At 69.0% G+C, this 57,294-nt stretch carries 53 protein-coding genes (1 of these 53 only partly in view); 29 read left to right on the forward strand and 24 right to left on the reverse strand.

Annotated features, from left to right (window positions below; all coding sequences use genetic code 11):
• On the reverse strand, positions 1-232 hold a 232-nt coding region (locus Amac_RS01560; RefSeq protein WP_155352463.1), incomplete at its 3' end, for a DUF4277 domain-containing protein.
• 199 nt (positions 233-431) lie between these two features.
• Between Amac_RS01560 and Amac_RS01565 the strand changes: the two genes are divergently transcribed.
• The 5 genes from Amac_RS01565 (at position 432) to Amac_RS01585 (ending at position 6,181) form a co-directional block, all read left to right on the forward strand.
• Positions 432-1,256: a prephenate dehydratase domain-containing protein gene (locus Amac_RS01565; protein WP_170322257.1), complete on the forward strand. Its 825-nt coding sequence runs from the start codon at positions 432-434 to the stop codon at positions 1,254-1,256.
• A gap of 46 nt (positions 1,257-1,302) precedes the next feature.
• The gene (locus Amac_RS01570; RefSeq protein ID WP_155352465.1) at positions 1,303-2,265 is read left to right on the forward strand and encodes a cyclase family protein; all 963 of its coding nucleotides are present in this window, start codon (positions 1,303-1,305) and stop codon (positions 2,263-2,265) included.
• A 42-nt stretch (positions 2,266-2,307) separates the two neighbouring features.
• Positions 2,308-3,774, forward strand: a complete 1,467-nt coding sequence (locus tag Amac_RS01575; protein WP_246268007.1) for an aldehyde dehydrogenase family protein — start codon at positions 2,308-2,310, stop codon at positions 3,772-3,774.
• Between the two features lie 18 nt (positions 3,775-3,792).
• A complete protein-coding gene (locus Amac_RS01580) occupies positions 3,793-4,665 on the forward strand; it encodes a fumarylacetoacetate hydrolase family protein (RefSeq protein ID WP_155352466.1) in 873 nt (290 codons plus the stop codon).
• Between the two features lie 76 nt (positions 4,666-4,741).
• On the forward strand, positions 4,742-6,181 hold the full coding sequence (locus Amac_RS01585) for a carboxyl transferase domain-containing protein (protein ID WP_155352467.1): 1,440 nt from the start codon (positions 4,742-4,744) through the stop codon (positions 6,179-6,181).
• On the opposite strand, the gene Amac_RS01590 is transcribed toward Amac_RS01585, so the two are convergent.
• The gene (locus Amac_RS01590) at positions 6,178-6,675 is read right to left on the reverse strand and encodes a hypothetical protein (RefSeq protein ID WP_155352468.1); all 498 of its coding nucleotides are present in this window, start codon (positions 6,673-6,675) and stop codon (positions 6,178-6,180) included. The two genes, Amac_RS01585 and Amac_RS01590, sit on opposite strands and share 4 nt — an antisense overlap.
• Before the next feature lie 87 nt (positions 6,676-6,762).
• On the opposite strand from Amac_RS01590, the gene Amac_RS01595 reads away from it, so the two are divergent.
• A complete protein-coding gene (locus Amac_RS01595) occupies positions 6,763-7,974 on the forward strand; it encodes a M20 metallopeptidase family protein (RefSeq protein ID WP_155352469.1) in 1,212 nt (403 codons plus the stop codon).
• On the opposite strand, the gene Amac_RS01600 is transcribed toward Amac_RS01595, so the two are convergent.
• The 4 genes from Amac_RS01600 to Amac_RS58355 are packed head-to-tail and all read right to left on the reverse strand — an operon-like array spanning position 7,964 to position 14,533.
• Entirely contained in the window at positions 7,964-8,434 is a 471-nt protein-coding gene (locus Amac_RS01600; RefSeq protein WP_246268009.1) for a TIGR02611 family protein, read from the reverse strand. The genes Amac_RS01595 and Amac_RS01600 overlap by 11 nt on opposite strands.
• Positions 8,435-8,483: 49 nt before the next feature.
• Complete coding sequence (locus tag Amac_RS01605; protein ID WP_155352470.1) at positions 8,484-9,665, reverse strand: acetate kinase; 1,182 nt, start codon at positions 9,663-9,665, stop codon at positions 8,484-8,486.
• Positions 9,662-11,722 carry a phosphate acetyltransferase gene (gene pta, locus Amac_RS01610; RefSeq protein WP_155352471.1) on the reverse strand — a complete coding sequence of 687 codons (2,061 nt, stop codon included), beginning with the start codon at positions 11,720-11,722 and terminating at the stop codon, positions 9,662-9,664. The genes Amac_RS01605 and pta overlap by 4 nt, the downstream gene beginning before the upstream one ends.
• A gap of 54 nt (positions 11,723-11,776) precedes the next feature.
• Complete coding sequence (locus tag Amac_RS58355) at positions 11,777-14,533, reverse strand: cellulose-binding domain-containing protein (RefSeq protein WP_155352472.1); 2,757 nt, start codon at positions 14,531-14,533, stop codon at positions 11,777-11,779.
• A 259-nt stretch (positions 14,534-14,792) separates the two neighbouring features.
• Between Amac_RS58355 and Amac_RS01620 the strand changes: the two genes are divergently transcribed.
• The 3 genes from Amac_RS01620 (at position 14,793) to Amac_RS01630 (ending at position 17,226) form a co-directional block, all read left to right on the forward strand.
• Positions 14,793-15,188, forward strand: a complete 396-nt coding sequence (locus tag Amac_RS01620; RefSeq protein WP_246268011.1) for a nitroreductase/quinone reductase family protein — start codon at positions 14,793-14,795, stop codon at positions 15,186-15,188.
• Position 15,189: 1 nt separating this feature from the next.
• Positions 15,190-16,092 (forward strand): aminoglycoside phosphotransferase family protein, encoded by a 903-nt coding sequence (locus tag Amac_RS01625; protein WP_155352473.1) that lies wholly within the window; start codon positions 15,190-15,192, stop codon positions 16,090-16,092.
• Between the two features lie 105 nt (positions 16,093-16,197).
• Positions 16,198-17,226, forward strand: a complete 1,029-nt coding sequence (locus tag Amac_RS01630) for an ion channel (protein ID WP_155352474.1) — start codon at positions 16,198-16,200, stop codon at positions 17,224-17,226.
• A 45-nt stretch (positions 17,227-17,271) separates the two neighbouring features.
• Here Amac_RS01630 and Amac_RS01635 read toward each other — a convergent pair whose 3' ends face one another.
• Entirely contained in the window at positions 17,272-17,883 is a 612-nt protein-coding gene (locus Amac_RS01635) for a LysE family translocator (protein ID WP_155352475.1), read from the reverse strand.
• Positions 17,884-17,973: 90 nt separating this feature from the next.
• Between Amac_RS01635 and Amac_RS01640 the strand changes: the two genes are divergently transcribed.
• Positions 17,974-19,005, forward strand: a complete 1,032-nt coding sequence (locus Amac_RS01640; RefSeq protein ID WP_170322258.1) for a LysR family transcriptional regulator — start codon at positions 17,974-17,976, stop codon at positions 19,003-19,005.
• Here the strand turns inward: Amac_RS01640 and Amac_RS01645 are convergent.
• Positions 18,978-19,688: an SDR family oxidoreductase gene (locus Amac_RS01645; RefSeq protein WP_155352477.1), complete on the reverse strand. Its 711-nt coding sequence runs from the start codon at positions 19,686-19,688 to the stop codon at positions 18,978-18,980. The genes Amac_RS01640 and Amac_RS01645 overlap by 28 nt on opposite strands.
• A 120-nt stretch (positions 19,689-19,808) precedes the next feature.
• Here Amac_RS01645 and Amac_RS01650 point away from each other — a divergent pair, with 120 nt between their 5' ends.
• The 5 genes from Amac_RS01650 (at position 19,809) to fahA (ending at position 24,387) form a co-directional block, all read left to right on the forward strand.
• Positions 19,809-20,177 carry a MerR family transcriptional regulator gene (locus Amac_RS01650; protein WP_155352478.1) on the forward strand — a complete coding sequence of 123 codons (369 nt, stop codon included), beginning with the start codon at positions 19,809-19,811 and terminating at the stop codon, positions 20,175-20,177.
• A 172-nt stretch (positions 20,178-20,349) separates the two neighbouring features.
• Positions 20,350-20,901 carry a MarR family winged helix-turn-helix transcriptional regulator gene (locus Amac_RS01655; protein WP_246265022.1) on the forward strand — a complete coding sequence of 184 codons (552 nt, stop codon included), beginning with the start codon at positions 20,350-20,352 and terminating at the stop codon, positions 20,899-20,901.
• Between the two features lie 158 nt (positions 20,902-21,059).
• Positions 21,060-22,256: a homogentisate 1,2-dioxygenase gene (locus tag Amac_RS01660; protein WP_155352479.1), complete on the forward strand. Its 1,197-nt coding sequence runs from the start codon at positions 21,060-21,062 to the stop codon at positions 22,254-22,256.
• Entirely contained in the window at positions 22,253-23,218 is a 966-nt protein-coding gene (locus tag Amac_RS01665) for a hypothetical protein (RefSeq protein ID WP_155352480.1), read from the forward strand. Before Amac_RS01660 ends, Amac_RS01665 begins: the two co-directional genes overlap by 4 nt.
• Entirely contained in the window at positions 23,215-24,387 is a 1,173-nt protein-coding gene (fahA, locus tag Amac_RS01670; RefSeq protein WP_155352481.1) for a fumarylacetoacetase, read from the forward strand. The genes Amac_RS01665 and fahA overlap by 4 nt, the downstream gene beginning before the upstream one ends.
• A gap of 101 nt (positions 24,388-24,488) precedes the next feature.
• Here fahA and Amac_RS01675 read toward each other — a convergent pair whose 3' ends face one another.
• Positions 24,489-25,493, reverse strand: coding sequence for a LacI family DNA-binding transcriptional regulator (locus tag Amac_RS01675; protein ID WP_155352482.1), 1,005 nt, complete (start codon positions 25,491-25,493; stop codon positions 24,489-24,491).
• A 218-nt stretch (positions 25,494-25,711) separates the two neighbouring features.
• On the opposite strand from Amac_RS01675, the gene Amac_RS01680 reads away from it, so the two are divergent.
• The 5 genes from Amac_RS01680 to Amac_RS01700 all read left to right on the forward strand — a co-directional run bounded on the left by Amac_RS01680 (position 25,712) and on the right by Amac_RS01700 (position 34,230).
• Positions 25,712-26,965 carry an ABC transporter substrate-binding protein gene (locus Amac_RS01680; RefSeq protein ID WP_155352483.1) on the forward strand — a complete coding sequence of 418 codons (1,254 nt, stop codon included), beginning with the start codon at positions 25,712-25,714 and terminating at the stop codon, positions 26,963-26,965.
• Positions 26,966-27,030: 65 nt separating this feature from the next.
• Positions 27,031-27,918 (forward strand): carbohydrate ABC transporter permease, encoded by an 888-nt coding sequence (locus tag Amac_RS01685; RefSeq protein ID WP_155352484.1) that lies wholly within the window; start codon positions 27,031-27,033, stop codon positions 27,916-27,918.
• The gene (locus Amac_RS01690) at positions 27,908-28,759 is read left to right on the forward strand and encodes a carbohydrate ABC transporter permease (protein WP_155352485.1); all 852 of its coding nucleotides are present in this window, start codon (positions 27,908-27,910) and stop codon (positions 28,757-28,759) included. The genes Amac_RS01685 and Amac_RS01690 overlap by 11 nt, the downstream gene beginning before the upstream one ends.
• A gap of 17 nt (positions 28,760-28,776) precedes the next feature.
• Positions 28,777-30,297 carry an arabinosylfuranosidase ArfA gene (arfA, locus tag Amac_RS01695; protein WP_246268016.1) on the forward strand — a complete coding sequence of 507 codons (1,521 nt, stop codon included), beginning with the start codon at positions 28,777-28,779 and terminating at the stop codon, positions 30,295-30,297.
• Positions 30,298-30,318: 21 nt separating this feature from the next.
• Complete coding sequence (locus Amac_RS01700) at positions 30,319-34,230, forward strand: alpha-L-arabinofuranosidase family protein (protein ID WP_155352486.1); 3,912 nt, start codon at positions 30,319-30,321, stop codon at positions 34,228-34,230.
• A 100-nt stretch (positions 34,231-34,330) separates the two neighbouring features.
• On the opposite strand, the gene Amac_RS01705 is transcribed toward Amac_RS01700, so the two are convergent.
• Positions 34,331-35,287, reverse strand: coding sequence for an SEC-C metal-binding domain-containing protein (locus Amac_RS01705; RefSeq protein WP_155352487.1), 957 nt, complete (start codon positions 35,285-35,287; stop codon positions 34,331-34,333).
• Between the two features lie 591 nt (positions 35,288-35,878).
• On the opposite strand from Amac_RS01705, the gene Amac_RS01710 reads away from it, so the two are divergent.
• The 3 genes from Amac_RS01710 to Amac_RS01720 all read left to right on the forward strand — a co-directional run bounded on the left by Amac_RS01710 (position 35,879) and on the right by Amac_RS01720 (position 37,243).
• On the forward strand, positions 35,879-36,076 hold the full coding sequence (locus Amac_RS01710; protein WP_155352488.1) for a hypothetical protein: 198 nt from the start codon (positions 35,879-35,881) through the stop codon (positions 36,074-36,076).
• A gap of 412 nt (positions 36,077-36,488) precedes the next feature.
• A complete protein-coding gene (locus Amac_RS01715; RefSeq protein ID WP_155352489.1) occupies positions 36,489-37,010 on the forward strand; it encodes a DUF5753 domain-containing protein in 522 nt (173 codons plus the stop codon).
• Positions 36,992-37,243, forward strand: a complete 252-nt coding sequence (locus Amac_RS01720) for a DUF397 domain-containing protein (protein ID WP_155352490.1) — start codon at positions 36,992-36,994, stop codon at positions 37,241-37,243. The genes Amac_RS01715 and Amac_RS01720 overlap by 19 nt, the downstream gene beginning before the upstream one ends.
• A gap of 111 nt (positions 37,244-37,354) precedes the next feature.
• Here the strand turns inward: Amac_RS01720 and Amac_RS01725 are convergent, their stop codons facing one another.
• Complete coding sequence (locus Amac_RS01725) at positions 37,355-37,807, reverse strand: MerR family transcriptional regulator (protein ID WP_246268044.1); 453 nt, start codon at positions 37,805-37,807, stop codon at positions 37,355-37,357.
• Between Amac_RS01725 and Amac_RS01730 the strand changes: the two genes are divergently transcribed.
• Complete coding sequence (locus Amac_RS01730; RefSeq protein ID WP_155352491.1) at positions 37,806-38,492, forward strand: methyltransferase domain-containing protein; 687 nt, start codon at positions 37,806-37,808, stop codon at positions 38,490-38,492. The genes Amac_RS01725 and Amac_RS01730 overlap by 2 nt on opposite strands.
• A 173-nt stretch (positions 38,493-38,665) precedes the next feature.
• Here Amac_RS01730 and Amac_RS01735 read toward each other — a convergent pair whose 3' ends face one another.
• The 4 genes from Amac_RS01735 to Amac_RS01750 form a co-directional block, all read right to left on the reverse strand.
• Positions 38,666-39,265, reverse strand: a complete 600-nt coding sequence (locus Amac_RS01735; protein ID WP_155352492.1) for a Pycsar system effector family protein — start codon at positions 39,263-39,265, stop codon at positions 38,666-38,668.
• Positions 39,266-39,432: 167 nt separating this feature from the next.
• Positions 39,433-40,419, reverse strand: coding sequence for a serine hydrolase (locus Amac_RS01740; RefSeq protein WP_155352493.1), 987 nt, complete (start codon positions 40,417-40,419; stop codon positions 39,433-39,435).
• Positions 40,420-40,567: 148 nt separating this feature from the next.
• The gene (gene secD, locus Amac_RS01745; RefSeq protein ID WP_155352494.1) at positions 40,568-42,772 is read right to left on the reverse strand and encodes a protein translocase subunit SecD; all 2,205 of its coding nucleotides are present in this window, start codon (positions 42,770-42,772) and stop codon (positions 40,568-40,570) included.
• Between the two features lie 43 nt (positions 42,773-42,815).
• A complete protein-coding gene (locus Amac_RS01750) occupies positions 42,816-43,151 on the reverse strand; it encodes a hypothetical protein (RefSeq protein ID WP_155352495.1) in 336 nt (111 codons plus the stop codon).
• A 74-nt stretch (positions 43,152-43,225) separates the two neighbouring features.
• On the opposite strand from Amac_RS01750, the gene Amac_RS01755 reads away from it, so the two are divergent.
• The 3 genes from Amac_RS01755 (at position 43,226) to Amac_RS01765 (ending at position 44,317) form a co-directional block, all read left to right on the forward strand.
• Positions 43,226-43,582 (forward strand): hypothetical protein, encoded by a 357-nt coding sequence (locus Amac_RS01755; protein ID WP_155352496.1) that lies wholly within the window; start codon positions 43,226-43,228, stop codon positions 43,580-43,582.
• A gap of 100 nt (positions 43,583-43,682) precedes the next feature.
• Positions 43,683-43,997: a TraR/DksA family transcriptional regulator gene (locus tag Amac_RS01760; protein ID WP_155352497.1), complete on the forward strand. Its 315-nt coding sequence runs from the start codon at positions 43,683-43,685 to the stop codon at positions 43,995-43,997.
• Positions 43,994-44,317 (forward strand): TraR/DksA family transcriptional regulator, encoded by a 324-nt coding sequence (locus Amac_RS01765; RefSeq protein ID WP_155352498.1) that lies wholly within the window; start codon positions 43,994-43,996, stop codon positions 44,315-44,317. Before Amac_RS01760 ends, Amac_RS01765 begins: the two co-directional genes overlap by 4 nt.
• Before the next feature lie 51 nt (positions 44,318-44,368).
• Here the strand turns inward: Amac_RS01765 and Amac_RS01770 are convergent, their stop codons facing one another.
• The 8 genes from Amac_RS01770 to Amac_RS01805 all read right to left on the reverse strand — a co-directional run bounded on the left by Amac_RS01770 (position 44,369) and on the right by Amac_RS01805 (position 55,746).
• Positions 44,369-44,617 (reverse strand): type II toxin-antitoxin system RelE family toxin, encoded by a 249-nt coding sequence (locus Amac_RS01770; RefSeq protein WP_155352499.1) that lies wholly within the window; start codon positions 44,615-44,617, stop codon positions 44,369-44,371.
• Positions 44,614-44,907: a DUF6247 family protein gene (locus Amac_RS01775; protein ID WP_155349477.1), complete on the reverse strand. Its 294-nt coding sequence runs from the start codon at positions 44,905-44,907 to the stop codon at positions 44,614-44,616. Before Amac_RS01775 ends, Amac_RS01770 begins: the two co-directional genes overlap by 4 nt.
• A 108-nt stretch (positions 44,908-45,015) precedes the next feature.
• Complete coding sequence (locus Amac_RS01780) at positions 45,016-46,074, reverse strand: WxL protein peptidoglycan domain-containing protein (protein WP_155352500.1); 1,059 nt, start codon at positions 46,072-46,074, stop codon at positions 45,016-45,018.
• A 54-nt stretch (positions 46,075-46,128) separates the two neighbouring features.
• Positions 46,129-46,749, reverse strand: coding sequence for a hypothetical protein (locus Amac_RS01785; protein ID WP_155352501.1), 621 nt, complete (start codon positions 46,747-46,749; stop codon positions 46,129-46,131).
• 50 nt (positions 46,750-46,799) lie between these two features.
• Complete coding sequence (locus Amac_RS57130) at positions 46,800-49,958, reverse strand: family 43 glycosylhydrolase (RefSeq protein ID WP_218040831.1); 3,159 nt, start codon at positions 49,956-49,958, stop codon at positions 46,800-46,802.
• 70 nt (positions 49,959-50,028) lie between these two features.
• A complete protein-coding gene (locus Amac_RS01795; RefSeq protein ID WP_170322259.1) occupies positions 50,029-54,759 on the reverse strand; it encodes an Ig-like domain-containing protein in 4,731 nt (1,576 codons plus the stop codon).
• A gap of 241 nt (positions 54,760-55,000) precedes the next feature.
• Positions 55,001-55,147 carry a hypothetical protein gene (locus tag Amac_RS01800; protein ID WP_155352502.1) on the reverse strand — a complete coding sequence of 49 codons (147 nt, stop codon included), beginning with the start codon at positions 55,145-55,147 and terminating at the stop codon, positions 55,001-55,003.
• A gap of 404 nt (positions 55,148-55,551) precedes the next feature.
• A complete protein-coding gene (locus Amac_RS01805; RefSeq protein ID WP_155352503.1) occupies positions 55,552-55,746 on the reverse strand; it encodes a hypothetical protein in 195 nt (64 codons plus the stop codon).
• Positions 55,747-55,894: 148 nt separating this feature from the next.
• Between Amac_RS01805 and Amac_RS01810 the strand changes: the two genes are divergently transcribed.
• Positions 55,895-56,512 (forward strand): hypothetical protein, encoded by a 618-nt coding sequence (locus Amac_RS01810; RefSeq protein WP_155352504.1) that lies wholly within the window; start codon positions 55,895-55,897, stop codon positions 56,510-56,512.
• 1 nt (position 56,513) lies between these two features.
• Here the strand turns inward: Amac_RS01810 and Amac_RS01815 are convergent, their stop codons facing one another.
• Positions 56,514-56,936 carry a MarR family winged helix-turn-helix transcriptional regulator gene (locus tag Amac_RS01815; RefSeq protein ID WP_218040832.1) on the reverse strand — a complete coding sequence of 141 codons (423 nt, stop codon included), beginning with the start codon at positions 56,934-56,936 and terminating at the stop codon, positions 56,514-56,516.
• A gap of 118 nt (positions 56,937-57,054) precedes the next feature.
• On the opposite strand from Amac_RS01815, the gene Amac_RS01820 reads away from it, so the two are divergent.
• A protein-coding gene (locus tag Amac_RS01820) for an SPW repeat protein (RefSeq protein ID WP_155352505.1) crosses the window boundary here: on the forward strand, positions 57,055-57,294 show its 5' portion. 180 nt of this gene lie beyond the right edge of the window; only the first 240 of its 420 coding nucleotides appear in the window; its start codon is at positions 57,055-57,057; the stop codon falls past the right edge of the window.

The following is a 57,294-nucleotide window of genomic DNA, read 5'->3' on the forward strand; positions in this document are numbered from 1 at the left end:
CCCATTCCCGCGCCCATTCCCGCACGTGCACCAGCGGAGCCGGAGAGGTCAACCGGTTGGCCACCAGCGTCTCGATCACCTGTCCGTGGGTGAGTCCGGCCAGGTCACGCACCGGGCAGGCGGCATCGACCACATCACGGATCTTCAACCGGGAGCAGAAACCGGCCACCACCGGCAACGCCCCCAGCAGTTTCTCGACCGACGGGATACCGAACTGCGCGGGTTGTCTCACACGCCAGCAGGCTGCCGACTGCTGAGCCCACGACCAACCCGACACACCGAAGAATCCCAAAGATCCTCATGTGCGGAAAACGGGGCTAGACCCCGCCGCGCTCTGTGGCCCGTCTCACGCCGGGCCCCATCGTCAGCGACCTGGAGGTGTGCTACATTTCCCGCGTACTGAATACACTATTCACCTGCGGAGGGTCGCTGTGAGCGGGAGCGAACACCAACCAGCGCGGCGGGTCGGCACGCTGGGCAGCGAACTCACGTTCGCGGGGCAGGCGACGCAGGCGCTGCTCGAGCACCGGCCCGGACTGGGCGGGCCGGAGTACTTCCCGACCATGGACGACGTCGTCGCCGCCGTGCTCGACGGCCGGATCGAGCTCGGGGTGCTGACGTCGGAGACCTCCAACACCGCGTGCACCGAGACCGCCGCGCGCATCCTCGCCGGAGAGAAGCTCTTCATCGGCGACGAGATCGTGGTGCCCTACCACTGCGCCCTGCTGGCCAAGCCGGGCACCCGTCTGGACGACATCACCCATGTGGGCGGGCACGGCTCCATCCGCCAGTGCCGCCGCTTCCTGGCGGAGCGGCTGCCCGCCGCGACGGTCGAAATCCACAGGCAGAACTCCGTGGCCGCGGCGCGCGAGGTGCTCGAGGGTGACGGCTCGATGGCCTTGATCGGCACCGAGGCCGTGGCGCGGGCGCTCGGCCTGGACATCCTCGAGCGCGACGTCGACGGCGGCAGCGTCGGCGGGTGGTGGGCGCTCTCCTCGGCATTGGCGGTCTCCCCCGGCGCCGACCTGCTGGCGGTCCGCGTCGACGGCAGTGCCGAACTCGACGAGACGCTGGCGCTCCTGGCCCCGCTCGGGCTGGCCGTGCGCACGATCACGAACGCGCCCACCGGCGAGATCTTCCGCTACCGCTACCTCCTGGTGCTCCGTACGCGCGATGGCGAGCCCCTCACCGGCCAGGCGATCGACGCCTTCGGCTCCCGGCTGGTCGGCGTCTTCACCACCTCGACCGCTTCTTGACCATTCCGCCCGCCGTCGCGGCGGGCATGACCATGGAGGTGATGAGATGTCCGATTTCCGCGGCGCGGATGTCCTCGAGCGCTACATCAAGCAGTGCACGAACTGGGGACGCTGGGGCGAGGACGACTCGCTCGGGACGATGAACTACGTCGGGCCCGAGCAGGTACGGCACGCCGCGGCCCTCGTCGAGCACGGCGTCACCGTCTCCTGCTCGCTCCCCTATGACCAGCGAGGCCCCCAGACCGGCAGCTTGCGGGCCAACCCGCGCAACGTGATGACGGCGACCGGGGCCGATCACCTGGCCGGAGCGCAGGAGATCCTTCCTGCCGGGTTCGGCCCGGCCAAGGGGTACGGGCGCTCGGACGACATTCTCATCGTGCCCAACCAGGCCGGCACCCAGTGGGACTCGCTCTCCCACATCTTCTGGAAGGGGAAGATGTGGAACGGATACTCCGCGGGTCTCGTCTCCTCCAACGGGGCGGCCAGGAACGGCGTGGAGAACTACGCGGGCAAGTTCGTGATGCGCGGCGTGCTGCTCGACGTGGCCCGGCACCTGGGCGTGGACGCTCTCGAACCCGGTTACGCGATCTCCGTCGAGGAGCTGGAGGCGACCGCGCAAGCCCAGGGCGTGCGGATCCAGCGCGGGGACGCGGTGCTGATCCGCACCGGCTTCCTCGAGGCTCGCCGGCACGCGTGGGGCGACTACGCGGGCGGCGCCGCCCCGGGGGTGTCGCTGCACACCGCCCCGTGGTTCCACGAGCGGGAGATCGCCGCGGTCGCCTCCGACACCTGGGGCGTCGAGGTCCGTCCCAACGAGATCGACTGCTTCCAGCCCTTCCATGTCGTGGCACTGGTCCACATGGGACTGGCCATCGGCGAGATCTTCGACTTCCACGACCTCGCGACCGCCTGCGCCCGCTACGGGAAGTACGAGTTCCTCTTCACCGCGCCCGCGTTGCCCATCACCGGCGCCTCCGGGTGCCCCGTCGGTGGTGTCGCGGTGCTGTGAGGCAGCGCCGACCGTCTTGATACTGCACGAGAGAAGGAATCGATGACCGCGTTCGCCATGCCCGCCCTCGCCCCGTCGCTCCCGGCCGTCCCGTCGACGCTGCTGGTCGGAGGGCGATGGCGCCCGGCAGCGGGTGGAGCGACGTTCCCGGTGGACAACCCCGCGACCGGCGAGACGCTGATCGAGGTCGCGGACGCCGACGCGCGGGACGCGCGGGACGCGATCCGGGCCGCCGCCGACGCGCAGCCCGCCTTGGCGGCCTTGTCCCCCGCGCGGCGCGCCGCGCTGCTGCGCCGGGTCGAGGCCGCGCTGCGCGAGCGTGCGGACGAGCTCGCTCTGCTCATCACCCTGGAGATGGGCAAGCCGATCACCGAGTCCCGCGGGGAGGTGGCCTACGCCGCCGACTTCTTCGGCTGGTTCGCCGACGAGGCCCTGCGCATCGGAGGCGACTACCGGCTGTCACCGTCCGGGCTGACCCGCATCCTGGTCCAGCACAAGGCGGTGGGGCCCTGCCTGCTCGTCACCCCGTGGAACTTCCCGCTGGCGATGGGGGCGCGCAAGATCGCCCCCGCGATCGCGGCCGGCTGCCCGTCCGTCCTCAAGCCGGCCGAGCAGACGCCCCTGACCAGCCTGCTCCTCGCGCGGATCATCGAGGAGTCCGGTGCTCCGGCCGGCGCGGTCAACGTCGTCACCACGTCCCGTCCCGCCGAGGTCGTCAGCACGGTGATCGGGTCCGGGCTCGCCCGCAAGCTCTCCTTCACCGGGTCGACCGAGGTCGGCAAGCTGCTCCTGGCCCAGTGCTCGGCCCACGTCATGAGAACCTCGATGGAGCTGGGCGGGAACGCGCCTTTCATCGTGTGCGAGGACGCCGACCTCGACGCCGCGGTCGAGGGCGCGTTGCTGGCCAAGATGCGCAACGTCGGCCAGGCCTGCACGGCGGCCAACCGCTTCATCGTCGCGGAGTCCCTCGCCCCCGAGTTCACCCGCGGGCTCGCGGACCGCATGGGAGCGATGACGGTCGCCGCCGGCTGGCAGGACGGCGCCGAGGTCGGGCCGCTCATCGACGACGCGGCGGTCGCGAAGTTCGAGCGGCTGGTGGCCGACGCTCTCGACCGGGGCGCCGCCATCGAGGTGGGAGGCGGGCCGTCGAACGGCCGGTTCGTGGCGCCCACCGTCCTGAGCGACGTCGCGCCGGGTACGGCACTGCTCGACGAGGAGATCTTCGGACCGCTCGCCCCGATCACCACCTTCCGCGAGGAGGAGGCGGCGGTGAACGCGGCCAACGGCACCCCCTACGGGCTGGTGAGCTACGTCTACACGCGCGACCTGGAGCGTGCGCTGCGCATGGTCGGGAACCTCGCCAGCGGCATGGTCGGGGTCAACGTCGGCGTCGTGTCGAACGCGGCCGCGCCCTTCGGCGGCGTCAAGCAGTCCGGGCTCGGCCGCGAGGGCGGCCTCGAAGGCCTCGCGGAGTACCTCGACACGACCTACGCCGCGATCCCTGTCTGACGGTCAAGGAGACAACGAATGCGCGTCGTGGGACTGCGCCACACCGACGGTTCGGTCCTCGCGGGGACCCTCACAGACGACGGCCGCCAGGTCGGAGTCCTCGCGGCCCTGGAGGAGTTCTGGGCCGAACCCCGGCGCTGGCTGACCGGTGAGCCGGCCTTCGAGCACGTAATGGTGGACGATGTCCAGCTCGTACCCCCGGTGCTGCCGGGCGCGAGGGTCATCTGTATCGGGCTGAACTACCTCAAGCACATCGCGGAGGGTTCCTACGCGAGCGAGGGCGTGCCGCAGTACCCCACCTTGTTCGCGCGGTGGCCGAGCTCGCTCACCGTCGCGGGCGTGGGCATCCCGGTGCCGCCCGACGAGGATGGGGTGGACTGGGAGGGCGAGGTGGTGGCCTGGGTCGGTGCGACCCTCGTGGACGCCACGCCCGAGGACGCCCTGGCGGCCGTGGTCGGCTACTCCACGTTCAACGACGTGACCTCACGCCGGGCACAGAAGCTCACCTCCCAGTGGACGCTGGGCAAGAACGGAGACCGTTCCGGTGTGCTCGGGCCGCTGGTACCGGCTGCCGAAGTGGGCGACCTGCGGGACGGGCTCAAGGTGGAGACGCGCGTGAACGGCACCGTGGTGCAGCAGGGCCGTACCGACGAGATCGTCTACACGGTCGGTGACACGCTCTCGCTCATCAGCCGGACCCTCACCCTCCGCCCTGGCGACCTGCTCGCCACCGGAACCCCGTCGGGGGTCGGCTACTCCCGGACACCGCCGTGGCTCCTGCGACCCGGCGACGAGGTCGAAGTCGAGGTGGAGCGGCTCGGGGTGGTGCGGAACCCGGTCGTTTCCCACCATGCGCGCCACGAGGCGCTTGGCTCGGGCGCGTCCGCATGAGCGCGCCTCTTGAGGGCGTGCTCGTCGTCGACGCCTACGGCGAGCCGGTACGGCGCTGGGTCGGCGACGTGGTCCGGTGACGCGCCGGCTGGGTGCCCTCGAACTGATCGAGGCGAACGTCGACCCGGGCTCCTGGCATTCGTGGGACGGGCCCATCGCACCCGCCGACCGGGATCCCGAGTATGAGAAGGCACTGCTCCAGGCTCGGGAACGTGCCGGCACGGACGAGGCCGTCCTCACCGGCCGGGCCAGGATCGAGGGCCACGACGTGGCGCTCATCGTGAGCGAGTTCCGCTTCCTCGGCGGGTCGATCGGTCGTGACGCGGCCGAGCGCATCGTGACGGCCGTGCGCCGCGCGACGGGCGAACGGCTGCCCCTCATCGCCGCGCCCTCCTCCGGCGGCACCCGGATGCAGGAGGGCACGCCGGCCTTCGTCACGATGGTGGACATCTCCCGGGCGGTCGTCGAGCACAAGGCGGCCGGCCTGCCGTACCTGGTGTATCTGCGGCACCCGACCACGGGAGGGGTGTTCGCGTCGTGGGGGTCGCTCGGGCACGTCACCGTGGCGGAGCCGGGCGCCTTGATCGGCTTCCTGGGGCCCTCCGTTTACGAGGCACTCAACGGCCATCCGTTTCCCGACGGGGTCCAAGTGGCCGAGAATCTGGTCGCCAAGGGAGTCATCGACGCGGTCGTGACCTCCGACCGGCTCGCCGTCGTCGCCGCGAACGCACTCGCCTTGCTGGCCAGACCTGCGAAGGTGAGCCAGGCGTGGGTGCCGGACACCGCCGTGGTGACCCTCCCGAGGGATCCCTGGGACTCCATTCAGCTGAGCCGTCACCCTGACCGCCCAGGAGTCCGCGAGCTCTTGCGTTACGGGGCCGGCGATGTGGTCGCCCTGTCCGGGACGGGTGCGGGTGAGCCCGGCCAGGGCATGTTGTGTGCCCTGGCGTCCTTCCAGGAGGTCGCGTGCGTCGTGATCGGTCAGGACCGGCGCGCTCAGGCTAGCGGAGGCCCGCTCGGCCCCGATGACCTGCGTGCCGCGCGCCGCGGCATTCATGTCGCCCAGCAGCTGGGGCGCCCGCTGGTCTGCGTCGTCGACACCCCCGGGGCCGAGCTCTCGGCGGAGGCGGAGGAGCGGGCGCTCGCCGGAGAGATCGCACGCTGCCTGGCCGACCTCGTCCAGCTCACCGTGCCGTCAGTGTCGGTACTCCTCGGAGAGGGGTGCGGCGGGGGCGCCCTCGCCCTGCTCCCCGGCCGAACGCGCATCGCCGCCGAGCACGCGTGGCTCTCGCCCCTGCCGCCAGAAGGTGCGAGCGTGATCCTGCACGGCCACACCCGGCTGGCGGCCGACATGGCACGCAGGCAACGGGTCGGCTCCCACGAACTGCTGACGGACGGGGTGGTGCACGCGGTCGTGCCCGAACCCGTTCCCGCGCACGAGAACCCCGAAGACTTCTGCCGGAGAGTGTCCGCGGCGATCGGGTCGCAGCTACTCCAGCAGCTCCCCACCCACTAGGTCCGATGTCGTGGTGAAGACACTCGGCCCCGGGTCGTCAGATAGCCGGCGCCCGTGCCGGTGAGCAGGAGCAGCAGCACCAGCACCGCGTGCACCACGCCGCCGCCGGGCACGGCCCCCGGGTCCGGGATCTCGTCGATGTCGGTCGAGCAGACCAGGGGCTTGCTCAGATCCCCCGCGAAGACACACGCGGTGGCCGCCATCGCGGCGCCCGGATCCCCGCGCAGGATTCCGCTCACCTCGTAGGTGCTCTCCCCCGGCGGCATCATGACCAGCCAGGACGCGTGCGTCTCCCCGACCGACGCCCCCGCCGCCTCGACCTCCCGCAGTCCGGGCGGGAACGTGATCCGCACATTGGCCGACAACGGCGTGGATTCGTAGTTGACGGCCGTGATCACATAGGTGGTCCTCCGGTCGATCTCGGTGACGCCGTTGTCCAGGCCGATGGAGACCTGCGGCGCGGCCAGCAGAATGGCGCCAAGAATCGCGATCATCATTCCCCCCGGCCAAAGGATCGCAGGCAGCGGGGCCTCCTGGCGCGCCGCATTGCCGGGACGGCGGGAAGTCCCGCAGGATGAGGCATGGACATTCAGGACGAGCTGGTACGCCTCCGCCACTCCCTCCACGCCGAACCCGAGCTGGGCCTGACCCTCCCCCGGACTCAGGAGAAGCTGCTCGCGGCGCTGGACGGGCTGCCCCTGGAGATCTCCACCGGCGAGGCGCTGTCGTCGATCACCGCCGTCCTGCGCGGGGGACGTCCGGGTCCGACCGTCCTGCTGCGGGCCGACATGGACGCGCTGCCCATCCAGGAGCGCGTCGCGGTGCCGTATCGCTCGAAGATCGACGGGCGGATGCACGCGTGTGGCCACGATCTGCACATGGCCATGCTGGTCGGGGCGGCGCATCAGCTCAGCGTGAGCAGGGACAGCCTCGCCGGGGACGTCGTCTTCATGTTCCAGCCCGGCGAGGAAGGCTACGAGGGTGCCCGGCTGATGATCGAGGAAGGCGTGCTGGGCGCGTCCGGCTGCCGGCCCATCGCCGCGTACGGCATGCATGTCTTCGCCACCGCCGTCCCGACCGGCCTGTTCCTCACCAAGGGCGGCCCGATCCTGGCGGCGGCCGACACCTTCCAGGTGATCGTGCGCGGGCGTGGCGGCCACGGTTCCGCGCCGCATCGCGCGCTCGACCCGATCCAGGTCGGTTGCGAGATCGTGTCCCAGCTCCAGACGTACGTGACCAGGAGCTTCGACGTCTTCGACCCGGTAGTGATAACCGTCGGGCAGTTCCACGGCGGCACCGCGGACAACGTCATCCCGGATGACGCCCGCTTCGACGCCACCATCCGCTCCTTCTCCGCCGAGACCCGCGCCCAGGTCAAGGAAGGCGTCGTACGGCTCGCGCGCGGCATCGCCGAAGCGCACGGCCTGACGGCGGAGTGCTCGTTCGGCATCGGCTACCCGGTGACGGTCAACGACGAGGCGGAGGCGGAGTTCGCGGCCGAGACCGTGCGGGAGGTCCTGGGCCCGGAGCGCTACGTCGCGATGGCGCAGCCGGCGACCGGCTCGGAGGACTTCTCGTTCGTGCTGAACGAGGTGCCGGGGACGTTCCTGGTGCTGGGGGCCTGCCCGGCCGGGCAGAATCCGGTGGGGGCTCCGGCGAACCACTCGGCTGAGGCGGCCTTCGATGACGGGGTGCTCTCCGACGGGGCGACGCTGCTGGCGGCGCTGGCGACGCGCCGCCTGGCGGCGGCCTCGGCGGTGCCCGCCGGGGAGCTGAGCGAGCTCACCGGTTGAACAGGAGCTGCGCTTCCTGGATCAGGTCGATCTTGAGGGTGAGCTTCAGCGAGAGCCAGACGATGGCGAAGGCGAGCAGGAAGGTGAGCGTGCCCGCGACGATGCGGACGAACCAGTTCTGCCGTTTCAGCCAGGCGGTCGCCGCGCCGACCACGCGCTTGGCGAAGTCCAGGACGCGGCTGGCCCAGTGGAACTCGGTGGCGAGCACGGCCAGGCCGCCGAACACGATCAGCCAGCCGGGGCCGGGGAACGGGACCATGATCAGGCCGCCGATCACCATGGCACCGCCGATGACGCCGACGATGATCTTCAGGGTCAGCCGGCCGGCCGCGGTGGAGCGCCATCGGTCGAGCCACTTCATCGGCCCCCTCGCCTCCCCGTTGCGCGTGTATTCCGCTAGTTTCGCCTCCTCCCCGCTCTCGGTCCGTCCCTGTTCCTGCGCGTTCTCGGTAGTCGACACGGTTCACCCCCACACCTACGATAACCAGCGGGATCTTCCGGGCTCCTCATCAATGCGGAGGAGTTCTCCCTACGCCGGCAGTATTGACGGTCTGTTCGGCGATCTCCAACTCCTCGTCGGTCGGGATCACCAGGACCGTCACCTCGGAGCCGTCCTTTGAGATCGTCCGGGCTCGGGCGGAGCGCGCGGTGTTGCGGGCGGGGTCGATCGTGATGCCGAGGCGGTCGAGGCCGGTGAGGGCGAGTTCGCGGGTCCGCGGGTCGTTCTCCCCGACGCCCGCCGTGAACACGATCGCGTCTACATGTCCGAGGACGGCGTAATAGTTGCCGATATATCCGCGTATGCGGTGGGTGTAGACGTCCATGGCCAGGCGGGCGGCCTGGTCTCCGTCGTCGGCCTTGCGCCAGACCTCGCGCAGGTCGTTGGCCCCGGCGAGCCCGCGCAGGCCGCTCTCCCGGTTGAGGGCGGAGTCGATCTCGTCGAGGGTGAGTCCGGTCAGCCGCGCGACGTAGGGCAGCACTCCGGGGTCGACGTCCCCGGATCTGGTGCCCATGACCAGCCCGGCCAGCGGCGTCAGGCCCATCGAGGTGTCCACGCTCCGCCCGCCCCGGACCGCCGTCGCGCTCGCGCCGTTGCCCAGGTGCAGGACGATCGTGTTGACCTCCTCGTACGGCCGTCCGAGCAGTTCGGCGGCTTTCCGGGAGACGTACGCGTGCGACGTCCCGTGAAAGCCATATTTGCGGACATCCCACTCAACGGGCACCGCATACGTATATGCCGCCGGTGGCAGCGTCTGATGGAAGGCCGTGTCGAAAACGGCCACGTGCGGAAGCGTGGGAAACGCCCGCCGAGCGACCCGGATCCCCTCCAGATTCGCCGGATTGTGCAGCGGCGCGAGCGGGATCAGCTCCTCGATCGCCGCCTCCACCTCGTCGTCGATCAACTCTGGCCGCGCGAACCGGCTGCCCCCGTGCACCACCCGATGCCCGACCGCGCCAACCTGATCCAGCGCGGGCCCTCGCGCGGCGAACGCCTCCAGCACCGCCCGCAGCCCGGCCTCATGATCGGCGAAACCGTCGGCGCCCACATCCTCGCCGTTGTGGATCAGCCGCCCGGACCGCTCCCCGATCCGATCCACCAGGCCGGTCGCCAGCCGCGACCGCGTGTCCATGTCCAGCAACTGGTACTTGATCGACGACGACCCGCTGTTGAGCACCAGGACGTGCATCATTCTCCCTGCGCCTGAATCGCGGTGATCGCCACGGTGTTGACGATGTCGTGCACGGTCGCCCCTCGCGACAGGTCGTTGACCGGTTTGCGCAATCCCTGCAGCACCGGCCCGACCGCGACCGCCCCCGCGCTCCGCTGCACGGCCTTGTACAGGTTGTTCCCGGTGTTGAGGTCCGGCACGACGAACACCGTCGCCCGCCCGGCGACCTGGCTGCCGGGCATCTTGGTCCTGGCCACGCTCGGCTCGGCGGCGGCGTCGTACTGGATCGGGCCCTCCACCGGCAGGTCCGGCCGCAGCTCGCGGACCATCGCGGTGGCCGCGCGCACCTTCTCCACCTCGGGTCCCGCGCCGGACTCGCCGGTCGAGTACGACAGCAGCGCCACCCTCGGCTCCACCCCGAACCTGGCCGCCGTGGCCGCCGAGGAGATCGCGATGTCGGCCAGCTGGTCCGCGGTCGGGTCGGGGACCACGGCGCAGTCGCCGTACACCAGGACGCGGTCGGCCAGGCACATGAAGAACACGCTGGAGACCACGCCGACGCCGGGGCGGGTTTTGATGATCTCGAAGGACGGGCGGATGGTGTGCGCGGTGGTGTGGATCGAGCCGGAGACCATGCCGTCGGCCAGGCCGAGGCCTACCATCAGGGTGCCGAAGTAGGACACGTCGGTGACGGTGTCGCGGGCCCGCTCGACGGTGATGCCCTTGTGGGCGCGCAGGCGCGCGTACTCGACCGCGAAGCGTTCGCGGAGTTCGGGGTCGAACGTGCTGAGCACGCGGGCTTCGCCCAGGTCCAGGCCCAGCCGCGCCGCCTGGGAGCGGATCTCGCGCTCGTCGCCGAGCAGGGTGAGGTCGGCGACGCCGCGCCGGAGCAGGATGTCGGCGGCGCGCAGGATGCGGGGTTCCGCGCCTTCGGGGAGCACGATGTGGCGGCGGTCGGCGCGGGCGCGTTCGAGCAGGTCGTATTCGAACATGAGCGGCGTGACCACGGTCGCGGGGGTCACGTGCAGGCGGTCGAGCAGGGCCGAGCCGTCCACGTGCGCGGCGAACAGGCCGAGCGCGGTGTCGATCTTGCCGTCGGCGTCGGGGGTGAAGCGGCCTTCGACCCGGGAGAGGCGGGTGGCGGTCTCGAAGGTGTCGCCGGGGGTGGTGATCACGGGGAGGCTGATGTCCATGCCGGTAAGCAGCCGCAGCACCGGCTCGGGGAGCAGCATGCCGCCGTTGAGAATGATCGCGGACAGGGCGGGGAAGGTGTCGGCGTTGTGCGCGGCCAGCAGGCCGGGGAGCAGGGCGGCCGCGCGGTCGGCGGGGGTGATCACCGCGACGCCCTCGGTGAGACGCTCCAGGATGTTGGGGAGCGTCATCGCGCCGACCATCAGGCCGCCGACCTCGCGGCCCAGCTGCTGCTCGTCGCCGAGGAACAGGGTGCCGCCGCAACCGGCGAGCAGGTCCGCGACCGTAGGCGCCGACAGCCTCGCGACCTCCGGGAGGACCCAGACCGGAGTCGGGCAGTCCTGTACGGCTTCCGCCACCTCACCCAATCGCGCCGGATCGACCCGGGTGACCACGACCGCGATGCCGAAGGTGTGCTCCTCCGCGAGTTCCTTCGCCGACAGCTCGACGGCGGCGGCGATCTCCTCCGGGGTCCGCCGCAGGCCGGTGACCACGTTGAGCACGGGCGTGCCCAGGTTGGCGGCCACCTGGGCGTTGAACTCGAACTCGGTGGGCGCGCCGACGTCGGTGTAGTCGGTGCCGATCACCACGACCGCCGCGCAGCGGGCCGCCACCGCGCGGTATCCGGCCACGATGTCGGCGATGGCCTGCTCGGGGTCGGCGTGCACGTCCTCGTAGGTGACGCCCGCGCAGACTTCGTACGACAAATCCATTTTGAAGCGGATCCGGGCGGTGTTGATGAGGTTGTCCTCGGCACCGGCCCGAACCACCGGCCGGTAGACGCCGACCACGCCCACCTGCCGGGAAAGCAGTTCGATCAGTCCGAGGGCGACCGCGCCCTTGTTGCTCCTGGCGTCGCTCGCCGCGACGTAAACGCCGATCGCCATGCGGGTAATGGTATGGCTCCCGCCGCTGGGCGGGCGGCGGGAGCCGTACCGGACTCAGAGGGCCGTGCAGGTCACCGGAGTGGGGACGTTGTTGGTGCCCGGCGCGGCTGCGTTGAACCCGAACGTTGTCGTGGCGTTGGGGTTGAGGTTGCCGTTATAGCTCATGTTGTTCACCGTGACGTTCGCGCCGCTCTGGGTGTGGCTGCCGTTCCAGAGGGACGAGATCGTCTGGCCGTTGGCGTAGGTCCAGCGGACCTGCCAGCCGGTGATCGCGACCGTGCCGCTGCTGCGGACGGTCACGGTGGCGCTGAAGTTGCCCGGCCACGTGTTCGTGATCGCGTACGTGGCGGTGCACGCCTTGCCGACGCCCGGACTGGGGCTAGGGCTTGGCGACGGGCTTGGCGACGGGCTGGGACTCGGGCTGGGGCTTGGTGAAGGGCTGGGGCTTGGTGAAGGGCTGGGGCTTGGTGAAGGGCTGGGGCTCGGCGACGGGCTGGGTGACGGCGACGGGGGTGCGCCCGTGCGGTCGCCGTAGATGATGCCGCGGCCGTTGGTGCCCAGGTAAACCCGCCCATACGTGCGCGGGTCACCCGTGATCGCCTCGCCGATGTTGCCGTACTGGTGGGTGTCGTCGTTGATCCGCACCCAGGTGCCGCCCGAGTCGTCCGACCGGTACACGCCGCGCACGTTGTCGATCTTGGCGATGGTGAACAGCGCCGGGTAGCTCTGCCCCGGAGCCGCCCGCCCGAAGCCGACGTTGTCCGCTTCCTGGACGTTCGCCAGCTTGGTGAACGACGCACCCGAGTTGGTGGAGTGCCACAGGCCGTAGGTCGCGCCGGTGCCGCCCGCCAGCCAGATGTCACCCTCGCGTCCGGGCACCGCCTTGAACCGGCCGGTGGTCGGCAGGCCGGTCGCCGCGGTCGCCGTGAAGGCCGCGCCGCCGTTGGTGCTGACGTAGAACCGGCCGTTGGAGAAGGCGTAGAACTTCTGCGAGTTCACCCGGTCCGACTCGATCCGCGAGTTGGCCGGCACGCCCGTCGCGGTCTGCCACGAGTTGCCGAACCCGACCGAGTAGACGACCTGGATGCCGCTGTCGCCCGGCGCCCAGACGAACCTGCTGCCGTCGGCCGCCGCGGCCACCGTGCCGCCGTTGTTGACGCCGCCCGGCTCGCCGCCCTGGAACCAGTTCGCGCCGCCGTCGGTGGAGAAGGACACATGGCTGTCGTTCGGCCGGTCGGAGTCGGTGAAGTTGCCCGATCTGACCATCACGCTCGGGTTGGTCTCCGCGTAGTCCAGCGAGGTGGTCGAGGTGAAGGTGGGCGCCGTGAACATCATCGGCGGCACCGCGTCCAGGTTGGTGTGCCGGAAGCCGCCGATGTCTCCCAGGCCGCTGACCAGCGGCGCCGCGCCGGACGGCGGGCTGATCAGGTCGAGTACGGCGGTCTCCTCCAGCCCCTTCACCATCGGTTTGATGGTGAACTGGCCGCCGGTGTCCCAGAGTTTCAGGTCGGTGCTGCCGTAGATGGTCGCGCCGGTGCCGTACATGAAGCGGTTGCCGTTGAACGGGTCGATCTCCAGCGACTCGACCATCCAGCCCAGCTTGGGCGTGACCTCCGGCGGCTGCGGGTTCGACCCGAAGGTGAGCCACGGCGCCGAGGTGATGTCCATCTTGTAGCGGAAGCTCCGGTTCGGGTAGGAGGTCCAGTCCCACACCCGGGTCCAGGTCGCGCCGCTGTCGGTGGACCTGAAGAAGATCACGTCCGGCCACCAGGACATCTGGGTGGACACCATGATCGTGCCCGGGTTCTGCCGGTCGATGGTCAGGCCGCTGTAGCCGAAGTAGTCGTCGGCGCTGCTGGACGGGATCGGGCTGATCTGGGTCCAGGTGCCGGTGGCGGTGGCGTACCGCCAGACGTCGCCCTTCGCGCCGTCGTAGGGGCCGCCGGTGTCGCTGGTAGCCAGGTAGAGGTAGCCGTTGACGGTGTCGAGCACGCCCTTGTGAGCGATGTAGCCGGTCGGCTGCCCGGCCACCCGCTCCCAGCTGGTGCCGCCGTTGGTGGTCCGGTAGACCGTGTTCTGCTTGTCGGCCACGCCCACGTAGATGGTCTGGGTGGCGTTGCCGGAGGTGCCGGTGCGCTTGTCGAACGTCACCCAGACGACGCCCGGCTGGTGGGTGCCGTAGCCGTTCGGGTCGCTCGGGTCCGAGGCGTAGTTGCCGGCGTTCGGGAAGGAGGTCACCTTGGCCCAGGTGGCGCCGAAGTCGAGGCTCCGCCACAGCCCGTTGCCGTTGGGCGCGCCCAGGTAGAGCGTGCTGTTCCGGTTCGGGTCGATGGCCAGCCGCTCGCCCATGCCGCGGCCCGGCATGTTGCCGCCCATTTTGAACGGCAGCGGGGTGACCGACCAGGAGTCACCCTTGTTGGTGGAGCGCAGGATCGCGCCGTTGTTCGGGTCCCAGCTGTTGGTGTACATGCCGACGGCGGCGTACACACGGTTCGTCTGCACCGGGTCGGTGGCGATGCTGTCGACGCCGTTGTAGCCCCAGTTGGTGAACCCGACCCAGTCGAGCAGCGGCTTCCAGCTCTGGCCGGCCTGGTCCCAGCGGTACATGCCACCGATGTCGGTGCGCGCGTAGATGAGGTTCTGTTCTGTCTGGTTGAAGACGATGCCCGGCACGAAGCCGCCACCGTCGATCCGCACGTTCTTGAAGTTGTACGGGTCGGACGCGGCGGCACCCGCCGGCGCGTTTCGCACGACCACCGTGACCAGGGCCACGGCGACGAGCGCGAGCATGCTGAGCAGCTTTCTTCGCATGGACGGTCTCCCTCGTGAATGGTTAACCGCCATGCACGATCAGGTGGGGACCCTGACCGTCCGCCCAGCGCGTGCATGGAACTGCCGAGAGATTCACACAGCCGCCAAGCCCCCGTCAATAGTTTGAACTATAAACGAACTCTGGCGTCTCAGCTTGTGAGACGTACGCTTGTCAGGCACGCTTTTACCTGGAAGATCCGATAGCTGACACATGATGGCAGGATTTCTGGTGATTATTTCGGTCATGGACGATATGCGCGTGATCAATACAAGGACTATCGAGGACTTCCGGGCCGCCAGGGGCGGCGGTTCGTTCGCGGGCCGCCAGCTCCTCCTGCTCACCACCCGCGGCCGCGTCACCGGCCGCCCGCACACCACCCCGATGATGTACGTCCCCGACGGCGACCACCTGGTGGTCCTCGCCTCGAACGCGGGCGCCACCGAGCCACCGGAGTGGTATCGCAACCTGCTGGCCCAGCCCACGGTCACCGTTGAGGCGGGCGCGGAGGTCTACATCGCCACCGCCCGCCCGACCGAGGGCGAGGAATACGCCCGGCTCTGGCGGTCGATCACCGAGCAGTTCCCGTTCTTCCTCGAACACGAGCAGAAGGCGGGCCGGACGATCCCGATCGTCACCCTGGCCCGGGTGAGCTGAGCTGGAGATCGTGGTGCCGCCCACGCTGGCGGCTCTGCATGTCCGCTACGAGCGGGACGCGGGGCCCGCGTGGACTGCCTCGCTGCCTGGCTTGGCCGAGCGGATGCTTGAGCGCTGGAGGCTGCGGGTGGACGGGGGCGCGATGCACGGGGTCATCGCGCTCGTGCTCCCCGTCCTGCGGGCCGATGGGAGTCCGGCGGCGCTCAAGCTGCAGCCGGTCACCGAGGAGACCCGGGGTGAAGGGCCGGTGTTGCGGGCGTGGGCGGGAGACGGCGCGGTGCTGCTGCTCGACGAGGATCCGGCCAGTGGGTCGCTGCTGCTTGAGCGGCTCGATGGGGGGAGGTCGCTGGAGAGCCTGCCGGATTCGTGGGAGGCGCTCGAGATCCTGACCGGGTTGCTGGCCCGGCTCGTTTCCGTGCCCGCGCCGGCGGGGTTGCGGAGTCTGGGCGATATCGCCGCCGGCATGCTGGCCGCCGTACCCGAGGCGGTGGTCGGGGCCGATGATCGGCGGTGGCTGGGGGTTCTCGCGGGAGCCGTACGGGAAGTGGCCGGGGAGCCCGGTGATCGGCTCCTGCACTGGGATCTGCACTACGGGAACGTGCTGGCCGGGCAGCGCGAGCCGTGGCTGGCGATCGACCCGAAGCCACTGGCCGGGGATCCTGGATTCGAACTGTTGCCCGCGCTACACAACCGCTGGGACGACGTGCAAGCAACCGGAAATATCCGGATATCCGTGCTGAAACGGTTTGATCTCATGACCGAGATGCTGGGCCTGGATCGGGGACGTGCGGTCAGCTGGACACTCGGCCGCATTCTCCAGGACGCCCTCTGGGACATCGAAGACGGGAACCCGGCCAAGGACCCGACCCATCTCGCCATCGCCGACGCCCTTCTTTCCCGCTGACTCCAACATGTGCTTGCTCCTCGCCGCGATCTCCGGCAGAGATGAGGGCTGTTTTCTATGGATTTGTCCCGTTAAGGTGACCTCCACGGATCCGTGGGAGGAAATGTGCCGATCTTCGTGGCGCGTCTGCTCAGCCGGATCACGCTGCTGGGCAGCTGGTGGACACCCGTACTGGTGCTGACCGTGGTGTTCGTGACCAGCTGGCCGCTGATGGCCCTGGCCGAACCCGCGGGAAGCGAAATCGTCGAGCCGGGCAATTTCTGGTGGTATTTCGTGGTGACCTCGGCCACGGTCGGCTATGGGGACCTCTATCCGGAATCAGCCGCCGGGCACGTCGTCGGGGCGTACGTGATCGTGGGCGGGATCGCCACGCTGACCACGGTCTTCACCCGGCTGGCCGCCCGCCTGGAGCAGGCCAAGGGACGCAGGATGCAAGGAGCCATCACGGTGGATACATCAGGTCACATCGTGCTGCTCGGCTACACGCCCGGGCGGACCGAGCACATCGTGGACGAACTCATCGCCGATGGCACAACCCGGGTCGTGCTCTGCGCCTGGGACGAGGTCGGCGCGCACCCGATGCCCGACCGCGATGTGGAGTTCGTCCGAGGCGACCTGACCGACGCGGGAGTGCTCCGGCGCGCCGGCGTCCACCGGGCGTACAGCGTGCTGGTAGACGCCCGCGACGACAACGAGGCCCTGACCGTGGCGATCACCGCCGACCACGTCGCGACGGACGCCCACCTGGTCGTCGCCCTCCGCGACATCGCCCGGGTCCGCCACCTCCGCTACGTCGACGAAAACCTCCGCTGCGTCCAGTGGCACACCCCCCACATGATCACCGAAGAACTCAAAGACCCAGGCATCACCGAGATCTACACCCAACTGATGACCCACGGCGGCGCCGACACCTATTCAGTACGCCTACCGGAATCCCTCGGCCCGATCTCGGTGGACAAATGCCAGACCACCCTCGGCAGACAACACGGCGCAACCCTCCTCGCCGCCCACACCGGCGAACAACTCCTGGTCAACCCCAGCTGGCAAGCCGAACTCCCACCCGGAGCCGTCCTGTACTACGTCGGCTCCCACCGACTGACCCCAGAACAGGTCGCCGAAACCCTCCGGACCTAAACCAGCCACCCAACGATCCAGATATCCAGGCCCCCAACGCACCGCTCAGATGCCGACGGCGATGCTCACTCCGAGCACGACCAGCACAGCGCCCGAGAGCGCGCCGATGCCGCGCTGCATCCATGGCCGGGTGACCAGCGAACGGCCGCGCGCGACCAGCATCACGAAGAGCAGGTACCAGGCGGCGGTGACCGCCGACCAGATCAGACCGAGCGCGACCGTCGAGGCGAACGAGGGGTCCGCGCCCACGAAGCGCGGCAGTAGCGAGAGCGCGAAGACGCCGGCCTTCGGGTTGCCGAGGTTGGTGGCCAGCCCCGCCAGGTAGGCGTGCCGGCGGTCCGCGCCTCCCGCTCGATCGGTGGTGGGGAGCGCGGGCGTCGAGCGGGTCGCCGACCAGAGCGTGCGGAGTCCGACGTACGCCAGGAAGGCTCCGCCGAGGGCAAGCAGCACGCGGTACGCGAGCGGGTTGGCGAGCACGACCGCGGAGACACCCGCGGCCGCCGCGGTCGCCCAGAGGACGAGGCCGGTGGCGGTGCCACCGATAGTCGCGACCGCGACCCCGGGACCGTGCAGCAGCGTCTGCCGCAGCATCAGCGCCTGCCCGACGCCCGGGAGCATGGCGAGCAGCCAGGTGGTGACGACGAAGGTGACGAGCACGGGGTCCTCCTCGGGGGTGTCTCTGTCCCGAGGGTCGCTCGCCGTACGGCCTGAAGAAAATCAAGCACTCCTGTGTTTGAATTAAAGATTGTGAAGGGTGATCTGGCCGAGCACCTGCGGCTGCTGGCGTTGATCGAGGAGCACGGCACGCTGGCGGCGGCCAGCGACGTGCTCGAGCTGAGCCCCGCCGCGGTCACCCAGCGACTGGCCCGGGCCGAGGAGCTGTGGGGCGTCGCCCTCGTCGAGCGCGGACCACGCGGCGCCCACCTGACCCCCGCCGGCCAGGCGCTGGCCCGACACGGGTCCCGGATCGAGCGCGAGGTCGCCGAGGCCACCCATGCCTTCGCCGCGTACCGGCAGGGGCTGGTCCGGCGGCTGCGGGTGGGCGCGTTCCAGGCGGCGGCGCTGCACCTGCTGCCGCCGGCGATGACCGCGCTGCGGCACCGGGTCCCGGACGTCGACCTCTCCGCGATCGACCTGCAGTCCAGCGACGCGCTCGGCCTGGTGGCCGGGGGCGACCTCGACCTCGCGGTGCTCGCGTCCTGGGACGTCCCGCCGGCGCCGGCCCCCGAGGTCGACGTGGTCACGCTGCTGGAGGATCCGATGGTGGTCGTCTTCGCCGACGACCACCGGCTCGCCGGCAGCCCGCGGCCGGTCGCGCTGGCGGACCTCGCCGAGGAGTCCTGGGTGGTGATCCGCGGCGGCACCGCGGCCCGCCACCAGTTCGACCGGGTCACCCACGAGGCCGGCTTCGACCCGCGGATCCGCTTCGAGACCGAGTCGTACGACGTCGCGCAGGCCCTCGTCGGAACGGGCTACGGCGTCGCCCTGGTCTCCCGGATGGCGCTCCGCCCCGGCACCGCCCTGGCCCACCGCCCGCTCGCCGGGACCGGCGCGCACCGCACCATCCACGCGGCCACCCCGCACGGCGACCGGGCGACACCGCTGGCGGTCACGTTCCGCGACCTGCTCGCGGACGTCGCCCGGGACCTGGCCTCGGTACCCCTGTCGCATCTGATCGTGGATAGTCGAACCGAGAGTGCTGGTCCGGCTGGTGAGCGTCGCGATATGCAAGGACGCCTCCGCTGGGCAGATCAGGCAGTGGGTGACAGCTGGCTGTAGAACTGGCTGGGGTCGTTGGCCAGGGTGGCTTTGATCATGGCGCTCCAGTCGTCGACGAGGACTTCGAGCTTGCCCGCCTCGGCACCGTCGAGCGCGGCCCGTGCGACATCGGCGGGATCGATCTTGTCTCCCTCGTAGCCGGCGGACAGGTCGGTGTCGGCGGCGCCCAGATGTACGGCGGTCACCAGGGTGCCCTGTCCGGCGAGTTCGAGGCGGATGCCGTTGGTCAGGCTCCACTGGGCCGCCTTGGCCGCGGCGTAGGCGTTGGATCCGTCGTAGGAGAACCATGACAGTGCGGACAGGACGTTCACGATCGTCCCGCCGCCGCCTGCCGCCAGGACGGGGGCGAAGGCGCGGACCACGCCCAGAGTGCCGTAGAAGTGCGTGTCCATCTCAAGCCTGATTTTCGCCATGTCCCCCGTGACCAGATTGGCGTCGGTCATGATGCCGGCGTTGTTGACCAGCAGCGTCACGTCGGACGCGGTGGCCGCCGCCGCGGCGATGGAGGCCGGATCGGTGATGTCCAGCCGCAGCGCTTCCACTCCGGGGATGTCGACGCTCTCGGGATTACGTGCGGCCGCGTACACCTTGGCCGCGCCCCGCTCGACCAGTTGTGCGGCGAAGTGCCGCCCGATGCCACGGCCCGCGCCGGTGACGAGTGCGACCGAGTTGGCGATCTTCATACGTGGGGCCCTTCGTTCAGGAGTGCCTCGGATGCTCGGCGAGCACCCGCGCCGACTACGCTAGAAGCTGACGCTGACGTCAGGTGCAAGTCATGCGGCGTCTCGAACGAGGAGGCACTGGTGCGGATCGGCGAGGTCGCCGCGCAGGCTGGGGTGAGCGTCAGGGCCCTGCGCTACTACGAGGAGCAGCACCTGCTCGATGCGACGCGTAGCTCCGGCGGGCAACGGCAGTACCCGGACACCGCGGTCGAACGCGTCAAACTGATCCAGCAGCTCTACGCCGCGGGCCTCCCGAGCAGAACCATCCGCGAGGTGTTGCCCTGCGTCGCCTCGGGCGAGGTGACTCCAGCGCTGCTGAAACGGCTGGCCGCAGAGCGTGCCCGCATTGATCAGCAGGTCAGGGAACTTCTAAGCGTGCGCGACAGACTCGACGACGTGATCGCCACGGCAGAAAAACCTGGCCCTGGCTGCACTCACGTGGACGCCTGAACACTCGTCCTACCCCGCCGCTTCGTAGCTTGTCACGAACACACTCGGTCGACGCCCACGTCGCGGCGGTGCTCGCGGCCCCGACCGCGGCCGAGGTGAGGGCGGCCCTCGCCAGCGCGACCGCCCGCCCCGCCTGACATCCATCCGAGCGTCACGGCCATAAGATTGCCCTGTGATCCCCGCGAACGAGCAGAACCCGGTCAGCCCCGCCGACCTGGACTTCTGGTCGTTCGTGGCGTTGGCCAACCGCAAGCTGGCCACCGAGTACGGGTTCGCCCACCAGCTGGCCACCCAAGTGCTGATCACACTCAACCGGGCGTCGGACCTGGTGACCTACGACCTGGAGGCGTCGGTGCACCGGCCGCGCGGCCGGTCGTGGTCGGCGTTCCGGCTGCTGTTCGTGATCTGGCTGGCCGGCCCGATGGAACCTAGCACGGCGGCCCGATTGACGGGGATGAGCCGGGCGGCCGTGTCGAACCTGACCAAGACGTTGATCGGCGACGGCCTGCTGGCGCGCACCGCGGCCGAGCGCGACGGCCGCTCGGTCACGCTGTCGCTGACCGACGCCGGGCAGGCCGAGATGGTCGACGTGTTCCGCGAGCACAACGAGCGCGAGTTCGAGTGGGCCGACGCGCTGACCGAGGCCGAGCAGCGCACGCTCATCTCGCTGCTGGACAAGCTGATCACGGCGGAGCGTGCCATCGAGGTCCGCGGGCGGGCGTAGGACGCGATCCGCGTCACCACCCTCCCGCGCCCGAGGCCTGCCAGCGCGCGGGCCGGGGAGCCGCATGCGTCCGAGCTCTTTCGCTCAGTGCCGCTGCGCGCTACGCTGGCCATCGAAATAGTTAACGCTTTAATCAGTTCTTGCGAGGAGGTGACGATATGGCGTACTACCGCTCCGTGGGCTCCGTCCCGCACAAGCGGCACACCCAGCACCGCACGCCCGAGGGCGGCCTCTACGCCGAGGAGCTGATGGGCGAGGAGGGGTTCTCGGCCGACTCGTCGCTGCTCTACCATGCGGGCATCCCATCGGCGATCATCGACGCCACGCTGTGGGAGCTGCCCGACCAGACGCTGACGGAGAACCGTCCGCTGATCCCGCGCCACCTCAGGCTGCACGCGTTGACGAGCGACGACTGGAAGGCCGTCGATGTGGTCACCGGGCGGCGCCTGGTGCTGGGCAACGCCGACGTCCGCATCTCCTACGTCGCGGCGGGCGAGTCCTCGCCGCTGTACCGCAACGCGATCGGCGACGAGTGCGTGTACATCGAGTCGGGCACGGCGACGGTAGAGACGGTGTTCGGCACGCTGCAGGCGGCGCAGGGCGACTACGTGATGCTGCCGCGGGCCACCACCCACCGGTGGCTGCCGGTCGGCGACGAACCGCTGCGGGCGTACGTGATCGAGGCCAACTCGCACATCGCGCCGCCGAAGCGCTACTTGTCGCGGTACGGCCAACTGCTGGAGCACGCCCCGTACTGCGAGCGCGACCTACACGGGCCGACCGAGCCGCTCGTGGTGGCGGGCAATGACGTGGAGGTGCTGGTGAAGCACCGCGGGTCGCGTGGGGTCACCGGTACCCGCTACGTGTGCCCGACACACCCGTTCGACGTGGTGGGCTGGGACGGTTGCCTGTATCCGTACACGTTCAACGTGGCCGACTTCGAGCCGATCACCGGGCGGGTGCACCAGCCGCCGCCCGCGCACCAGGTATTCGAGGGCCACAACTTCGTGATCTGCAACTTCGTGCCACGCAAGGTCGACTATCACCCGCTGGCGGTCCCGGTGCCGTACTACCATGCCAACGTCGACTCCGACGAGGTCATGTTCTACTGCGGCGGCGACTACGAGGCCCGCAAGGGCTCGGGGATCGCGCAGGGCTCGATCAGCCTGCACCCCGGCGGGCACTCGCACGGGCCGCAGCCGGGCGCGGTGGAGCGGTCGCTGGGCATCGAGTTCTTCGACGAGCTGGCCGTCATGGTCGATACGTTCCGCCCGCTGGAGCTGGGTGAGGGCGGGCTGGCCGCCGAGGACCCCGCGTACGCCTGGACGTGGGCGGGCCGGGGGCCCGCGTCGTGACGGGCGCGCCGGCGCCGGGGCGCATCCCGGCCGTCGTCGCGGGGCTGTGCGACGACGCGGCGATCTTCCCGCCGGGGCTGGCCCCGCTGCCCGCCGCGGTGCGGGCCCACGACGCCGCGGCAAGGGAGTGGTACGCGCCGCTGGTCGGCCCCCTCGTCATCGGCGCGGCCGCGGTGCCGTCGCTGCCGCCGCTCGTGGCCGGGCGGGCCGAGCCCCTACCGGTGTCGGTGACGTTCCCGGCCGGCCCGGGCATGGTCGCCGAGGTGCTCGCGGCGCTGGCCGGGATGCCCGTGGCCGTGCGCGCGATCGAGGTCGCCGTGCCCGACACGGCGACGGTAACCGACTTCCTCGCCGCGCTCGCCACCGCCGTGTCCGCCGAGGACCGACGCGACACCGCCGGCACCCCGCCCGATGACATCGAGGCCGGCGACCGCCCCACCCCCGCTGCGACCCGGCCGGCCCGTGGCGTCGACGTCTACGTGGAGATCCCCCGCGACGAGCGCGGCCCGCAGTTGCTCGCGGCCCTGCCGCCGGGCTACCGCGCCAAGTTCCGCACCGGCGGCGTGCGCGCCGACCTCTACCCGGACGAGGTCGAGCTGGGCCGTTCGGTCGCCGCCGCCGTCGCGGCAGGGGTGCCGTTCAAGGCCACGGCCGGGCTGCACCACGCGGTGCGCAACACCGACCCGGCCACCGGCTTCGAACAGCACGGCTTCCTCAACCTGCTGCTCGCCACCGACACGCTCGCCCGCGGCGGCAGCGAGGCCGACGCCGACGCGCTTCTCGCCGAACGCGACGGCGCCACCGTCGCCGGACTGATCGTCGGCCTGGACGCGGAGGTGCGGTGGCGGTTCGTCTCGTTCGGCACCTGCAGCATCACCGACCCCGTCTCCGAACTGGTCGAGCTGGGCGTCCTCACCGCCCCTGCCGCGACCGGCCCGATCGTGCCAGGAGCACCCCGATGACCACCGTCGACGTCCCGGCCGGATCGCCGTTCGGGCCGGAGAACCTGCCGTACGGCGTCTACTCCGTGGGAGGTGGCGCACCGCGCGTCGGCGTCCGGCTCGGCGACTCCGCCGTCGACCTCGCGGCGCTGCTCGGCGACGACGTGTTCGCCGCGCCCTCGCTCAACCCGTTCCTCGCGCAGGGCGCGGCCCGGTGGGCGGCGGTGCGCGCCGCGATCACCGAACGGGTTGCGGGGAAGGTGCCTGCCGCCGCGGTGCACCCGATCGGCGAGGTAGCGCTGCACCTGCCGTTCGAGGTGGCCGACTACGTCGACTTCTACGCCTCGGAGCACCACGCCTCGAACCTGGGCAGGCTCTTCCGTCCCGGCTCGGAGCCGCTGATGCCGAACTGGAAGCACCTGCCGGTGGGCTACCACGGCCGCTCGGGCACGGTCGTGGTGTCGGGCACCGACATCGTGCGGCCGTCGGGCCAGCGCAAGGCCCCCGACGCCGACGCACCGGCGTTCGGGCCGAGCGTGCGGCTCGACATCGAGGCCGAGCTAGGGTTCGTGGTCGGGGTCGGATCGCCAATCGGGACGTCGATCCCGACGTCGGCGTTCGCCGAGCACGTGTTCGGCGCGTTCCTGGTCAACGACTGGTCGGCCCGCGACCTGCAGGCCTGGGAGTACGTGCCGCTGGGCCCGAACCTGGGCAAGAGCTTCGCCACCTCGGTCTCGCCGTGGATCGTGCCGCTGGCCGCACTGGAGGCCGCGCGCGTGCCGCTGCCGGGCCAGGACCCGCAACCGCTGCCGTACCTGCGGGAACAGGAGCCGTGGGGCCTCGACATCGACCTGGTCGTGGAGTGGAACGGCGAGGAGGTCGCCCGGCCCTGTTACCGGGAGATGTACTGGTCACCCGCGCAGATGCTCGCGCACATGACCGTCAACGGGGCCTCGGCGCGCACGGGCGACATGTTCGCCTCCGGCACCATCTCCGGCCCCGGCAAGCACGAGCGCGGCGCGTTCATCGAGCTGACCTGGGGCGGGAAGGAACCCGTCACGGTCAAGGGCGAGGAGCGCACCTTCCTCCTCGACGGCGACGAGGTGACCATCAGCGCCACCGCGCCGGGTCCGGACGGCACGACGATCGGCTTCGGCGAGGTGACCGGACGGATCCTCCCGGCGCGATAGCCCGGCCTGCCCCGCAGCTGGAGAACCGCAAGCAGGCAGACCGCCCGCCGCGACGCCCGTCCCGCTCTCCTTGAGGGCGAAGTATCCCGGCATACGGGCGATCAACGATGGGTGCTCTCGTGAATTTCGAGGGTGAAGGGGACCGTGACGTCCTGTGGCTGCTGGCCGTCGTGGTCCAGTTGTCGCTTGACGAGGTCGATCGCCGCTTCGGCTATGGCTAATTTGTCGGGTGCGATGGTGGTGAGGCGGGGGGCGCTGTAATTGCCCTCCTCTATTCCGTCGAACCCCACTACGGCCAGGTCCGCGGGGACGCGGAGGCCGCGATCCCGGGCTGCGCTGATCGCTCCGATGGCGAGCAGGTCGTTGAAGCAGAAGACCGCGTCCGGCGGGTTCGGCGCGTCGAGGAGGCGGCGCATGGCTCCGGCGCCCTCGGCGCGGCTGTAGGTGGGCGTCGGCACGGTCAGGGCGGGGTCGTCCGGCAGGCCGGCCGCGCGGAGGGCGCCTCGGTAACCGGCGAGTCGCAGCATCGCGGTTCCGTTCTGTCCGGGCTGATCGCCGATCGCCGCGATGCGGCGCCTGCCGAGGCCGATCAGATGCTCGGTCGCGACCTCGGCGGCTTTGACGTTGTCGATGGCGACGTGGTTGACGCGGGCCCCGAGAGCCCGTTCGCCGAGCAGCACGAGCGGGCTGTTCGGGGCGCTGTCCGTGGCGAGGTCCGCGGGATGCATGCCGATCGGGCTGAGGATGACGCCGTCCACCAGCGATCGGTGGGCGGCGTTGATGACGGCGAGCTCGCGCTCGCGGGCGCCCGCGGTCTGCTCGATGAGCACGGTCCAGTCGTGCCGGGCGGCCGCGGTCATGACGAGCCCGCAGAGCTCGGCGAAGTAGGGGTTGGTCAGTTCGGGTACGGCGAGCGTGAGGAATCCCGTGCGACCTCGCCGGAGGTTTCGCGCGCCGATGTTGGGCACGTAGCCGAGCTGCTCAATGGCTTCCTGAACCCGGCGGCGGTTGTCGGCGGCGACGAAGGAGTAGCCATTGACCACATTCGACGCGGTCTTGACCGAGACGCCGGCGCGCGCGGCGACGTCCTTCAATGTCACGGCCATCGATGATCCTCACCTGGGCGGCTCTGTCAGGCTTGACGATACAACGATGTAACAAGACTGAACAGAGGTATTTACAACGTCGTTCCAACGATGGAACATGTCCTCAGCCTGACCCCGGGCAAGCAGACTAGCGCGGGGACCTGCGGCGCAACACAGATCTGATACGGCTCTGCCGTACGAATCCCCCCGGTGCTGAGCTGGGACGGAAGGTCAACCTCATGAGATCCTCGCTGAAAATCGGCACCGCCCTCGTCGCCGGACTCCTCCTGGCGGCGGGATGCGGCTCGCCCGCCACGAGCTCCGACCCCGACGCCGTGGTCGAGTTGAGCCTCTGGACCGGCTTCACGGGTCCGGACCGCCCCGCGTACGAAAACCTGGTCAAGCAGTTCAACGCGAGCCACCCCAAGATCAAGGTGACCATGGACGTGCAGCCGTGGGACGCCATCGCCCAGAAGCTTCCCGGCGCCTGGGCCACCGGCCAGGGGCCCGATCTGGCGACGCCGAACTTCGACCCCGGCGTGCTGTTCAACTACGTCAAGACGAACTCGCTGCTCCCGCTGGACGAGGCGGTGGGCGCCGGGGACGGCAAGCTGAACGCCGACACCTTCCCGGCCGCGGTGAACACGGCCTTCACGATCGACGGCAAGCTCTACGCGGCCCCGGCGAACATGGCCACGCTGGTCCTGTACTACAACAAGGCGATGTTCGCCGAAGCGGGACTCCAGGAGCCGAAGACCGCCGACGAGTTCGCCGCGGCGGCCAAGCAGCTCACCAAGACCGAGGGCGACAAGGTAACCCAGTACGGCATCTCGCTGGCCGATCACGCGACGATCCAGATGTGGCCGATCCTGCAGTGGATGAACGGCGGCGACATCGTCGACGCGAAGGGCTGCGCGACGATCGCCCAGCCCGCGAGCGTGCAGGCCCTGACGACCTGGGCCGATCTGGTCGTGAAGGACAAGGTGAGCCCGATCGGCCAGACAGGCGCCGACGCGGACACGCTGTTCTCGGCGAAGAAGGCGGCGATGGAGATCAACGGCCCGTGGGCCGCAGCCGGCTTCAAGGAGGCCGGGATCGACCTCGGGATCGCCGCGGTCCCGGTGGGCGCCGGGGGTCCCGTGACGCTGGCGTCGACGGTGCCGCTGGCGGTCGGCAAGTCGACCAAACACAAGGCGCAGGCGCTGGAATTCCTGAGCTGGTGGACCGGGAAGACCGCGCAGGCGGCCTTCTCCGACGCCTCGGGCTTCCCGCCCGTGCGCACCGATGTGACGTCGAGCAACCCGGTCGTGGCGCCCTTCGCGGCGGGACTGCCGCACGCCCGGCTCTACCTGCCCGGGCTGCCCACCTCACCGAAGATCGACGCGGACGTCTACGTGCCGCTGATCGGCAAGATCACGCGAGGTGAGCCGGTCGAGGCGGCGGCGCAGGCCGCCGCCGATGCGATCAACCAAATCACCGGCTGTACGGCGTAGCCGAAGCTTCCGGTCCACCGCCCGCGCGCGGTGGACCGGACCGCATCGTGCCTGAAAGGAATGGAATGACGACGGCCACGCTCACCGGGCGGCGCTGGTTGAACCCCGCATACATGTATCTGGCGCCCAGCCTGCTGATCATCGCGGTTTTCATCGCGGAGCCGATCCTGCGCTCCGGCTGGATGAGCCTGCACGACTGGACGGTCGGCGAGGAGACCCACGAATGGGTCGGCCTGGGCAACTACCTCGAACTGTTCGCCGACGAGCGGTTCCGCAACGCGCTGACCGTCACCGGGGTCTACACCCTGGTGACGGTAGCCGGGCAGGTGGTGGCCGGGCTGGCGCTGGCGATGTGGCTGCGCCGTACCACGTGGTTGTCGTCGCTGCTGCGATCGGCGTTCTTCTTCCCGACGGTGGCGTCGTTCGCGGTGGTCGGCGTGGTCTGGAAGTTCCTGCTCGATCCGCAGGTGGGCCTGGTCAACGCGTGGCTGGAGAAGGCCGGCACGACCGGTCCCGGCTGGCTCACCGACACCGGTCTGGCGCTGGTGACGGTGATGGGCGTCGGGATCTGGAAGGGCGTCGGCTTCAGCATGATCGTGCTGCTGGCCGCGCTGCAGGGCGTTCCTGACCAGCTGATCGAAGCGGCCAAACTGGATGGCGCGGGCCGGTGGCACCAGTTCAGAGCCGTGATCCTGCCGGAGTTGCGGCCCGCGCTGCTGTTCACCACGGTCATCGCGACGGTCACCTCGCTCCAGCTTTTCGACCTGGTCTATGTGATGACCGGGGGCGGGCCGCTGTTTCACACCGAGTCCATCGTCGCCTATCTCTACCAGCGCGGCTTCGTCGAGTTCCGGCTGGGATACGCGAGCGCCATCGCCTGGGTGCTCTTCGTGATGATCCTGATCGTGTCGATGATCCAGCTTCGGATCGCGAGGAGTCACGATGGCGGCTGACGCCCGGTCCGGGGTGGCGCGCGGGCTCCGGCGCACGGCGGCGGCCGCCTCGTGGCTCGTGCTGATCGTGGCGGCGCTGGCGACGATCCTGCCGTTCGTGTGGATGGTGGGCGTGTCGCTGCGTACACCGGCCGACCTGTACGCCGATCCCGCCCAGCTGTGGCCGAGCACGATCAGCCTGGACGGTTACCACGCGGTGCTCACCCAGTTGCCGTTCGTGCGGCTGGTGTTCAACACGTTCGTGTTCGCCGGCGGGACGACCGTGATCCTGGTCTTCCTGGATTCGCTCGCGGGATACGCCCTGGCGCGGTTGCGGTTCCGCGGCCGGCAGGCGATCTTCCTGCTGATCCTGGCCACGCTGATGGTGCCGTTCCAGGTGACGCTGATCCCCGTGTTCCTGACGCTCTTCGACCTGGACTGGCTCAACACCTTCCAAGGTCTGATCATCCCCAGGGCGACCAGCGCTCTCGGCATCTTCATGCTGCGCCAGTTCTTCCTGACGCTCCCCCGCGAACTCGACGAGGCCGCGCACATCGACGGGGCCAATTCATTCCAGATCTACTGGCGGGTGATCATGCCGCTGGCGAAACCCGCGCTGGCGTCGCTGTTCGTCATCCAGTTCATGGCGCTGTGGAACGACTTCCTCTGGCCGCTGGTCGTTTCCAGCACGATCGAGATGCGGACCCTGCCGTCCGCGCTGACCCTCTTCTCCAGCCAGTCCGGCGTCGACCACGCCGCGCTCATGGCCGGCGCCGCCATCTCCCTGGCCCCGCTGGCCGTGGCCTTCCTGCTCGCCCAGCGCTTCTTCGTGCAGGGCATCGCCACCACCGGCCTCAAATAACCAACGACAGGAATATCGTGCTCACTTGCCACGTCACGCTCGATCCCGCGTTCCGGATCGGCACCGTCAACCCGCGCCTGTTCGGCTCCTTCGTCGAGCACATGGGCCGATGCGTCTACGGCGGAATCTTCGAGCCCGGCCATGAGGAGGCCGACACCGACGGCCTGCGGCTGGATGTGCTGAAGCTGAGCCGCGAGCTGGGGGTGACCGTGATCCGCTACCCCGGCGGGAATTTCGTCTCCGGGTACCGCTGGGAGGACGGCGTCGGCCCGGTGGAACAGCGCCCGCGACGGCTGGACCTCGCCTGGCGGTCGGTTGAGACCAACGAGTTCGGCTTCAACGAGTTCATGACCTGGGCGCGCCGCGCCGAGGTGGAGCCCATGATGGCGGTCAACCTGGGCACGCGCGGCATTCAGGAAGCCTGTGACCTGCTCGAGTACGCCAACCACCCCGGTGGCACCTATTGGTCGGACCTGCGCGTGTCCCACGGCGTGGCGGAGCCGTACGGCATCAAGCTGTGGTGCCTGGGCAATGAGATGGACGGGCCGTGGCAGGTCGGGCACAAGAGCGCGGACGCCTACGGCGCGCTGGCGGCGGAGACCGCGAAGGCCATGCGGCAGGTGGATCCCAGCGTCCAGCTCGTGGCCTGTGGCAGCTCGAACGACCGCATGCCCACGTTCGGCTCGTGGGAGGCGACGATCCTCGATCACACCTTCGAGCATGTGGACTACATCTCGCTGCACGCCTACTTCGAGAAGGCCGGCGATGACCGGGCGAGCTTCCTGGCGTCCGGGGTGGCGATGGATCGCTTCATCGAAGGCGTGGTGGCGACCGCGGATCACGTCGCGGCGAAGAAGCGGTCCCGGCGCAAGCTGATGCTCTCGTTCGACGAGTGGAACATCTGGTACGAGAGCCGCTTCGCCGGATACACCAACCTGGAGTGGGCACAGGCCCCCCGGCTCATCGAGGACGAGTACACGACCGAGGACGCGGTCGTCGTCGGGTCGCTGATGATGAGCCTGCTCCGGCACGCGGACCGGGTGGGCGTCGCCTGCCTGGCCCAGCTGGTCAACATCATCGCGCCCATCCGCGCCGAACCCGATCGCCCGGCCTGGCGGCAGACCACCTTCTACCCGTTCGCGCTCACCGCCCGGCACGCGCGCGGCGAGGTGCTGCGCGTCGAGCCGATCACGCCCACTTACGACACGGCTCAGCACGGCGACGCTCCGGTCGCCGATGTCGTCGCCACTCATGATGCCGAAAGCGGCCAGGTCACCATCTTCGCCGTCAATCGCAGCGAGACCGAAACCGTCCTGCTCGAGGCCGCGTTGCGCGCCCTGCCCGGGCTGCGGATCGTCGAGCACCTCGTGCTGGGCGGCGTTCCCGGCGAGCTGCTCGAAGGCAACTCGGCGGACGCGCCCGAGCGGGTCGCGCCGCGCGGCGGTACCGGCGCCGCCATCGACGCCTCCCACCTGCTGACGGCTCCGCTGCCGCCGGCCTCCTGGACCATGCTCCGGCTAGCTCAGCCCATCGCCTGAATCACTCCGAAGGAGTCGGCCATGCGCACCCGCTATTTATTAAGAACCCTACTCATCTTATGCATCGTCGCGATGTCGGCAGCCGTGCCCGGCTCGGCCAGCGCCGCCGGCGCCAACACCATCTCCATCGACGCCTCCGCACCCGTCGGCGTGGTCCAGCCCGGGGTCACCGGCCAGATGATGGAGTGGGCGACGGACGGGATGAACGAGTCCTGGGCCGAACGGGTCAAGGACCGCTCGTTCGAAACCGAACGGGTCTCCTCCGCGCGCAGCACCCTCTACGACGGATTCACCGGCACCACGCTCGACGCTTCGAAATGGCAGCCGACCAGCCTGGACACCGCGCCCGCCGGAACCGTCACGGTCTCCGGCGGGAACGTCGCGGTGGCGGGCAGCACGCCCGGCCGGTTCGGCATCATGAGCAACACGGTGCCGGACACCCGGTATGCGACCGTCAGCGTCGAAACGAAGATCGTCTCTTACAGCGGCACGAACGCGGTCCTGAGCGTCTACGGCGGCACCGGCGCGGGGGACTTCAGCCATTTCGCCGAATTCGCCATCGAGGGCGGGTCGCTCAAGGTGTTCGCCGACGGGCAGCCCACCTGGGTCGGGGGCGCGGCGACCACACCGGCGACGTTGCGGATCGACGTCTCGGGGCTGGCGGGCTCGGCGCGTACCCTCAACTTCTTCTACAACGGCACCCTGGTGCACACCCTCTCCGGCTTCACCATGCTGCCGGGCACCTACCGTGCCTTCCTGTACGGCTGGACGGGCACCGTCACCGCCGACTACCTGGCGCAGACCCCGGACGCCACCTATGACGCCTTCGAGGGGACGGCGCTCTCCCCGCGCTGGACGCCCACCAGGCTCGAGGGCGCCACGAACGGATCGGTCTCCGTGTCCGCAGGCAAGGTCACGGTGACCGGCGGCGCGAATTCCCGGTACGGCGTGCTTTCCGACCACATCCGCAACAGCGCGGTCGACTGGACCACGATCGACGCCCGGCTGAGCAGCGTCAGTGGCGTCAACGGCCTGCTCAACATCTACGGCGGAACAGGTGCCGGAGATTTCACGAAATTTATGGAATTCGGGGTTGAAGGTGGCGTCGCCCGCGTCTTCACCAGCGACGGCACCGGCAACTTCACCGGCTCCGCTGTCAGCCTGCCGGCCACGTTCACCGTACAGATCAGTCCCTACTGGTCCAACGGACGGCTCTTCAGGTTCTTCGTCAACGGCGTGAAGGTGCATGAACTGGCCACCCGCTTCGACGTGCCCGCACCGGACTTCCGGCTCTTCCTGTACGGCTTCGGCGCCTCGACCACCAGCTGGGACTACGTGAACGTCCGCCAGGTGCACATGCTCGACCGCTGGGACAACCACTTCGAGGGCGGGCCCGGCATCAGCGCGGCCTGGACCAACTCCACCCTCGCCGGAGGCTGGGGCACGTCCAGCATGTCCAACAGCCAGCTGGTGATCAACGGGGCCGCGAACAGCCGCTACGGCATCATGTCCGCACCCGTCGGCGAGAGCGATGTCTACGACTACACGGTCGAGGCCAAACTCGACTCCGTCACCGGCGTCAACGGCCTCCTCAACATCTACGGCGGAACAGGGCGCGGCGACTTCTCGAAATACCTCGAGTTCGGCGTCGAGGCCGGCACCCTGCGCGTGTTCGGGGACGGCGTGACCCCGTGGACGGGCGCCGCGATCAGCCTGCCCGCCGTGCTGAGGATCGAGGTCGGGCGCTGGAACGGCACCGGCAGAAACGTGAACTTCTTCGCCAACGGCCGCCTCGTGCACAGCCTCACCAACACCGCGGCCGTACCCAACGGCGACTACTCCGCCTTCCTGTACGGCTTCGGCACCTCGGTCACCCAATGGGACTACCTGACCTGGTGGCGCACCGACGGCTGGACCGAGGACGGCCACGCCGACCAGGCCACCTACTCGCAGGACCGGACCGGCTTTAACGGCGCCTACGCGCAACGCGTCGACATCACCCAGCACACCACCGGCCGCAAGGGCGTCAGCCAGGGCGCCATCGCGGTGACCGCCGGCCGGTCGTACCAGGTCAGCGCATATCTCAAGCAGTCCGGGCTGAGCACACCCGTGACGGTCACCCTCGGACCGGACATCGGCGACAGCCCGTCCTACCCCGCCTACGCGAGCACCACCTTCACCGGCGTCGGCGCGGGCTGGACCAAGTTCACCGCCACCGTCACCCCGTCGACCACCGATCCCTACGCCAAGCTCTTCATCGGTACGGCGAGCACCGGCACGCTGTGGATCGACATGGTCGGCGTCATGCCGCTCGACCCGGCGGAGGTCACCCTCGGGGGCTGGCGGAAGGACTTCGTCGATCACCTGACCGCGCTCAAGCCGGGCGCGATCCGCTGGCCAGGCGGCATCATCGCCGACAGCTACACCTTCACCGACGGCATCGGCTCCCGCGACAACCGCCCGCCGATGCACTACAACCAGTGGGACGCGCTCTGGATGACCAACGACGTCGGCACCGACGAGATCCTCGGGCTCGGCGAGGCGCTGGGCATCCCGGTCTACCTGAACGTCAACTGGGGCAGGGGAACCGCGACGACCGCGGCCAACTGGGTCGAGTACACCAACGGCTCGACCGGCACGCCGTACGGCGCGCAGCGTGCGGCCAACGGACGCAGCCAGCCCTGGGCGGTGCGCACGTGGGAGATCGGCAACGAGGTGTGGGGGTCGTGGACCCCCGGCTGGACCAGCGCGGCCAACTACGCCGCCAGCTACAACACCTTCCGCGACGCCATGGCGGCCAAGGACGCGACGATCGCGTTCATCGCCGAAGGCGGTGACGGCACCAACAACGACCAGGCGTGGAACACCACGGTCCTGACCACGTCGGGCAGCCGGATGGATCACCTGTCCATCCACTACTACAGCCCGCAGCCGTTGCCGGCCCAGTACGACAGCACGGCCGTCTACCAGGCGTCCGTCGGCGCGCCGGCGGTGATCGCGGACCGCATGAACACCGCCACCGACACGATCCTCGCCAACGGCGGCGGCCGGGACATCAAGATCGCCGTGACGGAGCACAACGCGATGTACTTCAACGAGGAGCATCGCCGTACCCGCACCGTGGAAGGCGCCCTGCAGGAGGCCGGACTGCTCAACCTGTTCATGCGCCGAGCCGACGTCAACGAACTGAACGCGGCCTCGGCCCTGGTCAACTTCTGGGACGGCAGCGCCATCCGCCTGGCCAACCGGGGCAGCTTCGTCACCCCCGGCTACCTGGTGCAGAAACTGGTCGCCGACCGGCACGGCCCGCTCCTGCTGCCGACCACCCTGAGCGGACCGACGTACAACGCACCGGCCCTGGGCAACCTACCCGCGCGCGCCAACATCCCGATGCTGGACATCACCTCCACCCGATCAGCGGACGGAACGAAGCTCTACATCTCGGTGATCAACCGGGACCCGTCCGCCATCCAGACCTCCACCATCAATCTGACCGGAGCCGGAACCATCGGCTCCACCGCGACCGTGAGCACGGTCAACTCGGCCGGTTACCTGGACCAGAACACCTGGCAGAACCCGACACTGATCCAGACGGCCACCAGCACCATCACCGGAGTCGGAGCGACCTTCGACTACAACTTCCCCGCACACTCCTACACCGTCCTAACAGTCAACATCGGCGCGAGCGCGATAAGCGCCCCAATCATCATCGGCCGCGTCACCACAACCGCCGGCGCCGCAATCCCCGCAGCCACGGTCGACGCCGGCGGCGGCATCACCGGCACAACCGACACCAACGGCTACTACCGGCTACCCGCACCGACCGGCACCTACTCACTAACCGTCTCCAAGCCAGGCTTCACCACGAAGACCCGCACCAAGGTCGAGGTCTCCAGCCTCGGCGCCACTCCCCTACCGGTCCGCCTCTCCTAAGCCAGCACGCGGTGCCCCGGCACATCCCGGGGCACCGCGCCAGTCAGACGACCTTCTCACCAGATTCCGTCCCGGCGAGTATCGGTGCCTGAGATCGCTCTCAGGCCGTAAAACCGCGAGGGCGGCAGCACTGCTTGTACTTGCGACCGGAGCCGCACCAGCACCTGGCGTTGCGCTCAGGCGGCCAGCGCGTTGTCGCTCCCTGTCGATGGAGTTGGTTGATGTAGCCGTCGAGTGTTTCCTTGGGGGGTTCGTCGACGATGTCCGGGGCGAAAGCCGTGAACGAGGCGTAATCGGCGTGGCACAGCACCGCAGGGATCCCTCTGGCGGTGAAGGCAGCACTCGCCTTCTCCGTACGTGTGCGATGCTCGTCCCAGTCGGCGCCGATCCGCTCGGCCAGACCAGGCCAGCGAGTGAGAAGTCGCCCGAAGTCGGCCTGTGGCCAGTGCAGAACTCCCCCGGTGAAGATCTCTCGGACGTCGGGTTCGTCGTCCCATTCCTCCCAGTCGTCCTGGTCGACAGGTTCATCGACGGGCAATCCCATAGCCCGCTGCACTCGGCTGAGCGGAACCGCGAGAATCTCCGCCCCACGCCGGTGACCTTGGCGGAGCAGACGGTCCTGTCCGCTCAGGAGGATCTTCAACGCGCCCGCGAGGTCGTTGCCGATCTCCAACTGCTCGGCGTAGACCTCGTAGGCGGTCCAGTCGGCGCGGCCCGCTTTGACCAGCTCACGGAAGGCGGCAGCGGCTTCTTCGTAACGACCCAGCCGGTGCAGCATCGGGGGCACCCAGACCGCTGGATCCAGATACTCGCCGCGGATGCCCTCGGCGTCGGCTCGCCGCAGGACCGCCAGCGCTTCATCGAGCCTGCCGGCGTCCTCCAGGATCTCGCTAACCACCACCATCGCCTGCCCCGCGTCGAAATCCCTGGTCCGAAGGGCGGGATCTGCAACCGCCGCGAGGAACCTGTCGACCAGCGCATCAACGGATGTGCCGGAACTGATGGCACGGCGGGCGTACTCAAGTTCGCCGAGACTGACGAGGTCGTTGCTACTCACCCCGACGAGCGTAGGGCGGGTGACCGTTGGCAGGAGCCGGTTTCCCCGAGATGATCATTTATCCCCTGACTGGTGCCTCCAGGACAGCGAAGGCGAGATCCAACGAGCTGTCGGCTGGTGGGAAAAGCGAGGCCCCGTCCACTGGGCGGGGCCTGCAACCACTCGACCAGAAGCCGGTGGCGGGTTCGCACCTATTAGACAGGTCCGCATGAGTAACCGTCAAATTACCGAACGCATCTGTCCCTTTCGGTTGGATGTGGGTGGCCGACATCTCTCTCGTGGTTTCGCCGACTCATACCCTGACCTGGCTAGCTGGTTGCCCTCATGATCGGCCGCATCCGCGTTCGAAGATCCGCCGAAGGACGTTGACTTCGCTCGACTAGTACCCCTAGGCGCTGGGGGTGGTCTCGCCTTGGGGCGGCGGGAATTGGGGAGGTGGTCGGTGGGTGGCGGCGGGTTGGTTAGGGAGGTGCCGGGTGAGGGCCACTTGTGGCGGGGTGCGGCTCGGGTGGTCTGGTAAGGGGTGTCGTAGGCCCAGCCTCGGGACCTGAGACGGGACAGGACGGCGCTGGCGGCCTCCCTGGAGATGGTGTGTTCGATCATCAGCCCGCGCAGGGTTGCCGGCTGATGCGTGCCGATCTGGCCGGAGGCGATCTTCTCGGCCAAGCTGGTGGCGATCTGGGTGATCTGATCCTGTACGGGTATGCGCGGCGGCTTGGGGGTACGGTCGGGAGCGCCGACGACGTAGCCCAAACCGGGCACCAGGCGGATGATTCGCCGGTCTCGTAGTTCACGCTGGACGGAGCGGGCAGCCGACGCCGGGATGGAGTAGGCGTCCATCAACCGCCGGACGCTCGTCACCCGGGCTCCTTCTTCAAGTTCACCGCTTGCGATCTGCCCGGCCAGGTTGTCGATGATCTCCCGCCGGCGCAGGGCGATGACGGCTCCGTGTGGCCCGCCGGTCCGCGCGGGAGAGCGCGCCTCATTTCGATCGGCCCGCGAGGGTGGATCCGCTCGGCTGGTACGGGTAGGAGGGGACGCCTCGCTTTCGTTGGCCCGCGAGAGAGGAACGCGCAAGTCTCGACCGGTTCGCACGGGAAGCGGCTGGCTTCCGCTGGCAGCTGGGGTGGCGATCTCGGGAGGGATGGTTGCCTGCTGGGACCACGCGTCCGGCGTGAGTTCCGTCCGTTCGGGGGGCATCATGCCCGGGCCGGTTGGTCCCTGGGCCTGGGCGTTCCAGACCGAGGCATATGCGCGGGCCGTATTCCTCGGTCGTTTCTCGACGCCTGAATCAGAGATAGAAGAGCAGGTCGCCGCCCGGATGGAGCGTCAGCAGATCCTCAGCCGGGAAAATCCCCCAGAGCTGTACGTACTCATGGACGAGTGGGTTCTCAAGCGCCCGATCGGGAGCCGAAAGATCATGTACGACCAGCTCCGGCATCTGGCAACGGTCGCCCGTCGCCGCCGAGTGACGGTGCAGATCGTCCCCTTCGACACAGCTTGCACGGACGGTCTGTCTTCCTCGTTCGTCATCGCGGAACTTGAAGACGCGCCAATCACCGTATCCGTAGACTCCGCAGGCGAAGGGGAGGTATCGGCAGAGCGTGGAGTGGTCTCTCTGATCTTGGACCGATATGACAAGCTACGGACAGAGGCCTACCGTGCGGGTGAGTCTCTCGAAATGATCGAGGAAGCAGCGGAGCTATGGAAGCCAGAGACCTGAGCTCAACAGACCTCGCCGGGGCCGTGTGGAAGAAGAGTTCTCGCAGTGGCAACAACGGCGGGAACTGCGTCGAGGTCGCCAACAACCTCCCCGGACTCGTCGCGGTCCGGGACAGCAAGAACCCCGACGGGCCGGCTTTGATCTTCACTCCGGCGGAGTGGCGGGCCTTCGTCGGCGGAGTCAACCTGGGAGAGTTCGACCTGCCCACCGACCCGACCACAAGCCTGCAATAGCCCTATACATCCATCCGGGCGACGGCCGGTTCCGAGAATCCAGCCCCACAGAGCCTAGGATCAGCGCGAGCATCGAGACCGTGTCGGTGAAGCTGTCACGTGCCTGTCATATCACTGCGGCACGTTCGCCCCTTGCCAGTTCGCGCCGAAAGAAGACGGCTGCAGTCGGTCAGCCAGAAGTCCCTGGAAATGCGGGCACGTCATGATGTCGTCGTGCGGGCATTCCAAGCCGCCCTCGAGCATGTCGAGTGCGGCCCGCGCCCGGGCGATCCGTGCCAGCAACATCTCGCGGTGGCGGGCCATCACCTCATGGCGGGCCGGTGCGGACTGGGCGGCCAGCATCGTCCGGATGTCCGCGAGTCCGAAGCCCGCCTCCTTCGAGATCAGGATCGCCGCCACCCGGTACAGGTCCGCGTCGGTGTAGCGGCGGCGGTCGCCCGCGCGGGCCGGTGTCAGCAGTCCTTCCGCCTCCCAGTGCCGCAGCGCGTGTGTCGGCAACCCGAACTGAGCCGCCACCTCGCCGATTGACTTCATGTCGACATTAAGTCGCACAATGACGGCCATGTCCACGTTGCTTACCATCCTCGACGCCTTTGACGACCTACCCCAGGCTCGTAACCTGCGGGAACACACCTACCAAGCGCTGGGCGACACCGTCGTCGACGTCGGCTGCGGGGGCGGGCGCGCCGTCGGCGAGCTGGCCGCCCGTGGGGTGAGGGCCATCGGCATCGACCTGGACCCCACCATGATCGAGATCGCCATCGAACGCTGGCCCACAGGCGAGTTCCATGTCGCCGACGCCACCGCGCTGCCTCTCGACGACGGCTCGGTCACCGGCTACCGCGCCGACAAGGTCCTGCACACCCTCGCCGAGCCCGACCGAGCCGTCGTCGAGGCCCGCCGGGTCCTGGCCAGAAACGGCCGCGCGGTGCTCGTCGGCCAAGACTGGGACACATTCGTGATCGACTCCGACGATCCCGAACGCACCCGCACGCTCATCCACACACGCGCAGACAATATGCCAAACCCGCAGGTCGCCCGCCGGTACCGGAACCTCCTGCTGGACAACGGGTTCGTCAACGTCACCGTCGAGGTCCACACGATCGTGTGGACAGACGCCACGTGCCTGCCGATGCTCGCCACCATCGGAGAAGGCGCCTGGCTCGACGACCAAGCCGCCAGAGCACGCGACGACCGGCTGTTCGTCGCCGTCCCGATCTTTCTCTCTTCCGGAACTCGCGCCGATTGAGTACCAACTCGGCGTCGACGGCGATCGTCGGAAATGTAGCGGGCGATGCCCAGCTGTTGGGCCTTGCTCGGGAGAGCAGCGAAAGCGAAGTGTGTCAAAAGGTCCGCAAACCTTAGTCTGACGTTCCTCGAAGGCCTCCGACTCGGTGCGTCCGCCCCACGTCCAGTTGGCTATTACAGCTGGCTGCGGACGACGAGGCTGACGCCGGCGGCGATCAGTGCGACCAGCGCGGTCGAAGTCAGGGCCCAGCCGAGGTTGACCAGGCGGTGTTTGCGCAGCACGACTCTGGCCAGGCCGTGGACGTTGTAGGTGAGTGCGATGATCTCGAACTCGTCGTCGGCGGCACGCAGTTTCTCGATGACCCATTTCCAGTGAAGTGGGGCGATATGACCGAAATACCAGAGCCCTTCCGGGCGATAGGTTTCTTTGTCGCCCGGAACTATGCCCAGCTGTGCGTAATCCGTGCGGATGTTGTGGTTGTGTCGCGATTGCAAGCACGCCGTGGCGAATCCGATCGAACCGCAGAGTGCGACAAGCGCTATCGCTAGGAAGACCCACGTCTCCGGCCCGATAGAGGCACGGGATTTACGCAGCTCGGAGACGCCGCTGGACAACAAGCCGAAGGTGATCGTCGCGAACACGCCGTTGACAGTGAGGATGTGTTGTGCCTTCGACTCGGCGACCTTGTACCAGTCGATGGTGCGGTCGTACATGCGGCGCGTGTACTCCATATTGGGTGCGGACGAAGATCTTCCTTCCGGCACATCGCTCATGCGATCAGAGTAAGTCGTCGATCCCACGAAATAAATCAATCGGCCTATTTCGTCATCAAATGAAGTTTGTCGTGGTTTTTTAAGCGACGTTGTCAGCTCTTGCTTCAGGCGGCCACCGATGAGTCAGCCGAACTTCGGAATTCCTGCCAGGCGGGTCGCGCTTGGGACTACGGCGCTGGATTACTGTTCAGTGCCTTGATCGCCAGTTCGGCGATGTGCTCGACTGTGGCGATGCCGTCCGCCATGGAGGAGTTTCGCCGGGAAATGACGGCGATCAGGTAGTCGTGTCCGTCGCCGTGGATGCGGCCGATGCTGTTGATCGTCCAGCGTCCGCCGTCGGCCGTACGGGAGAGCCAGCCGTTCTTGACCGCCGTCGTGTCGTCGTTGCCGGCGGCCGCGCTGATGCCCCAGGCCTGCGCGGGGGCGACGTCGGCCATCAGTCCCAGGATGTAGCGGCGGCTTTCGGCGTTGAGTGGGCTGGTTTTGGAGGTGAGGGATCGCAGGATGCGGATCTGGTCGGCGGCGCCGGTGGTGGTCGAGCCCCAGTAGCCGCCGGGGCCGGGTGTCGTGTCGCGCAGGCCGAGCTTGCGGTTGGCGGTGGCCAGGCCCGGTGCGCCGCCGATCTGGTTCCACAGTGTGGTGGCCGCGTCATTGTCGCTGAGCGTGATCATGAGTTTGGCCAGATTCCGCTCGGTCGCGGTGATGCTCCGGCTATCTCGCTGTGCGCGCAGCAGGAGTGCGGCGAGAATGTCGACCTTGACGATGCTCGCGGTGACGGTCCGCAGGCCGGTGTTGTAGCCGTAGGTGATGCCGGTGGACAGGTCGTGGATCTGCACCGACGCCTGGCCGGAGCGGTCCTTCAGATAGGCGCCGAGTTTCCGGGTCAGCTTGGCGCGCGCCGATGTGGAGAAGGCCACGGTGGCCACCTTGGGGTCGGGAGCGGGCGGCGTGACGGACTGTGTCGGCTCGGCGGTCGTCGCCACGGCGGAGACGGAGTAGGCGTCAAGGGCCTGGGAGCGAGCCCCGGTTAACGCCACCGCGCCCGGGACGCCGGTCACGACAGTGATCACTGACGCGGCGGGCAACACCATTTTCCGCCAGAGCCCGCTCCACCGGCCGATTCCGGGGGGCTCACCCGACCGTCGAGACATCATGCAGGTCAGCGTGATGCCCGCACATCTACCCAGCCTTTGACAAAGCTATAGATCTCCTGACAATTCACTTTGCCGAGACAAATCCCTAAAAGGATCACAACCGTAGGGCTCCGTACACCAGGGAGCAGGTGACGGAGCCCGATTGAGGTCAGCGGGTGCTTCGGGGCCGAGAAGGGGGTGGATTGCGGTCGAAGCGGTTCAGGGCGATGGCGACGGGGCCCGCGACGAACGAGGAGGACAGGGTGCCCGCCACGATGCCGGTGACCAGGGCGATGGCGAAGTCGTGGAGGGAGTCGGCGCCGAAGACGGCCAGAGCGCCGAGAATGAACAGGGCGCCGAGACCGGTGTTGATCGTCCGGGGGACGGTCTGCAGGATCGCGCTGTTCACGGCTTCGGGGAGACGGTCCTTGCTCGCCCACAGCTCCCTGACCCGATCGAAGACCACCACCTTGTCGTTGACGGAGTAGCCGACGATGGTGAGCATCGCGGCCAGGAAGATGCCGTCCACCGGCTTGCCCAGCCAGGCGAACAGCCCGAGCACCACGGCCACGTCCACCAGCAGGGCCAGCACCGCCGCCACGCCGAAGGTCCACCGGAACCGTACGGCCAGGTAGATCAGCTGGGCGGCCATGGCGACGATGAGCGCGATGGCGGCGTTGCGGCGCAGTTCCGCGCCCATGCTGGGGCCGATGAACTCGTCCCGGCGCTTGGTCACCTCGCCCGCGTGGCCGCGCAGGGCGTCCTGGATCCTGGCGACGTCCTCGGGGGCGAGCTGCCCGGCCCGGATGGAGACGAGCCCGGCCGAGGAATGCACCACGGCGGACGGGTGACCGGCGTCGGCGACCGCACGTCGGGCGACCTCGGCCGGCACGGTGCCGGAGGTGGTGAACTCGACGGCTCTGCCTCCGGTGAACTCGACGCCGAAGTTCAGGCCCTGGGTGAACGTCCCGGCCAGCGCGACCGCGACCAACCCGCCCGCGAGAGTCAGCCACCAGCGGCGGGCCGCCATGATCGAGGGGTTCCTGCGGGTGAGCCACGACCTGATCCGGCCGGCCGAGCCGATGCCGGCCACGTTCGGCCCGACCCGGCCGATGACCGCCTGGGTGAGCACGCGGGTGATCAGCATCGCCGAGACGAGCGAGGCCAGCACCCCGATCCCCAGCGTCACGCCGAAGCCCTTCACCGGCCCGGAAGCCAGCCAGAACAGGATGGCGGCGGCGATCAGCGTGGTGATGTTGGAGTCGGCGATGGCGCTCCATGCGTGCTTGAAGCCCAGGTCCAGAGCGGCTCTGAGGCCGCGCCGGGGAGCGTGGCCGTACTCCTCTCTGGCGCGTTCGAAGATCAGGACGCAGGCGTCGATGGCGATGCCGATGGCCAGGACGAAACCGGCCAGGCCGGAGAGGGTGAAGGTGGCGCCCATGGCGACCAGCACGGCGTACGAGATGAGGCCATAGCTGGCCAGGGCGACGGCGGCGAGCAGGCCGGCCAGGCGGTAGACGACGATGATGAACAGGGTGGTCAGGACGAGTCCGGTGATGGCGGCCTTGGCGCTGGCGTCGATCGCGTCCGCGCCGAGCGTCGGGCCGACGCTGCGCTGTTCGACCAGGTCGAGCGGGACCGGCAGCGCGCCCCCCTTGATGAGCACGGCCAGATCGCGCGCCGCCTCGTAACCGAAGGAGCCGGTGATGTCGGTCGAGCCGCCAGGCATGCCCGCCCCGCAAGCGAACGCGGGGTCGAGCTGCGGCGAGGAGATGATCTTCTTGTCGAGGACGATCGCGATCCTGCGTCTCGGGTCTCCCGGCTCCGCGCAGGCCACGTCGCCGGTCAGTTGTCGCCAGGCCCGGGCGTCGCGGAAGTCGATTTTGACCGACCAGCCGAGCCCACCCGCCGGGTCGGTGCGCTCGCCCGCGCCGGTGATGCCGTCGCCGCTGATCGCGGCGGGGCCGATCCGCAGTCGCTGACCGTGTTCGTCCCGCGGTGCGGCCTGGTCGGTCTCCTCGGCGAGAGCGAGTACGGGATGGATGCTCAGCTGCGCGGTCCTGCCGATGACCTCGGCGGCCTGACGGGGGTCCAGGACGCCGGGCAGCTCCACGACGATCCGCCGGTCGCCGGAACGGATCAGGGTGGGATCGACCACGCCGAGCGCGTCGGCCCGGCGGCGCAGCACGTCCAGGGCGCGGTCGGCGGATTCGGAGTCGGCTTTGACGGTCGGTGAGTCCCTCGCCTCGAAGACGAGCTGGGTGCCGCCTCGCAGGTCGAGGCCCAGGCGTGGCGAGAGACTGACGGTGATGATGATCGAAGTGACGATGACGGCCAGCGCCGCCAGCGCACGCCAAACAGGCGCACGGGACACGGAAGCCTCCACAGGCTCGGATGTGCGGGAAGGAAAGAGCTGGTCAGAGAGCCGTGGAGGGCGGGGCGCGGGCCGGCGGCGCGCAGCGGCGGAGAGCAGGGAGAACCCGGTCGTCGCCGGGGAGCGCGCAGGCGTGCCAGGCGACGCGCCACCGAGGCGCGCCCGAGGCGAGAACGGCGTGCCAGGCCGTGCCGGGCACTTCGTGCAGGGCGGTACGGACCTGCGAGAGGGGCACCGCGCGGCCGACAGGGTGCTGCTGGTCGGCCTGCCACGCGACCACGCTCGGCGTGGCCGTGATTCCGGTCACCCCGGAGGCGTGAGCGGTGACGGGCAGCAGCCATGCCAGCAGGAGCAGGACGGCGGGCAACCTGGTCCGCACGACGCCTCCTCCCGGCCGGTGACCGTCCAGCCTAGCCCGCGTCCTGGTGCCTGAAGTGGGCTATGGTCGGGAATATGTGGCTCCGGAGACCCTGTGGCTCCGCCTCCTTCACGGCGGCGGTGGGTCTTCTCCTGCTCGCACTGGTCATGTTCGCCTCCACTCCGGCGTGGGCCACGAGCGATCCCGGCCGGGAGTCCAACCAGTGCGCGACCGACGTGATCACGCCGTTCACGCAGACGTCCGCGGCCTTGGCGCTGCCACCGATCACCGGGGCGCCCGGTCACGCGTCCCGCCTGTGGCCCGTGGCCAGCTGGGCGCAACCGGTGTCCGGAACCCGGCCGGTCTGGCCCGACGCGGGCTCGGCCGACATTCGCGACCCCCAGCAGTCGGGGCATCGCGCGCCCGGCTCGCGTAGCCCGCCGACGCTCTAGAGGTTCTCTCCTTCCCCTGCGCGCGAACTGCGCCCGGGGCTCATCGATCTGCCGCGATCGCGCGGGATCGCTGAATTCTCACGCTAGGAGTGACACCGTCATGGCGTCTTTGCACACGTTCATTCAGGACTACGAGTGGCACCTGGCCCGGCTCGAAGAACTTCGCGCCCTGCTGGAGGAGCGCCGCGCCGCCGCCAGGACCGAGCTGGAACGCGCGGCCCGGCCAGGCGCCCACGACCGCCTGGCCGCTCAGCTCGCCGCCATCGAGTCCGCCATCGAACGGATAGACCGAGGACTGTACGGCGCCTGCCGGCGCTGCGGCACGTTCATCCCGCTCACCGTCCTGTTCCAGGCTCCGCACGAGCAGCGGTGCCCCGACTGCGCCCGCCTCACCGCGAAGGAGATGGCAGCATGACCGGGCTCAGCCGGATCCAGACCGACGCCATCGCCGAGGAACTGCGGGAACAGCACCTGTGGCGGACCTCCCGCCTCCAGGAACTCACCACCCTGGTCGAGACCACCGAAGGCGACGGCGACCTGCGCCAGCGCACCCTGGCCGACCTCGCCGCCACCGAACGGGCCATCGCCGAAATCGAGAAGGGCCTGGCCCGCCTCTCCGAACGCGACTACGGCCAGTGCGAGGACTGCGGAACCTCAATCCCGTACGAGCGCCTGAAGATCCGCCCCCTGACCCGGCACTGCATGCCCTGCCGCCGGGCCCACGAGTCCCGCTGACCCCCATCCCGCGTGCCCACCCGGGCACGCGGGCCCACCATCTCCATCGCGTCAGCCGGCCCACAGGATGTCCACAACGCGGACGATCTCAACCGAGTCCAGAATCAGGAACGTGACGAATCCGTGGTCGCCGAAGTCGGCTCGTCGTACCTGCGGGTCGTCTGTGGCCATGCTGGTGAGCGGGTCATACGGGTTCTCGCAGACGTCGGCCATGGCCTGGACCAAGGCGGTGAGCGCGTCCGTGGGAAAGCCGCCGAGCTGGCTTAGCGCCCGCTCGGATAAGTGGGGGCGGTAGGTCACCGGCGGCGGGCCAACTCGTCGGCGATGGCCTCATCAAGGGGTGTGGTCGCACCAGCACCTTCCTTGGCTTCCTGGATGGCGTCGTAATAGCCGGGCCGGTTGGTGGCGATGACCGTCAGGTGCCATCGGTGCAGCAGCCGCTTCAGAGCCGTGTAGCTGGCCAGGTCGTCACGTGCCGCCTCGACCGCCTGACGGTACTGGCGGAGGAATTCCGGCCGCTCCCGGACGGGCAGACCGCGAAGGATCACCTGCGGGTCCTGCGGGTCCTCCTCAATGGGCTGAGCGCTCATAGAAACAACCGTACCCCGACGTGTGTAGAGCTGGTGCTGCCCCGGGTGAAACACCCCATCGACCACCGACGCCATACCCGCATCTGCCCGGCTATCGCCTGAAACCCCTCATTTATCAGGATCTTTGGCGACGAGTGTGGAATCGCGGGCCTCTGCGCGGCCTTCGTCGCGGGCGCGGGCGAGGAGGTCGGCGAGGCGGTGGCGGCGTCGGCGGGTGATGGTGCGGGAGGAGAGGAGGAGGGCTCCGAGGAGTATGGCGAGGGCCAGTTGGGGCCAGGGCAGGGTCCAGATCGTCACGTCGACCGCGGTGGGCTCGATCAGGGCGCCGGATGGGACGCCGCCCTGGACGGCAGGGGACACGGTGACGCTCGTGCTGAGTGGTCCTAGCGCCCAGACTCCTGCGATGCGGGTCTCGATCTCTCGGCTGTCGCCCGGGAATATCTGCTCGACGCCGGTCTTGGCATCCCGTTCGGCCAGGCCGGTCAGGTCGGTGACCGTTACCCCGCCGGTGCCGGTCACCGCGATGTTGCCCTTGTTCGTCGCGGTGTATTTGACCCGGATGGTGCCGGCTGAGAAGGGGTTCCACGGCTGCTCGTACGTGGCGGTGAGGTCGTCGACGGCCACCGCCGCCGTGATCGTGCCGGTGGCCCGCATCATGACCCGGAACCCCACCCGGCTCTCGACGGCGACCGTGCCCCGGGCACTGGTGACCGTCGCCGCGATGCCGGCCGGATGGTCTCCCGGTGTGGCGTCACCGGGCACGGTGATGGTGAACGGCACCACCTTCGTCTCCTTGGCCCCGACGGTGACCTCGTCCTGGACCTTGATCCAGGTGCCGCCGTCCACCGAGGAGCGGTCGGACTGGAGCATGTTGAAGCGGCCCTTGTCGGTGAGGTAGCCGTCGGCGGCCTTCAGGGCGAAGACGGCGGCGCCGTCGCTGAAGTTCCGCACGGCCAGGTGCTCGGTCACGCTCTGACCCGGGTCGAGCGTGAGCTCGATCCACCGGCGGCCGTCCGGGCCCTGTTGGTTGGCCGGCTGGACCGACCAGGTGAGTGTTGGCTTGGCCGGTTCCGCCATGGCGCCGGTGGGCGCGATCGGAACGGTGAGGAGCACCGCCGCCAGCACGGCGAGGAGCCGCGGCAATATCTGGTGCAATGTTCGGATCATGGCGAAATCCTCCGGCATAGGGGGGCCGCGTCGCCGCGGCCCCCACCGCGCGTTTTATTCGAACAGGGACAGGGTCAGCGTCGAAGCGTACGAGCCCGCGGCGACATCCGCCGGGGTGCGCAGGAACAGATCGGCGTTGACGGTGAAGGCGCCACCGGCGACGGAGCCGGAATCGAAGGTCGAGACCAGGAGCTCCTGGTCGACCAGGCCGACGTTGTTGCCGGGCTGGGTCGGCTCGTCGAGAACGGTCACGACCTCCTCACCTTCGGCGACCAGGCCGGTCTCGCCACCGTCGATCAGGTGCGGCTTCCAGCCGAGGTGGCCGGCGCTGATGGGCGCCTGACCGCTGTTGCCGGCGAAATCGGTCGCGTTGCCGAGCACGGCCCAGGCGGAGCCGGCGGGCACCTCCTCCATCGTGCGGGTGTCGGTGACCGTCACCGTCGGCAGGGTGCCGAGGAACTCGCGCGTCTCCAGGGTCGAGTCGCCCTCGGCCAGCGCGACGGAGTCGGCGGCGATCGACAGGGCGAGCACGCCGGGTTCCTTGATCTCCTCGATGTCGACCGTCACCTCCACACTGGTGCTGTCGCCGGGGTCGGCCATGGCCGGCGCCTGCAGGGCCACCGACGCGGTCAGGGCGGCAGCCGCGGCGAGCAGCCATTTGTGCTGGTTCTTCATGTGATGCTCCATTTTGCGTGATTGCTGGTGATGAGGATAGAGATGGGGGGTCAGGTGCAGGTGAGGGAGGAGTGTTCGGCGGGGTAGACCGAGGTCGTCTCCTCGCCGTCCACGGTCCCGGTGGCGCGGACGGTGACCGAGCCCGCCGCGATCGAGGCCTCCCGGGTGGCGAACGACTGGTAGGCGTTGGCGCCCGGCGCGACGTTCGGGAAGGATCGCTCGCCGTACGCGGTCTCGACGGTGATGGTCGCCGCCGCCTCGTGGTCGTTGCGCGCCTGCACGCCTACGTACGCCTTGCCGGCGATGCACCGCGGCGCGACCGTGACCGTGACGGGGATCTTGGCCGGCTCAGTGCCCGGTTCGTCGGCGAAGACCCGCCATTCCGTGATCGCGACCGCGGAGAAGGTGGTGCCGTTGCCGTTGGCCCGGACCGTGGCCCGCACCCGGGGCGTGGTGATCGGGGTGAAGGTGACGGTGTTGAACGCGGTCGTGCTCGTGCCGTACGCGGACGCGCCGGGCACGTCACGCCAGGCCGAGGTGACCTCGTCCCAGTACTGGAGCACCCACCCGTCGGGCTGGGCGACGCCGTCGCCGGTGCCCTGGTTGGAGTCCCGCCAGAACTTCAGCTCCGACGAGATGATCCGCACGGGGCGGGACCACTCGTACTGGACCCACTGGGTCGCCGGGCGGGTGCCGGACCAGGTGCCCCAGATCTGCGCCTGGCTCGGGTTGGCCGGGTCGGCGTTGTCGTTCAGGGCGGTGACGCTGTTCCAGCCCGCCGTGTAGGAGGCGGTCGGGGTCGCGATCGGCGCGATGTTGCCGGTGAGCGGCCCGGACAGGTCCGCCGGGATGACGACCGTCTTGGCGGTCTCCAGGTTCCCGGCCACGTCGAGCGCCCGGAACGACACGGTGTGCTTGTTGGCGTCGGGTGCCGTGATGAAGCCGCCGGTGGAGGGGGTCCATGGGCCGGTGCCGATGGCGTACTCGATGCCGGCGACCCCGGAGGTGGCGTCGGCCGCGAGCACCTTGACCGTCCGGTTGGCGGTGTTCAGGGTGCCCACGCTGACCGGCGCCGTGGCGTCGATCCGTACGGTGAGGTTCGCGGGCGCCGAGACGTTGCCCGCGCGGTCGGTCGCGGTGGCCGTGACGGTGTGCTGGCCGTCGCCGGTGACGTTGACGTCGGCCTGCCGGGTGTCCGTGGTGACGACCGGCTGGCCGCTGTCCACCCGCGACTCGATGGTCAGCCGGCCGCCGCGGTCGTCGGCACCGGTGACGCGCACCCGCACCGCGGAGCGGAACCAGCCGGCGCTGCCCGCGCTGCCGCTGGGCGTGAGCGCCAGCGTCGGCGCCGTATGGTCACCCTCGGTGTCACCGGGCGAGATGACCTTGACCTGCGCGGAGACGCGGCCGGCGGCGTAGCCGAGCACGGTGCCCTGGATCGTGAACGTGCCAGGCTCGGCGACCTGTTCCGGCGTCACCGGGTCCCAGAAGACCGGCACCCGCAGCGTTTCGCCGCCGAACGGCACGTCGACGGTGCCGGGCAACTCCCGCTCGCCCACTTCGACCGTCAGTGCCGGTGGCGTGACGGACTCCGGCTGCGCGGCGAGGATCTTCCACTCCTCGACCGCCACCGCCGAGTAGGTGCTGCCGTTGGTCGACGCGTCGAACACCGCGCGGACCTGCGTGGTGGTCACCGGATTGAACGTGGTGTTCTGGAAGCCCTGCGTGCTGGTCGGGTAGCCGCTCGGGTTCGGCACGTCGGCCCACTGCGCGGTGCCGAGGTTCCAGTACTGGATCTTCCAGCGGGCGGGTGCGGCCACGCCCACGCCGCTGCCCTGCGGCTGGTCGTTCCAGAACTCGATCTGGGAACCGGAGATCCGCATCGGCTGGTCCCAGGTGTACTGCACCCACTGCTGCGGCGGGTTGCTGCCGGTCCAGGTGCCCCACATGTCCGGCGGCAGCGGGTTGGACCGGACGATCTCGTCGTTGAGCGCCTTCACCCAGTACTGCGTGGGCACGGGCTCGTTGGAGACGGCGACCTTCGCCTCCTGCGCGATGTTCGGCCGGGGCGTGAGATCACGTCCCTTGACGGGCGTCGGCGTGACGAGCTTCATCCGCGGCGGGGTCTGCGTGTCGTCCCACTCGACCGGGTCGATCGCCACCGAACGGCGGAAGTGGCCGCCACCCACGGCGTCCGCGGTGTGGTACGCGATGTACCACTTGCCGTTGAACTCCAGGATGCCCGGGTGGCTCGTGGTCGAGGAGACCGGCCGGAGCATGGTGCCCCGGTAGGTCCATGGCCCCTCGGGCGACGCGGCCGTCGCGTAGGCGATGCAGGCGTGGTAGTTCGCCGGGGTGCACGCCGAGGTCGGGCCGGCGTTGTTCCCGGCGTACGCCATGTAGTACGTGCTGCTGCGCTTGAAGATCCAGGCCGCCTCGAAGAAGCCGGTCAGGCCGGTGACGGTGCGCTGAGTGCCGACCGGGGTCTTCATGTCCTGCTGGAGTTCCAGCATCCGCAGGTTGCTGAACGAGCCCCAGTAGATGTACACCCGCTGGTTCGGCGCCGTGCCGTCGACGAGGATCGTCGGGTCGATGTTGTGGATGGTGTTGGCCGTGGGCACCCGCTGGGAGATGATCGGCCCGCCCGCGTGGTCGGTCCACGGGCCGGTCGGGCTGTTCGAGACGGCCACGCCGATCGCGAACTTGTCAGATGCCGGACTGTCCCGCTCGTTGATCGGGACGTACCAGTAGTAGCGCCCGTCCACGCCGCGGATCACCTGGCCGGCGTACGCGCGTCCTGGCGTCGCCCAGGCGAAGACCTGTTCCGGCCGCATCAGCGAGGGGTAGTGGGTCCACTCTCCCGCTTGGACATCCGCGGTGCGGAAGGCGCCCCACTCGTTCATGATGAAGTCGTTCGTGGACGGCCCGGCCTGGTCGTGGCCGGTGTAGATATAGAGCTCGTCGCGGCCGCTCTCGTTGCCGGGGGCGCCGGCGGGCACGACGACCGGCGCCGGGTCCGCCGAGTAGTAGCTGCCGTCGCCGAGGATGGGGTTGCGGGTGTTGGTGAAGGTGACGGAGTCGGCGGCGTAGGCCGGAACGGGAACCCCGATCAGGGAGCCGGCCAGGAGAAGGGCGACCGCCGCCGGGACGGTCCTGCGTAACCGGCGCTTCAGTGATGAGACGGCGCTGCGCCTCGCGGCGTTCTTCAAGGTGGTGCGTTCCTTACTCTCAGCGGAGGTTGGTGGCGGCGCCGCGGGGGCGCCGCCACCAAGGGGGGTGCTAGCCGCAGTTGAGCGCGCCGTACGGCACTGCCACCGGTACGGTGACCGGCGTGCCGTCGACGGTTCCAGTGACCTTCACCGTCGCGGTGCCGGCCTGGATCGACTTGGCGCGGGTGTTGAACGCCTGGTAGGCGAACTTCCCGGGCGCGACGTTGGCCACGGTCCGCGACCCATACGGCGTGCTCAGCTCGATGGTGAGCGGCACGTCGTCGTCGTTGCGGACGTTGAGGGTGACGTAGACGTTCGTGCCGGTGCACTGGGTGCGCGCCTGCACGTCGGTCTCCCAGATCGGGCCGCCCTCGCCCACGGTGAGCGTCAGCGTGGTCCGGATGGTGCCGGCCTCGCTGACGTAGTCGGGCAGGATCAGGTCGCCGATGACGGTGTAGGTGCCGTCGGTGTTGACGATCTCCGGGTTGAACCGCCAGTTCACCCCGATGGCCTGGTTGTCCCTGGATCCGTCGTTGTAGGAGACCTCCACCTTGCTGGGCAGGTATGGCAGCTCGCCCACCTCGACGTGCTGCTGGAACGACTCGGCGCCCTGGATCGAGATGCCGCCCTGGGACATCTCAGGCCGCACGTAGACGCGGGCCTCGGCGATCAGGCCGTAGGCGTCGTTGGTGCCGTAGACCACGAACGGGTCGACGTTGGGCTCCGCGACCTGGTCCGGCGTGATCGGCTGCCACTTGAACCCGACGGTGCCGCGGGCGCCGCTGGCGTAGACCGCGTCCAGGGTGGCCGGCAGGGTGGGCACCATGCCCACGCCGGTGCGGATGAGCACCGGCGAGCGCACCGTGTCGACGGTCTCGCCGTTGGCGCGCCAGCGCAGCACGCCCGTGCCGGCGCCGCCGGTCATGAGGCCCCAGATGCGGATGCGCATCCGGCTGGTCGTCACCGGTTCGAAGTTGAAGCGGTTGTAGGTGTTGGTGGCCAGACCGTCGGCGTACGTCGATCCGTTCAGGGTCACCGGAGTCCAGGTGGTCCCGTCCGTGGAGGTCTCGATGGCGTAGGTCGTGGCCGTGGGGCGGCGGGTGCCGCCGTTGTCGTCGTACCAGTAGATGTCGGTCGAGGAGAGCCGCACCGGTGAGGTCCACTCGTACTGGATCCACGCCTCGGTCGCGGGGCTGGTGCCGTTGCGCGGCTGGCCCCAGTTGCCCCAGCCGGTTCCGGCGCCCGGGTTCGAGCTGCTCGGGGTGGTGGCCTCGTTGACCCGCGCGTGGTTCTCCCACGACGCGGTGCCGCTGGTGGTGATCGTCGCGGTGGAGCCGAACTCCGCGACGACGTCCTTCTTGGCGAGGGTCGCCGACACGGTCGCCGTCGACCGCTTCTCGCCGTCGTCGGCGAAGAACCGGAACACGTAGTCACCGGCGACGGTGCCGGTCACCCGGGTCGACAGCGCCTTGGAGTCGGCGAAGATGACGCCCGCGCCCTGCGGCGCGGAGACGGTCTCCCAGCCGAAGGTGAGCTCGTCGTCGTACGGGATGCCGTCGTCGGACGCCGTGCCGACCAGCCTGGTGGACAGGTTGCCGTCCGCCGAGCCGTCGCGCGTGGCGGTGACGGTGGGCGCCTGGTTGGAGACGTCCGGCACGTCACGCCCCGAGTTGAACACCTGGATCTCGGAGATCGCGGTGTAGAAGGTCGGGTTGTTGGTGAAGACGATGCGGACCTTGTCCGCCGTCACGGTGTCGAAGAGCGCCTCGTTGAACTTCGCCGACGGGACGGACGGGTTCTTGAACTGGCCCGGCACTTCCTTCCAGCCGCCGCTGCCGTTGGGCACCTGGACCCACCAGCGCGCGGGCTCGCGGTAACCGCCGGCCTGGCGGTCGCTGACGAAGAACACCTTCGCGTTGTCGAAGGACTTGGCCGACCCCAGATCGAGCTCGACGTAGCCGTTCTTGTCGGTCGTGCCGTAGTTGCCCCAGTAGGGCTCGTTGGCGGTGACGCCGTCGGTCACCGCCGCCAGCGTCACGGGCTGCTCAGTCTCCTTGATGGCGCCGGGCGTGTAGTTCATCGAGGTGGTGCTGAAGCCGGGCGTGTGGAACTGCCGCCACGGCGCCGGCCGGGTGCCCTGCTGGGTGTGGGACGAGGCGAGGGTGGCGCCCTTCGCCAGGTTCGCCGCGTCCTCGGTGAGGTCGACTCCGGCCGTCTTGAGGTAGCTGACGACGCGGTCGTCCTCGATCGGGGTGTTCACCGCGGTCGGGAAGTCGCTCCCGGCGGCCGCGGTGAAGGTGACGGTCACGCCGTCCTCGGCCTGGACCTGGTTGGTCTTCGGGTCGTAGGTGAGCTTGCCGAGCTTGTCGGCGCTGGCCTTCTTCTCGCCGTTCAGGAACAGGCTGTAGCCCGCGCCCAGACCGTACTTGGTGCCGTCGGGGTCCCAGACGATGGTGACGTCCTGCCCGTGGTACCGCAGGTTGTTGACCATGAAGTGGTCGTAGCCGAACTTGATCGGCCACAGTTCGATCTTGTCGTCGGAGCGCGGCTGGATGCCCGCCATGTCCTCGACGAAGATGTAGTTCATGTTGCCGAGCATCACGTGGTTCGGGTTGTTGCGGTTGTAGGTCTTGGCCGTCGCGTTCCAGTTGGAGTAGTACTCCGACTGGTTCGGGACCCGCATGTCCGCGTTCGGGTAGATGCTCCAGGCCATCCAGTCAAGCAGCCGCTTGGCGTAGGCCGGGGTGATGTACTTCTGCTCCGGGTCGTAGTGGCGCAGCGCCGACCGTACGGCGCGGTACTGCACGGTGAAGTTGATGTTGGAGAAGTTGTTGGAGCCGCCGACCCCGTAGGCCGTCCGGTCGTACTGGTTGGCGGTGTAGAACGGGAAGATCGGGAAGTTGTCGCCGTAGGTCAGGAAGCGGTAGCCGTCGACGTACTGCTGCCACTGGTCGTACGGGATGAGGTTCTCGGCGTAGACGTCGTAGAGGTTCGACTCCTTGGCCGGGATCAGGCCGCGGGCCGCCGGGGGCAGCGGGTTGGCCTTGCCGTTGGAGCTGGCCCCGCTGGTGGCGCCGTGCGACGTGGCGGCCAGGAACATCCGCGTGTCGGGGCTCCACAGCCGGTTCAGGATCGCGTCGCGGATGCCGTTGGCGCTGGCCGCCATCTGGTCGACCTTGGCCTGGCCGGCGCCGGAGATCTGGTACAGCTGCCGGGCGGCGTCGAAGGCGCCCCACACGTACGCCGACTCGGGACGCTCGATCGTCCGCGCGCCGGGCGCGCCGGCGCCGGTCTTCGGGAAGCCGAAGGAGATGGCGTCCGCGTCGTTGCCCGGCATGTAGTTGGTGTCGTAGGCGATGAGCTTGTCGTTGTTGCCGTCGTAGTGCTGGAGCTGGCCGACGCCGTCGCCCTCGAAGAAGTGGGCGAACTTCTCGGCGACCTCCTTGCCGCCGCCGTGCACGTTGTAGGCCTCAAGGCCGGCCGTGCCGATGTACTGCGAGTAGTGGTTGTTCCAGCTCGTGTGACCGGGGCTGTCGAGGAAGGCCGAGGAGCCGGACAGTTCGCCGATGTTGAGGATCTGGCCGTACGGCAGATACGGCGTGCGCAGCCACTTGGTGTCCTGCAGGTGCATCGGCTGGGTCAGCGCCACGGCGTTCTGGTAGAGGTTCACTCCCTCGATCGTCGTGGGGTACTGGTAGACGTGACCGGTCGCGTTGGCGTCGAGGGTGTTGTAACGCTCCCCCCACCAGCGGTAGACGATGGCCTTCTCGAGCGCGGGGTCGGGGACGTTGATGTAGGGCACGTCCTGCGCCCACTGGCGGTTGAACGCGGTGATGCCGGTGCGCACCGCCACGGCCGGCGCCAGCTCGGCGTACTCGTGGTAGCTCTCCACCGTCTTCGGCAGCGTGGCCGAGGAGACCGCGCCGACCACGGAGAGCGAGACCGAGCCACCGGCGGGCACAGTGACCTCGCGGTCCAGGTTGGCGCCGGTGCGGGTGAAGCCGGCACCGGTGAGGTCGGTCCTGACCGTGTTCCACGGGGTGTCGACGAGCCCGTTGTTGGAACCGCTGGTGATGACGCGGGTGCCGGTGAGCTCGGCCGCGGTGGCTCCCGCCTGGGTGGCCAGCGGCGAGGCGGCCCGGACCGTGAAGGTCGCCGCCGACCCACCGGGGTTGGTGAAGGTGATGGCGGTGACCGCGACGTTGTCGTAGGTGATGAACTTCGTCAGATCGGCGGTGACGCCGGTGGTGCCGATCGTGTACTGGCTCTTGGCGTGGCTCGGCGCGTTGAACCGGTTCGCGTTCACCTCGGTCACGGTCTGCCCGGGCACGGTGACGGTGTACAGGTTGCCGAGGTTGTTGGGACCGCCGACGAAGGTGCTGCCGGCGAAACCCATGACGGTGAAGTTGTTGTTACTCGCGCCGCGCATGTAGAGGGAGCGGCCCCGAGTCATCAGCACGGTCGACCCGAGCGCTCCGCGAACGCCCAGCACGCGGTCGAGATAGTAGTCCGTGCCGCCGGCGGCCAGGTCCTTCTCGAAGATCGACTGGTGCAGGTTCGCCGCGGTGTACGGCACGCCCGGCTTGAGCTGGTTGGCGACGTCGCCGACGTTGGCGTAGACCGGGTCGCCGATGTCCATGACGTGGCTCTGCCCGTTGGTGTAGACCCCCACGTCGCCCTCGTTGCCGGGCAGAATCGGGCCGTCGGCGTGAGCGGCGGGTGGCAGGCCGATCACCCCTCCCGCCACGAGCGCGGCGAGAGCCGCCCACGTGGGAGCCCTCCTTAAGCGTCTGGTGATCATTTGCTCCTCCTGGTACCGGTGGGGGTGAATGTCGGGCTTATGCCGGCACACGCACGGGGGCGTGCCGAGGGTCGGAAACGGCTCGTGATTGGTTGGCGGCGCCGCGGCGCGGGCGTCGCTGTCGTGGGTGACTCAGCTGATCGGGAGCCAGGCGGATGACCCGCGGGTGACAGGCGGGTGGCCGGCTTGCGTGGACACGGGGTTCGTCGATGTGGATACGGGGTTAGTCGACGACGGGCGGTCAGACCCGCGGTGATTCCGCACCCCGGAGCCGCCGGGGGAATCCGTGGCGGCCAGGCAGGCGGGCGGCACCCGGTCCTGCGGCGGGTAGGCGTAGCAGCGGCACCATCGTGACCAGGACCGTGTGGACCAGCGCACGTGGCTTCATGACCCTCTCCTTCCGATATCCCCCCGACGCATGCCCGAAATCACCTAAAAGGTTTTCGAAACATAGAAGAAGCCTGTGACGCTGTCAATGGTGGACTGGCCGGTAGGCCGAGCGTCGGCCACTTCACAGCATCCTGAAAAGGTTTTCGACAGGGCATGACCAGGCGGTTCCGCGGCAGCGACCAGGCGGCCGCCGGGGTCAACGAGGCGGCCGGAGGGCGGGAGCTCCGGCCTGCGCGCCCCGGCAGGACCGGACATCCCCCCATTCTGGGACACCAGGGTCGCAAAGGTATATCAGTGACGTAATGACATGGATTATGTGTCGCTCTGATCACACATCTTGTGTTATGTCACATGTGATCACTACGAATAGGACCGGACTACTACGTGGAGGTCCCCTTGCGCTTACCCATCGCCCTCGCCGTCTCGGCCGCCCTCCTCATCCCCCAGGGGGCGGCGACGGCCGATCCCACCGAGCCGGCCCAGCAGGCGGTACGGGATCGCCAATGACGTCAGGGTGGAGCACGCGAGGGCCAGGCCGCCGTCGTCAGCGGCCGGGACGAGCGGGGCGCGGCCGTGGTGCATTCGGACGCTCGTCACCAAGGGCGTGACACGACGTGACATGACGTGGAACAGCGCGAGCGCTGCTGGTGTGTGGTGCCTGTGAAGATTCTGCGCACTTCGTTGATCACGTTGGTCGTACGGCGCTAGCGTTCGTCTTCCGATCACGCGGAGGCGGGAGAGAACCATGATCATGGAACTGGTGCTCACGGGTGCGCTGGCGGTGGGGGCGCCGGTGGCCCCGCTGACGCAGGCGGAGATGAAGAGGGCCCTGCTGGCCGACAAGGATCTCGGCAAGGGTGTGGCCATCTTGTCGATGGACCTGGATGGAGCGTTCCTGTCCGCGTTCAGGGTGGACGAGGCGCGCTGCATGGATGCGCTGAAGGCGTACGACAGTGTGTTCGGCGGGCAGCGGCCCTCGGCCTGGATCATCGGCAAGGTCAACGGGTTACATCAGGTGTTCACGGGTGGTCCGGCGACGATCAGGCAGCTCAAGACCGCCGCGTTGAAGGTCGCCACCGCCTGTGACGGGCAGGTGGGTTTCCGGCGGCAGAGCGAGTTCAAGAAGAAGAAGGTCGCCAACCTCGGCGACGCCACCTACGCCTTCGAGGTGACCTTCGACAGCGCTCGGTTCCCAGGGGCCGATATGAACACCTATGTGTCGGAGTTCGTGGTCGTGGCGTACAAGAGCTCGGTCGTCGTCTACCAGGGCCTGACCGACACCAAGTCGACGTGGCCGACGACGGTGAAGACCGCCAAGAAGGCCGTCGCCAAGGTCAAGAAGGTGTACGCCCGGCGCGGCTGAGTCACGGCGCCTCCGGCACGGCCAACGCGTTGATCAGAGGAGCCAGCCGCCGGAGTTCTTCCAGATGGGTGGCGCTGAGCAGGGCCAGCTTGCCCTTGCCGGCGCTGGTGAGCTTCAGGCGTACGACGCGGCGATCCTTGCCCTCCCCGCGGTTGCGGGCGACGAGACCGAGCTGCTCGACCCGATCGATCAGCTGCACGGTGCTGTGATGCCGGGTGCACAGGTAGTCGGCGAGTTCTCCGATGGTGGGCCCGCGCGAGTCGTCGTGACCGCGGATCGCCAGCAGCAGCTGGTGCTGGGTGGCCGTCAGCCCCACCTCGGCCGCCCGCTCCTCACTCCACCGAAGGAAGCGGCGCACCCCCACCCGGACCGCGAGCAAGCTCGCATACTGCCGGTCGTCGAGAGCGGTGGGTGGTGGCATCATGGGGACATATCTCCTTATGTGATATTATCACAACATGATATATGAGTAAGGCGGCATGTGAGCCGCGTTGCTCAACGAGCCACACGTACGCACTGCGTTCGAGAAGGTGGTGAAAGACATGGCTGGTCAGGCCATGAAGATGCACCCCGACATCCAGGAACTGCGGGCGAAGTACGAGCTCGCCGCGGAGACGCCGACCGCCAAGGCGGTCGCCGGCCTCACCTTCCTGACCGGGCTCTACCTCGCGATCTCGCCCTTCGTGGTCGGATTCAACAGGTTCCCGACCCTGACCGGGAACAACCTGATCGTCGGGATCGCCCTAGCGCTGCTGGCCCTCGGGTTCGCCTCGGCCTACGGC

It is taken from the genome of Acrocarpospora macrocephala, from assembly GCF_009687865.1.
Lineage (GTDB): Bacteria > Actinomycetota > Actinomycetes > Streptosporangiales > Streptosporangiaceae > Acrocarpospora > Acrocarpospora macrocephala.

Excerpts from the sequence above, each read along its gene's own strand:
- Amac_RS01755 (WP_155352496.1), top strand. The coding sequence starts at position 43,226 with ATGTGGCTCCGGAGACCCTGTGGCTCCGCCTCCTTCACGGCGGCGGTG.
- Amac_RS01685 (WP_155352484.1), top strand. The coding sequence starts at position 27,031 with ATGACGACGGCCACGCTCACCGGGCGGCGCTGGTTGAACCCCGCATAC.
- Amac_RS01645 (WP_155352477.1), bottom strand. The coding sequence starts at position 19,688 with ATGAAGATCGCCAACTCGGTCGCACTCGTCACCGGCGCGGGCCGTGGC.
- Amac_RS01580 (WP_155352466.1), top strand. The coding sequence starts at position 3,793 with ATGCGCGTCGTGGGACTGCGCCACACCGACGGTTCGGTCCTCGCGGGG.
- Amac_RS01815 (WP_218040832.1), bottom strand. The coding sequence starts at position 56,936 with ATGATGCCACCACCCACCGCTCTCGACGACCGGCAGTATGCGAGCTTG.
- Amac_RS01800 (WP_155352502.1), bottom strand. The coding sequence starts at position 55,147 with ATGAAGCCACGTGCGCTGGTCCACACGGTCCTGGTCACGATGGTGCCG.
- fahA (WP_155352481.1), top strand. The coding sequence starts at position 23,215 with ATGACCACCGTCGACGTCCCGGCCGGATCGCCGTTCGGGCCGGAGAAC.
- Amac_RS01675 (WP_155352482.1), bottom strand. The coding sequence starts at position 25,493 with ATGGCCGTGACATTGAAGGACGTCGCCGCGCGCGCCGGCGTCTCGGTC.
- Amac_RS01735 (WP_155352492.1), bottom strand. The coding sequence starts at position 39,265 with ATGAGCGATGTGCCGGAAGGAAGATCTTCGTCCGCACCCAATATGGAG.
- Amac_RS01595 (WP_155352469.1), top strand. The coding sequence starts at position 6,763 with ATGGACATTCAGGACGAGCTGGTACGCCTCCGCCACTCCCTCCACGCC.
- Amac_RS58355 (WP_155352472.1), bottom strand. The coding sequence starts at position 14,533 with ATGCGAAGAAAGCTGCTCAGCATGCTCGCGCTCGTCGCCGTGGCCCTG.
- Amac_RS01590 (WP_155352468.1), bottom strand. The coding sequence starts at position 6,675 with ATGATCGCGATTCTTGGCGCCATTCTGCTGGCCGCGCCGCAGGTCTCC.
- Amac_RS01795 (WP_170322259.1), bottom strand. The coding sequence starts at position 54,759 with ATGATCACCAGACGCTTAAGGAGGGCTCCCACGTGGGCGGCTCTCGCC.
- Amac_RS01720 (WP_155352490.1), top strand. The coding sequence starts at position 36,992 with ATGGAAGCCAGAGACCTGAGCTCAACAGACCTCGCCGGGGCCGTGTGG.
- Amac_RS01740 (WP_155352493.1), bottom strand. The coding sequence starts at position 40,419 with ATGATGTCTCGACGGTCGGGTGAGCCCCCCGGAATCGGCCGGTGGAGC.
- Amac_RS01570 (WP_155352465.1), top strand. The coding sequence starts at position 1,303 with ATGTCCGATTTCCGCGGCGCGGATGTCCTCGAGCGCTACATCAAGCAG.
- Amac_RS01730 (WP_155352491.1), top strand. The coding sequence starts at position 37,806 with ATGTCCACGTTGCTTACCATCCTCGACGCCTTTGACGACCTACCCCAG.
- Amac_RS01700 (WP_155352486.1), top strand. The coding sequence starts at position 30,319 with ATGCGCACCCGCTATTTATTAAGAACCCTACTCATCTTATGCATCGTC.
- Amac_RS01775 (WP_155349477.1), bottom strand. The coding sequence starts at position 44,907 with ATGAGCGCTCAGCCCATTGAGGAGGACCCGCAGGACCCGCAGGTGATC.
- Amac_RS01785 (WP_155352501.1), bottom strand. The coding sequence starts at position 46,749 with ATGAAGAACCAGCACAAATGGCTGCTCGCCGCGGCTGCCGCCCTGACC.
- pta (WP_155352471.1), bottom strand. The coding sequence starts at position 11,722 with ATGGCGATCGGCGTTTACGTCGCGGCGAGCGACGCCAGGAGCAACAAG.
- Amac_RS01660 (WP_155352479.1), top strand. The coding sequence starts at position 21,060 with ATGGCGTACTACCGCTCCGTGGGCTCCGTCCCGCACAAGCGGCACACC.
- Amac_RS01810 (WP_155352504.1), top strand. The coding sequence starts at position 55,895 with ATGATCATGGAACTGGTGCTCACGGGTGCGCTGGCGGTGGGGGCGCCG.
- Amac_RS01690 (WP_155352485.1), top strand. The coding sequence starts at position 27,908 with ATGGCGGCTGACGCCCGGTCCGGGGTGGCGCGCGGGCTCCGGCGCACG.
- Amac_RS01715 (WP_155352489.1), top strand. The coding sequence starts at position 36,489 with ATGCCCGGGCCGGTTGGTCCCTGGGCCTGGGCGTTCCAGACCGAGGCA.
- Amac_RS01780 (WP_155352500.1), bottom strand. The coding sequence starts at position 46,074 with ATGATCCGAACATTGCACCAGATATTGCCGCGGCTCCTCGCCGTGCTG.
- Amac_RS01575 (WP_246268007.1), top strand. The coding sequence starts at position 2,308 with ATGACCGCGTTCGCCATGCCCGCCCTCGCCCCGTCGCTCCCGGCCGTC.
- Amac_RS01605 (WP_155352470.1), bottom strand. The coding sequence starts at position 9,665 with ATGATGCACGTCCTGGTGCTCAACAGCGGGTCGTCGTCGATCAAGTAC.
- Amac_RS01680 (WP_155352483.1), top strand. The coding sequence starts at position 25,712 with ATGAGATCCTCGCTGAAAATCGGCACCGCCCTCGTCGCCGGACTCCTC.
- Amac_RS01725 (WP_246268044.1), bottom strand. The coding sequence starts at position 37,807 with ATGGCCGTCATTGTGCGACTTAATGTCGACATGAAGTCAATCGGCGAG.
- Amac_RS01760 (WP_155352497.1), top strand. The coding sequence starts at position 43,683 with ATGGCGTCTTTGCACACGTTCATTCAGGACTACGAGTGGCACCTGGCC.
- Amac_RS01765 (WP_155352498.1), top strand. The coding sequence starts at position 43,994 with ATGACCGGGCTCAGCCGGATCCAGACCGACGCCATCGCCGAGGAACTG.